Source organism: Olleya namhaensis (assembly GCF_900114005.1).
Taxonomy (GTDB): Bacteria; Bacteroidota; Bacteroidia; order Flavobacteriales; family Flavobacteriaceae; genus Olleya; species Olleya namhaensis.
This window is the reverse complement of the sequence record NZ_FORM01000005.1, coordinates 1-57,671: the sequence shown is the minus strand read 5'-3', so window position 1 is coordinate 57,671 and position 57,671 is coordinate 1. Positions and strand designations below refer to the sequence as shown.

Below are 57,671 nucleotides of genomic sequence, written 5' to 3'. Positions count from 1 at the left end.
TGTACTGCTAGGTGTTGTGGTGTCTATGGTAGCAGATAGTATTAATATTCTTAAAACATTTTATGATGCTGATATAGCCTATAATAAAATTACAATTATGTTTTTTTACTGCTTATCTCAGTATTTGATAATTCTTGGCGTTTTAAACGAAACAAAATCTACGAGTAAATTAAAGCCAATAAATGTTTAATTATACGCTATGACTAAACAGCTAATTTATTTTTCTATTTTATTTTTTTGTTTACTTAGTTTAGATATTTATACTAAGTTAAACTTAGACACTATTCCTTATAGATATATTAGTAAGTTTTTAACAATAGGTAGTTTAGTTACGTTTACAGTAGCATGTTTTTACAAGCGTAAGGATCTTAAAAACAATCTTTTAATTTATGGTTTATTTGTTTTTTTTATTGGCGATATTATAATTATTGACCATTTAAATATGGTTAAATTTTATGTTAGTTTATTACTGTTTGTGGCGGGTAAAATATGTTATACGCTAAAGTTTATGCATAAAGAGGATTTTAGTATAAATCGCTTGATTCCATTTTTTATAGTTTGTTTTTTATACGTTGCGATAGTGTATAATTTTATTTTCCCAAATCTAAAACTATATTTTATACCAATAACGTTGTACTTTTTTATTACTTTACTAATGACTCTTTTTGCATATATTAGAAAAGGTGTTGTAAACCGCAAAAGTTACTATTTAGTGCTTTGTGGAGTTGGTTTTTTTATTATTTCTGAAACTACAATGGTAATAAAAATGTTTTATGGTGATGTGTTATTTCAAGATTTTATAGTCATGTTTTGTTACGGTGCAGCCCAATATCTTATTGTTTTAGGATTAATGTTTGAAAATAAGATACTTAAGGTTGGAAATAGCACTATATTGTAATGCTCTTAAAATTGAAATAGTTTAAATTATTACCTACTTATAATGATTTCATTTTTTAAAAATAAAATTTACGTCTCAGCTTTGTTTTTTTTTGTTTTAGCTGTGGATATCTGTGTTAAATTTAGTGCTGACCCATTGCCTGCTAGATTTTTAACAAAAACCGCTTTGTTGTCTATTTTACTTTACTTTTTTATGGTTAATAAAAAAGAAAAGCATGTCAAAGACAAGTTTTTCTACATTGGTTTTCTGTTTTTCTGGATAGGAGATTTAGTCTTGTTATTATATGAAAACCCTATTTTGTACATAGCGGGTATGTCACTTTTTATAATCGGTAAGTTGTTTTACACCATCCGATTTTCGCATCAAAAGGACTTTGAAATGTCCAGTTTAATGCCCTTTTTTGTTGTTATTTTTATTTATATAGTTGTAATTGTATTGTTTGTTTACGATAACCTGAAAGACTTTTTTATACCAATAATCATCTACATTTTTGCATCTATGTTATTGGGTTTGTTTGCTTTTTTAAGAAAGGATTCGGTTAACAGAAAAAGCTTTTATCTTATTATGATAGCAGTCATAATTGGTGCGGGATCAGATTCAACCGCTGTTTTACAGTCGTTTTACGATTCAGAGTTACCCTATCATCAAATACTGGTTATGCTGTTTTACGCGTTGTTTCAGTATTTAATAATTCTAGGATTAGTGGAAGAGAAGGAGATTAAACATAAAGATTTATCTACTAAAACAGCATCTTTTTAATGTGTTTTATCTACGTATTTTAGTTCTAATAAATTGGTAGGATTACTCCCTAAACCAGTCACGTTTTTTTGAGAAAACCTAATAACTTCATCATAGTACAATGGTACAATGGGTGTGTTTTTAAGCACTAAACTGTCCATTTTGGTGTACAGCTTTATTCTTTCGACTTCATTTGTTTCCGTAAAGGCTTGCTTGTACCATGCGTCAAAAGTAGCGTTTGAAAAATGGGTGTAGTTAGGACCGTTTGGCGCAAAGTTTTCAGAATAAAATAACGATAGATAATTTTGTGCATCAGGGTAGTCTGCCACCCAACTGGCTCTAAATACATCTAATTTCCCATTTGCTTTTCCTTCTTTTAAAGTAGAAGCAGGTAAGACATCTACAGCCACAGTTAATCCTATTTTTGTTAACTCACGTTGTATGTATTCGCAAAAATTAAGGTAATTACTGGTTGTTGTAATAGTAATCTTAGGTGTTTTATTTGTGTTCTCTTTGTAATCTTTAATTAGTTTTTTTGCTTTCTCTGGTTGATAGGTATAACCAATAGTTGCATTATAGCCAGGTAATCCTTTTGGTATAAAACCTCCGGTTGCTGGAATACCAATACCATTACGCAGGTAAGTCATCATTTTTTGTCTGTCAAACCCGTAGTTTAGGGCTTCACGGATATTTTTAGATTGAATTTCATCTAAATCAGAATCCATATAAAACGCCAAATATTCTGTGTTTAAATAGGGACTTCGTATTAAATCGATAGTAGTTTGATATTTTGCTCTTAATAGTCCCTTGGTGGTTAAAATTTCATCTTGGTAAGACGCATCCAAACTATTTAAAAAATCTAAATTACCTTGGATAAATTGCATAAACTCACTTTGCTTATCTGGCAAAAAAGTGATGGCTACTGCTTCTAGATAGGGCAGGCTCTCACCGCTTTTATTTGTTTCAAAATAATTATTATTTTTTCTGAATACCAATTTGACGTTTTCTTCCCATCTTTTAAATTTAAAAGGGCCGGTACCAATTGGATTTGCTCTAAAATCAGTCCCATAATATGTTGTTATTTCTTTTGGGACAACACTACAGTATTTCATGGTTAGTAAGCCTAAAAATGCGGGGAAGGGTTGTTTTAGTGTGATATTAAATACGGAGTCATTTACGGCTTTAAAACCAGCTACTTTGTTAAAAATCCAACGTCCCGAAGAGGCTATTTTAGGATCTAAAATACGATTAAAACTGTACTCAAAATCATGTGCTGTAACTAGTCTGGTCGAGTCTTTTTTAAATAGTTTATGCTTGTGGAAGTAAACATCGTTTCTTAAAGTAAAGGTGTAATTTAAGGCGTTGTCAGAAATAGTCCAATGCTTTGCTATACTTGGCTTTACAAGCAAACTATCATCCATTTGGACTAAACCATTAAACAGTTGGTTTACCGCCCAGATATCTGCATTGTCTTTAGCAAAAGCAGGATCAAGAGAGCCAATGTTTTTGTGTTCGTTATATCTAAATACAAGATGATCTTTAGTAGTTTGCTTTTTATTAAAACAAGATGTTGCTAATAATGTAAAAGCAAGTAGACTAAAGTATGTAATGGGTTTGCTGTTAAAAAGAGTCATCAACTAGTTAATCATTATTTAAGCTTCCAAACACGTTTTTGGCTTAAAAAAAATACGTAATTTTGCAATCACAAATTTGTAATTACACTAGGTAAATATAAACATTCTTACTTAGCATTAAAGACTATTTTAAATTGAATACTAAAAAGAAAGTCGGCTTTTATACTTTAGGTTGTAAACTTAATTTTTCTGAAACCTCTACTATTGCACGATCGTTTAAGGACGAAGGTTTTGACCGTGTTGATTTTAACGATCCAGCAGATATTTATGTAATAAATACTTGTTCTGTCACAGAAAATGCTGACAAGCGTTTTAAAACAGTAGTAAAACAAGCACAAAAATCTAATCCAGAGGCATTTGTTGTCGCTGTAGGGTGTTATGCGCAGTTAAAACCGCAAGAATTGGCGGATGTTAATGGTGTGGATTTAGTTTTAGGAGCTACTGAAAAGTTTAAGATTACAGATTACCTAAACGATTTAACTAAAAACGATTTAGGAGAAATTCACTCTTGCGAGATTGAAGACGCTGATTTTTACGTTGGAAGTTATTCTATAGGAGACCGTACCAGAGCCTTTTTAAAAGTGCAAGATGGGTGTGATTATAAATGCACCTATTGCACAATACCATTGGCTAGAGGGATTTCAAGAAGTGATGAGTTGCAAAATGTAATTAGCAACGCAAAAGAGATTTCTTCAAAAGGGATTAAAGAAATTGTTTTAACAGGTGTAAATATAGGTGACTACGGTAAAGGTGAGTTTGGAAATAAAAAGCACGAACATACATTTTTAGAATTGGTTGAAGCGCTAGATCAAGTTGAAGGAATTGAACGTCTTCGTATTTCTTCTATCGAACCAAATTTACTAAAAAATGAAACCATAGATGTTGTTAGTAAATCTAGAGCATTTGTCCCTCATTTTCATATACCGCTACAAAGTGGAAGCAATGTTATTTTAAAAGCAATGCGACGTCGTTACATGCGCGAGTTGTATGTTGATCGTGTTATTAAAATAAAAGAAGTTATGCCACACGCCTGTATTGGTGTTGATGTTATTGTTGGTTTTCCTGGCGAAACAGAAGAGCATTTTTTAGAGACGTATAATTTTTTAAATGAATTAGATATCTCTTATTTACATGTTTTTACATATTCTGAAAGAGCAAATACGGTCGCTGCCGAATTGGATAATGTAGTGCCTAAAAATATTAGAACAAAACGTAGTAAAATGCTTCGTGGATTAAGTGCTAAAAAACGTCGTGCTTTTTATGAAAGTCAGATTGGAGCAACAAGAAAAGTGTTATTTGAATCAGAAAACAAAGCCGGTTATATACATGGTTTTACAGACAATTATGTTAAGGTAAAATCACCTTGGAATCCAGAGTTAGTAAACACATTACATGATATAGAACTTACCAAAATTGATGATGACGGATTGGTTAGATTTGATTTTGTTGAAGTACATTCAGCATAAAAAAACCGAAGCTAATAGCTTCGGTTTTTTGATTTTGATTTTAAATGTCTTAAATCCTAAGACCTACGGGTAGTAATTTTTTATATCTTCTATTACGTCTTATAAACTTTGCTATTTCTGGACTTGTAGGTACAACACTCAGGTTGCGTTCTTCTATATTGTCAAAAACAGTAGTTAAAAATTCTGCGACAAACTCCTCGTTGTCAAGCTCTTCTGGAAGAATCAGTTTTGTTAAAAAAATCTTTCGTTCTTGTAAAGAGTATTCAATTTTAGCAAAATGATCATCAATTTTAAGTTCAAATTGACGTAAAAAATCATTGTCAACTAACTCAGCTGCATCAATCATATCTATAAAGTTTTATTAATTATTCGGAGAGTTTCAAAAATAGTACCAAACTATTTTATAGCTTTACGGTGCAAATGTACGAATAAATCTAATAGCAACAGGCTTTGTTAGTGTTAAAACCTTATGAATCAGCAAGTAATACCGGTCTATCTAATGCCCGGAATGGCAGCCAATCCAACCATTTTTGAGCACATAAAATTACCGGAAGATCAATACAAAATTTATTGGCTAGAATGGAAGTTGCCAAATAAAAACGAATCGATTTCAAGCTACGCAAAACGGATGTGCGAAGATATAAATCATGACAATCCTGTATTGCTAGGGGTTTCTTTTGGTGGTATTTTAGTTCAGGAAATGAGTAAGCATATTGCAGTTAAAAAACTAATAATAGTCTCTAGTGTAAAGACAAAACATGAGTTGCCTAAACGTATGAAGTTGTTAAAAGCAACTAAAGCCTATAAAATACTGCCAACACAATTGGTAAGTAGTATAGATTTGTTAGCAAAATATGCTTTTGGTAATACTATTACTAAACGTATAGAGTTATATAAAAAGTACCTGTCTGTTAGTGATAAAGTGTATTTAGATTGGGCGATAGAGCAAGTAGTGTGTTGGGAGCAAGATCAACCAATGGAATCCGTTTTGCATATCCATGGAGATAACGATATGGTGTTTCCGTTTGCAAATCTAGGAGATTGCATTACTATAAAGGGTGGCACGCATATTATGATAATAAATAAGTATAAGTGGTTTAATGAAAACCTACCAAAACTAATCGCTTAAAAACAGAGCGATTTGAATAAAATTTTTTAAATTTAAAGAAAAAGATAAGAAGATGAAGATAGTACAAAAAAGTTTAGCTATAGTTGGGTTAGCAGCATTAGGGATGTTGTTTATTAATGCCTACCAAAATGCGCCAACTGATGAAAATTTTGAGAAACAAATCATAAACGATTACAATGTTTATGCTATACAAATGCCTAGTTATTTAGATTTTGCAGGAGAGGCTGTACCATTATCAAACCCGGATATTTATGAGCGTATGGATAAGGAGCTTTTGGTTAATACCTATTGGCAATCTAATGGATTATTAATGTTTAAACGTGCCAAAAAATATTTTCCAATTATAGAACCAATTTTAGCTAAACATGGTATTCCTGATGATTTTAAATACTTAGCTGTTATTGAAAGTGGATTAACAGATGCACGGTCTCCAGCAGGAGCTAGTGGATTCTGGCAAATAATGAAAGCTACTGGACGCGAGCACGGTCTAGAAGTTAATGATAATGTGGATGAGCGTTACAATCTTGAAAAAGCAACAGAAGTAGCTTGTGATTATTTATTAAAGGCTAAAAAGAGTTTAGGATCTTGGACTTCGGCAGCAGCCGCATATAATGCAGGTAATTATGGTATTTCTAAGCGTTTAAAAGCACAAGACGTTACTAGTTATTATGATTTGTTATTAGGTGAAGAAACGGGACGTTACGTGTTTAGAATTATAGCTTTAAAAGAAATTTTATCTAACCCAGATAAGTATGGCTTTAACTTTAGAGATAAAGATTTATATACAACTGTTCCAACGTATCAGGTAGCTGTAGACACGGCGGTAACTGATTTTGCAGGTTTTGCTAAGCAATTTGGAATTAACTACAAAATATTAAAATTACATAACCCTTGGTTAAGAGAGCCACATTTAAATAATAGCTCTAGAAAAGAATATTTTATTGATATTCCAAGAGAAGGTTATTATCAAACAACACCGTAGATGTTAGACTTTTTTAGTCAATATTGGTGGACAATTGCAATTGTAATCAACTATATATTAGTGATTATAGCTGTAACTACTATATTGTTTAAGTCAATAAACCCAACAAAAACACTAACGTACATTATTGTATTGTTAGTGTTTCCTTTTTTTGGGCTGATTGTATATTATTTTTTTGGTCAAGAGTACAGAAAAAATAAAATTTTTAATCGTAAAGATGTTTTAAATAACAAGCTTATTAAGTCCATAAATAAGGATTTAAAGATTGATCCTGAGACGCTATCTAGTTATGAAGCTAATATCGAAGAAGATCAAATCCGTTTAATACATTTGCTTCAGAGAAATGATAAATCGCCATTAACTAAATATAATAATGTCGAAATTATCATTAATGGAGAAAACAAGTTTCAATCTTTATTTAAAGATATCGAAAGTGCGCAACAACACATTCATATAGAATATTACATTTTAAAAGACGATAGGATTGGTACCCAATTTTTAGAGCTGTTATGTAAAAAAGCAAAGGAAGGGGTTAAGGTTAGGCTTAGTTTTGATGATGTAGGAAGTAAGATTTCATCTAAAATGAAAAGAAAGCTAATAGAAGCTAACATCGAGTTTTACGCGTTTATGCCAGTGTTATTTCCAAGATTTACTGGTAAGATGAATTACAGAAACCACAGGAAAATTGTAATTATTGATGGCGAAATTGGCTATGTTGGTGGTATTAACGTATCCGATACTTATGTTAACTATCCAGAAAGCAAAAGTTATTGGAGAGATACACACTTAAAAATAATAGGCGAGGCGGTTTTTACATTACAAACTCAATTTTTGACCAATTGGAATTTTGTATCAGAGACCACATTGGAGTTAAACCGTTCTTTTTTTCCTCAAAATAAAGTTAAGGATGTGCAACCTGTGCAAATAGCAGCTAGTGGTCCTGATACGGATTGGGCAAATATAATGGAGGCTATCTTCTTTGCTATTGTTACTGCAGAACACTATGTGTATATCACAACGCCATATTTTATACCAAATGATCAAATCATAACAGCCATGCAAGTAGCATCCAAAAGTGGAGTAGACGTGCGTTTATTAATTCCCGATCAATCGGATTCTTGGACAGCTAAGCATGCAACAAACTCTTATTTAGAGCAGTTATTAAAAGCTAATATCAAAGTATACAGATATGAAAAAGGATTTATACATGCCAAAACAATGGTTGTAGATGATGTTTTTACCACTATAGGAACCTGTAATATGGACTACAGAAGCTTTAATATTAACTTTGAAATCAATGCTTTGATTTATAGTAAGGATAAAGCAAAAGAAGCCAAAGCTATTTTTATGCAAGATTTAGAAGATGCTATTGTGGTCGATTATCAAGCGTGGGAAGAGCGCTCTAATTTTGAAAGAATACAAGAAGCCTATTGCAGGCTTTGGGCGCCATTACTATAAGTAAACTATGCTGTAAAAGAAAAAGTCCAACTAATCTAAATCTAGATTAGTTGGACTTTTTTTTATTAGATAAATAATATTAATTATCTACTACGTCTTTTTTGAGAACGCACAGAACCGCCTTGACCAAAATGTTGTTTTGGCGCTTGAGCACGTTTCATGTTATCTTTCATCATTTTAATTTGATCAGTTAACATGCCTTGTTTGTCTAGTTTTTGTGCTTCGGCTAATAAGGTTGTCGCTTCTTGTTTTCTTCTTTTAGATAAAGCAACACCAGCTAAATTTAATTTTACCATAGCCATGTCATGGTCCATAGATAATCCTAATTGTTCCGCTTTCTTAAAATAACGCTCCGCTTCCGACATATTATCTTGAGAGACCATAACACCATTTAAAAAGTTATAATACCCTTGTTGTTTCTTTACTAAGGCAGTATCTGGATTTTTAATTTTATCTAACCACCTTTTAGCTCCTGGAAAATCTTGCTTTCTAAGTTTTAAAAAGGCAAGTAAAATAAATTCATTTTTAAAATATAAGAAGACAAATATTAAAGATAATAAGATGTACATTATCCCGTTACCTATGTTTCCTTCAATAAATTGATAGATTGCAAAACCAAAAATTGCGATTGCTATAATTAATTTGATTACTTTGTTGTACATTATGTATAAGTTTATAAGCCTTGAGTTACTTGTATTGTAACGTTTTTAAGCGTGTTTTTTAATGGAGTACAAAGAAACTAAAAAAATCTTTAAAAATATTTTTTAAATTAGGTTTGTGAAATAAAAAACTCGTTGTATATTTGCGCTCAGTTTTAGGTGAAACCCTAAACTAAATAAAACATATACTATTCAGATTTAAAAAAATAAGACAATGCCAAAAAGAACGTTTCAGCCATCAAAGAGAAAAAGAAGAAATAAACATGGTTTTAGAGAAAGAATGGCTTCTGCTAATGGTAGAAAGGTATTAGCTCGTCGTCGTGCTAAAGGAAGAAAGAAAATTTCTGTTTCTACAGAAACTAGACATAAAAAATAATGATTAACAATTGTTAATAATTTAAAGGCGTTACTTAGGTGTAACGCCTTTTTTTGTATCCTAGAATTACTATTTTTATAATCGAAAAAAATAAAGAAAAAATGCCAAAAAATCCTAAGTTAAAATCTATTCTTATTATAGGTTCAGGTCCTATCGTTATTGGGCAAGCGTGTGAATTTGATTACTCTGGTACACAAGCTTTAAGATCGTTAAGAGAGGACGGAATTGAAACTATTTTAATCAATTCTAACCCTGCAACAATTATGACAGACCCTAGTATGGCTGATCATGTTTACTTGTTGCCTCTTACTACAAAGTCTATTCTTAAAATATTAAAAGAGCATCCACATATCGATGCAGTGTTACCTACAATGGGTGGGCAGACAGCTTTAAACTTATGTATTGAAGCAGACGAGAAAGGTATTTGGAAAGACTTTGATGTAGAGATTATTGGAGTAAATATTGATGCTATTAATATTACAGAAGATAGAGAGCAGTTTAGAGAATTAATGCTTGATATTGGAATTCCAATGGCACCTCAAGCAACTGCAACATCATATTTAAAAGGTAAAGAGATTGCTCAGGAATTCGGTTTTCCATTAATTATTAGAGCTTCTTTTACTTTAGGAGGTGCAGGCGCCTCTTTTGTCCATAAAGAAGAAGATTTTGACGAGTTATTGACGCGTGGTCTGGAGATTTCTCCAATTCACGAAGTCATGATTGATAAAGCCTTAATAGGCTGGAAAGAATATGAATTAGAGTTACTTAGAGACTCAAATGATAATGTAGTAATTATCTGTTCTATTGAAAACATGGATCCTATTGGTATCCACACAGGAGATTCGATTACTGTGGCACCAGCAATGACATTAAGTGATAAAACATACCAAAAAATGCGTGATATGGCTATCCATATGATGCGTAATATTGGTGATTTTGCAGGTGGTTGTAATGTGCAGTTTGCTGTAAGTCCAGACGAAAAAGAAGATATTATTGCTATCGAGATTAACCCTCGTGTGTCTAGATCTTCTGCTTTAGCTAGTAAAGCAACAGGGTATCCAATTGCAAAAATTGCGGCTAAATTAGCAATAGGTTATCATTTAGACGAGTTACAAAATCAAATTACAAAATCTACTTCTGCCTTATTTGAGCCGACTTTAGATTACGTTATTGTAAAAATACCACGCTGGAACTTTGATAAGTTTGAAGGAAGTGATCGTACTTTAGGGCTTCAAATGAAATCTGTAGGAGAAGTGATGGGTATTGGACGTTCGTTTCAAGAAGCATTGCATAAAGCAACACAATCTTTAGAGATTAAACGTAATGGTTTAGGTGCTGACGGAAAAGGGTATACTAATTACGATCAAATTATAGATAAACTAACACACGCAAGTTGGGATAGAGTCTTTGTAATTTATGATGCCATTCAAATGGGAATTCCATTAAGTCGTATTCATGAAATCACAAAAATTGACATGTGGTTTTTACGTCAATATGAAGAATTACACCAATTGCAAAAAGAAATTTCAACATTTACTATCGATACTATAGATAGAGAATTACTTCTTGAAGCTAAACAAAAAGGATACGGAGACAGACAAATAGCGCATATGTTGAGCTGTTTAGAAAGTCAAGTGTATAATAAAAGAGACGCGTTAGGTATTAATCGTGTGTATAAACTAGTTGATACTTGTGCTGCAGAATTTGAAGCAAAGACTCCATATTACTATTCTACATTTGAAAACGACGTAGAAACTGCAGACGGAAAACGTTACGCAGATAGTGAAAGTATTGTCTCTGATAAGAAAAAAGTGATTGTTCTAGGATCTGGACCAAATAGAATTGGTCAAGGTATCGAGTTTGATTACTGTTGTGTTCATGGTGTTTTAGCTGCTGCTGAATGTGGTTATGAAACCATCATGATTAACTGTAACCCTGAAACAGTATCTACAGATTTTGATACTGCGGATAAATTATATTTTGAACCTGTATTCTGGGAACATATCTACGACATTATTAGACATGAAAAACCTGAAGGTGTTATTGTGCAATTAGGTGGTCAAACCGCTTTAAAACTTGCAGAAAAACTATCTAAATACGGTATTAAAATATTAGGAACAAGCTTTGAAGCGTTAGATTTAGCAGAAGATAGAGGGTTGTTTTCTAATATGTTAAAAGAAAACAATATTCCTTATCCAGAATTTGATATTGCTACTACAGCAGATGAAGCAGCTGCGATTGCAGATGTTTTAGACTTTCCAATTTTAGTAAGACCTTCTTACGTACTTGGAGGACAAGGAATGAAAATTGTAATAAATAAACAAGAGCTTGAAGAGCATGTTGTTGATTTATTAAGACGTATGCCAGGTAACCAATTACTTTTAGATCATTATTTAGATGGTGCAATAGAAGCCGAAGCAGATGCTATTTGCGATGGAGAAAATGTATACATTATTGGTATAATGGAACATATTGAACCTTGTGGAATCCACTCTGGAGATAGTAATGCAACATTACCACCGTTTAACTTAGGTGAGTTTGTAATGCAACAAATTAAAGACCATACTAAAAAGATTGCTTTAGCATTAAACACTGTTGGTTTAATAAACATCCAGTTTGCAATAAAAGAGGATATTGTTTATATCATTGAAGCTAATCCAAGAGCATCGCGTACGGTACCATTTATCTCTAAAGCTTATGGAGAGCCTTATGTAAATTATGCAACTAAAGTAATGTTAGGGGAGAAAAAAGTGACTGACTTTGATTTTAACCCTAAATTAGAAGGCTATGCTATCAAGCAGCCGGTATTCTCTTTTAATAAGTTCCATAATGTAAATAAGAAACTTGGTCCAGAAATGAAAAGTACTGGAGAAAGTATCTTGTTTATCGACGATTTAAAAGATGACGAATTTTACAATTTATACGCAAGACGTAAAATGTATTTAAGTAAATAATACAGAATGTAAACCCAATAAAAAAGCCTTCATTAAAATGAAGGCTTTTTTATTTAAAAATTTTCGGGTAAGTCTATTCTAACCTTGTGTTCTTTTAAAATAGGCAAGTAGTCTACATGAGAGAAGTCTTGATGATCAAACTCATATTGACGTTGTTTTTTAGTTTCCATACGCTTGATAGCTTTTAAAAAACGTTTCACTTCCACTTTATCATTTAAAATAAGACCCGGAACTTGCTGTGATTTGCCATCTTTATCCTTAGATACCATGGTAAAGTAAGAGGAGTTACAGTGTTTAACAACGCCTGTTTGTATGTTTTCTGCAATGACCCTAATACCAACAACCATAGACGTATTACCTACAAAGTTTACTGAGGCTTTCATGGTTACTAATTCTCCAACTTCAATAGGACTTAAAAAATCTACAGTGTCTACACTAGCGGTAACACAATAACTTTTAGAGTGTTTAGACGCACATGCAAATGCTATTTGATCCATTAAATTTAGGATGTAACCACCATGTATTTTTCCACTAAAATTACTGTGGGAAGGCAACATTAATTCTGATATGCTAATACGCGAAGCATCTGCTTTTTTATAATCTTTCATAATTAGTAATTAGATCGACGTTCTTTATCTTCTTCTACTTTAGTAATAAAATATTTTGTATCACCTAACCAAAAGAAGGTTTTGTAACGTTCAAAATACGTCAGTTTTACAAATTTACCTTGCAAACGGTTTAAATCTTTAATCACCTGTTTTTCTTTGTCCTCTACAGAGAATTCAAAAAGTTGCGCTTCAGAAACGCCTTGGCTAACTTCGCCTTCCCAGGTTTTAAACATCACACCTTTGCTACTAAACTTAACTAATTCTCCTGCTCGTACACCTTCGCTATAAGTAGCAAAATAGATAAAGGCAAAATATCCAGCTATTATAAGCACAATAATAACTAGTGTTTTTATTAAAAATTTGATCATATTTTTGTTTTTTTAATCGTCAGATTCTGCTCTTTTTATTATTGATTCCGGCAATGCTTTTTTAGCTTTTGCACCCAGTTTTTTTATTTTTTCGACACTAGTAATTAAGTTTCCTTTTCCTTCTACTAGTTTATTCATGGCAGAAGAATAGTCTTTTTTAGCATCGTCTATCTTTTTACCAACGCCAGTTAAGTCCTTGACTAAACCTTCAAACTTATCGTAAAGCGCACCAGCTTGTCTTGCAATTTCGATAGCATTTTGTTGTTGCTTTTCGTTATTCCACATGCTATCAACCGTTCTTAAGGTTGCTAATAGGGTAGAAGGTGTGACTATAACTATGTTTTTTTCGAAAGCTTTATTGTAAATCGAATTATCTGCATTTATCGCTACTGCAAAAGCAGGTTCTATGGGGATAAATAGTAATACAAAATCAGGACTTTCTATGTCATATAAATCCTCATATTTTTTCTCAGACAATTGGTCAACGTGTCTTTTAATAGAATTGATGTGCGCTTTTAAATATAACTCACGTTGGTCATCTTCTGCATTAACGTAACGTTCGTAATCTGTTAAAGACACCTTACTATCAATAATCATTTTTTTATTGTCAGGTAAGTGTAATACAATATCTGGCAACACTCTAGAGCCATCTGCTCTAGTAAAATTTTGTTGTACAAAATACTCTCTGTCTTTTTCTAAACCTGATTTTTCAAGGACACGTTCTAAAACTAATTCGCCCCAATTTCCTTGCATTTTACTATCCCCTTTTAAGGCTCTAGTCAAGTTGGTAGCTTCTTTAGTCATTTGTTGGTTTAAATCTTTTAAACCTAGTAATTGTTCTTTTAAAGCACTATGCATACTAATACTTTCCTTTTGAGTATCATCTACTTTTTTCTCGAAGGTTAGTATTTTTTCCTGTAGTGGATTTAAAATGTTTTTGATATTTTCTTTATTCTGAAGTGTGAATTTCTCACTCTTTTCATCTAAAATTTTAGTTGCTAATAACTCAAAATCCTTGCGTAGTTGTTCTTGACGTAATTCGACTTCTTCCTCACGTTTTAGATTTAATTGCTGTAAGTTTTCAAAATCTGCATTTTTTCTAGCTAAATCTTCATTTAAAATATCCTTTTCACGACGGATGCCTTCGCGTTCTATTTCAATTTTAGAAATAGTTTGTTTTAAATCTTGTAATTGGCTGTTAAATGTTGCGTTTTGTCTTTCGCTTTCAGCGGAATAAAATTGTTTTAAGTCCGACAATTGCTGTTGTAAGTTGGTGTTACGCTCTTCCAAGGTGCTTTTTTCGCTTTTACTTTTTAGTTTAGTGAATAGCATACCCAAATAACCACCAATAGCAGCAGCAATTAAAATAGCAAGAATAAGGATAATGTTGTCGTTCATTTAATGGAAAAGTAGTTTGGTCAAAGATAGTTAATTTGTCTCTCAGTGAGAAGTCAAGTATTTTATAAGTTGAATACTTGTTCTTGTAGCTTCAGAAAGTAATTAATGGTCTTATTATATGGAATTATAATAGATATTTCATACCCTTAATTAATGTGTGATATTGAAACAAGTTCAATATGACGTGGATTGTTGCTATGTATTTTAATTCAGATGAAGTTAGTTCTATTGAAGATGTTTCAAAAGCTTAATTAATGTGTGATATTGAAACAAGTTCAGTATGACGTGGTTTATTGCTATGTAATTTTCATTCAGATGAAGTTAGTTCTATTCAGGATGTTTCAAAAGCTTAATTAATGTGTGATACTGAAACAAGTTCAGTATGACGTGAAATTACTTTTTAACCCTAAAACTGCCTGTTTTTTCATCAAAAACAATCATATCTTCCGGAAATAGCTTAGAAAACGCTCCTTTTTCGATTAAATTACAAGGTGTGTCACTTACAATGCCCTGTTCTGACATGACAATCATACTGTCGCATAATTGGATGGCTAGATCAATTTCGTGAGACGAAAACAAGATGGTTTTTCCGGTGTCTTTTGCTAATTTTTGAAGCAGTTTTAGTATGTATGCTTTATGATACATGTCTAAATGCGACGTCGGTTCGTCTAGAATAATTAAATCTGTGTCTTGTGCTAAAGCACGCGCTATCATTACCTTTTGAAGTTGACCATCACTAAGCTCGAAACATTTTTTATGTTTTAAGTCGGCTATTGTCGTTTGGTCAATTGCTTTATTGATAATTTCTAAATCTTTATCAGATAAGTTACCAACCCAATTGGTGTAAGGTTGACGTCCTAGAGCAACCAATTCAAAAACAGTTAAATTTTTTGCAGCAATAGGCTCCGTTAATACTAAGCTTAAAGTCTTTGCAAGTTCTAAGTTAGAAAATGTTTTTAATTGTTTTTCATTAATAAAAACAGCACCATTAATAGGTGATTGCACTTTGGTTAATGTTTTTAATAGTGTAGATTTTCCAATACCATTACCACCAACTAAACCCACTAATTCGCCTTTTTTTAAAGCAATAGTAATGTTTGACGCCACTATAGTGTCTTCTTTTTTAGAAGTATAACCTATAGTAAGGTTTTCAGTTTTAAGGATGGTATGTTTTATGTGTTCTGGCACTATCTTATTTCTAATTAAAAAGTTGCGTTGTTTTTATTATTACTTTAAAACACCATTTTACGTTGTCTAACCAATAACCAAACAACAACAGGCGCACCAATTAAAGAGGTAATAGCGTTAATAGGTAAAAGGTAATCTGTGTTTGGTAATTGTGCTATGCTGTCGCAAATTAGCATAATAATAGCACCAAATAAAAAGACTGCCGGTAATAATGTTTTATGGTTTGAGGTGTTAAACACTTGTCTTGTTACGTGTGGAATTGCTAAACCTATAAAGGCAATTGGTCCAGCAAATGCAGTGATTGTACCGGCTAATAGGCTAGTGGCAATAATAATAAGTAAACGACTTTGTTTAATGTTTAAACCTAAGCTTTTAGCATAGTTTTCTCCTAATAATAAGGTGTTTAAACCTTTAATAGATAACACGCTAAAAATAATTCCAATAGTATAAATAACTGTAAAAACTTGTACTTCGGACCAGTCTAAATCGCCTAAACTACCAAAGCCCCAAAATATATATTGTTGTAACTGCTCTGCACTACTAAAGTATGATAGTACGCTGACTATTGCTGCTGTAATGCTACCAAACATTAAGCCTATAATTAAAATAGCCATGGTGTCTCTAACTTTAGAGGATACGATTAAAACTAATAGTAGGACTAAAAAACTACCTAAACTGGCTGCAATTACTAAACTCCATTTAGTTAGTAAAAACGTGGCAAGAAAACCGCCAAAAATACTACTGCCTAATATTACTAAAGCGACACCAAGACTGGCTCCAGAGGTAATACCTAAAACAAAAGGTCCAGCCAATGGGTTTCTGAATAACGTTTGCATTAATAATCCTGAAATGCCTAAACCTGATCCTACCAATATGGCAGTAATGGCTTTTGGTAAACGGTAGTTTTGAATAATGTATTCTTTGCTTGAAAGTAACTCAGTATCCGTAAAAAAACTACTTACAATAGTTTTAAAAGAAATAGAAATAGAACCCAAGCTGATGTTAACACAAAAAAGCACCAACAGTATAACTGTAAGTACTATAAATGGTATTGTGTAATTTGTTTTCAATAGTTTCTATTTTTGTCTTGGTAATTGGATACTGTAACTATGGGTTTTCTAGTTTAAAGGTCTAAAAAAGTAAGTTTTGTAATCTGGTAGTAATTCTGGATGACAAATTTTAATAATATCTTTTAGGACTAAATCAGGTCTTGCTAGACCAAGCTCATAATATAATACACCTCCAGTGTTACCAGTTGTGTTTGCAAACGTATAAATGTTATTATTTTTAAAGGCGTCAAATTGTGTGTAATGTGTATTGGCTTGTTTTAAAGCGTCCATAGTTGGGTAGTAAGAAGGGCTTAACCAAAGGTCTGCACTTTTAGCTTTTTCAAAAACAGTTTCAAAACTTAGCGCTAAACTTCCAGCACCCGCAGTATCTGCATATAAATAGTCCACATTGGCATCTTTTAAAAATTGTGCCTCGGTACTTGTTCCGTTAGGTAAATACCAAACGTCTTTATGCATTGCTCCACTTAAAACTGTTGGACGATTATTTACCGTTTTTGCTAGTTTTTGTGCTGCTTTATAATCTGTTTCGATAGTCAAGAAGATTGCATCAGCTTCCTTGGTTTTGTTATACAATGCCCCAAAAAATTTAATCCATTCGGCTTTAGCTAAAGGTGATTTTTCTACCCAATCGCCATTATATATAACGGGTATATTTGCTTTGCTAATTGTGTTTAGCGATTTACTAGTACCATCAACACCAAAGCCAATCACGACATCTGGTTTTAAACTTAGTAAAACCTCAGTATTTAAACCTTCGTTTTTACCTAATTCTCTAATACTACCATTATCTATACGTTGTCTTGTTTTTTCTGAAGAGACATAATCAGTCCCAGGAAAACCTATTAAAGTTGCTTCTTCATTTAATAATTCTAAAGCCGGAATATGTGTTGTGGATGTCACCACAATTTGTTTTACAGGTGTTATTATTATGCCATCATATTCGTCTTTCATAAACGATGTTTTGGCTGCGTTTTCTTTAGAAATTAGTACATACTTGTATGCTTTTTCGGCATTGGGCCAAGGGTTATTGACTTCTAAAACTGAAAAATTACTGTGGTTTGTAATATTAAAACCTTCAGCGTAAGCGATACTATTTTTAACGTTGTCTAAAGGCGGAAGCTTAACGCTAATACCTTTGTCTTCTTTACAATTTAGAAAGAAAAACGTTGAAATTAAAAGGAGTAAAATAGGTTTGTTTTGTAACATTAGTAACACTTTAGCGGAATAATTTCCTGTAAATTTATATAAAATTTTAGTCATGAGGGACGGTTCAAATTTAACAATATATATAGTAGGAGGAATTATATTAGTGCATTTTTTAGTGGGCTTTATTTATTTAATCTATAAAATGAATAAGAAAAAATAGGTAATACATTATTTTAAATAGTATTTTTGCGACGAATTTTGGTTTCATTCAAACTTTATTTGAATGGATTAAAAGGGAATCTGGTTTAATTCCAGAACTGTTCCCGCAACTGTAAGCTATAACGCTTGTTATTACACTTCATGTCACTGTCTATATTAGATGGGAAGACCAATAGCAAGACGCAAGTCAGGAGACCTGCCAAATTCATCATCTAACTAGATCTTCGGGAGAAGGGTCTTTAAGATTTATGAAAAAAACAATTATATTATTACTTGCTGTATGTTTTAGTGTTGTGTCTTTTGCACAAACACAGTTGGACTCTATCCAATATTTAGATGTTATTGAGCTTAGTGATATTAAGTTGAAAGCCTTTACTAATACACAAACAGTTTTAAAACTGTCCGATAGTATCATAAAAAAAGGAAACCCATTACTGACACATTTACTTAATAATAATAGTACTATTTACTTTAAAGAAAATGGTTTTGGTATGGTGTCTTCGCCATCGTTTAGAGGGACTACAGCCCAACAAACAGCAGTGATTTGGAATGGTATTAATATTAATTCTCAACTTAATGGGCAAACCGATTTTAGTACAGTAAATACTAAGCTATTTGATAATATAGATGTTAGAAGTGGAGGAGGAAGCGTGTTATACGGTAGTGGTGCTATTGGTGGATCTATCCATTTAAATAATAAGATTGCCTACAATAATACAGATTCTCATTATGTGGGCGTTAACTACGGAAGTTTTAATACTATTAATAGTACTTATAAAGGGCATTTTTCTACAGATAAATTAAGTATTAATGCTAATGTTAGTTATTTAAAATCGGATAATGATTACGATTATGTGGATAGCAATAAGAGCAATTTGAATGGCGAATTTTATAGTAATACTATTGGTTTAAATTTAGGGTATAAGTTTAACGATAACAATATAATCAAGGCTTACAGTAATTTTTATGATGGTCAGCGTCATTTTTCTTTACAATTACCAACAGAAACACCATCTAAATATAAAAATCGAGATTCTAGAAACCTTTTAGAATATGTAGGGTTATTTGGCGGCTTTACTTCAAAATTGAAAGTGGCTTATTTAACGGAAAGTTATAAGTATTTCTCTAATATTGAAAGAGATGTTTATACCGATGGAGGTGTGAATACTTTAATTTTAAAGTATGATTTGTCTTATAAACTAGGCGACAATATTACTATTAACCCAGTTTTAGATTATACACAGAATACAGGAGAAGGTTCTAGCATAAGCAAAGTAAAGCGCAATGTAACAGGATTTAATTTGTTGTTTAAACAAGAGGTGACTTCTAATTTTTTATATGAAATTACTACAAGACAAGAAATAACAGATAATTATAAAAGTCCTTTTTTATATAGTTTAGGTTTAAAATATGATATCTCTGATGCTTATACGGTAACACTTAATGGGTCTAAGAATTATAGAGTACCAACGTTTAATGATTTGTATTGGCAAAGTGGAGGTAATCTAGATTTAAAACCAGAAACCTCTTATCAATTAGAATTAGGGAATACTTTTACTTTTAAAACAGTAGATTTTTCTGTTACAGGTTTTTATAATGATATTACGGATATGATCAGATGGTTGCCAACCACTACTGTTTGGAGGCCTATAAATACAGATCATGTTAAAACTTACGGTGTAGAAGCGCAATTAAATGCAACACATTATTTTGGTAAAAATCAATTGACTTTAACTAGTAATTATGCCTATACTATATCAGAAGATCAGCAACGCAATGCACAATTAATTTATGTGCCTTATCATAAAGCAACTGCGACTTTAGGTTATAACTACAAACGATTATCCGCATATTACCAATACGTATTTGTGGGAGAGGTTTTTACACAATCAGATAACAATCCAAAGTATAATATTGATGCGTATTATTTATCTAATTTAGGTATCGACTATACTTTAGGTAAAAAGAAAAATATTACGGTTGGCGCACAGTTAAACAATATTTTTAACCATAATTATCAAAGTGTGTTAGGGCGATTTATGCCAGGAACACATTTTAATACATATTTGAACTTTAATTTTTAAACACTAATAAATAAAACAGTACAATGAAACAATTTAAAAAAATATTATTCTTAGCAGTAGCAAGTGCTTTTTTGCTAACCTCTTGTAGTAACGATGATGATATGATACCGTTTGATTCTGAGCCTTTAGGTGCTTATGAAGATGGTTATTTTGTATTAAATGAAGGAGGAGGTAACTCTGTTACAAATTCTATAATTTTTATTGGTGAAGACGGAACAAGAACTGATGATGTTTTTAGAATAGAAAATCCAGATGCTGAAGAGATGGGGATTTATATTCAGAATATCTTTTTTGACGATACAAGAGCATTTATCGTTGCAGGAAGTGGGTCTGTAACTGTTGTTAATCGTTATACTTTTGAGTATATCACTACTATCAGCACTGATTTAGAAAGTCCAAGATATGGTGTTGTTGTAGACGGTAAAGCGTATGTAACTAATAACGCTAGTTTTGCTTCTGTAACGGATGACTTTTTAACTGTAATTGATTTAACAAATTATTCTACTTCACAGGTATTAATTGGTAACTATTTGGACCGTATAGCGGCTGTTGGAGATAAAGTAATAACGACTAACAATCAATATGGATCAGAACATTCTGTATCTGTAGTAGATACTAATACTTTAACAGTAACGGATATAGATTTAGGCGCAGGTAATACATCTAACTCTATTGCAGTATCAGATGATGTTGTTTATGTTTTAACAGGTTCTGGAAAATTTATGGAAATAGATTTAGATTCTAATACTGTTGCTAGTACTGTAGATATACCAGCAACTATTTCAGGAACTAAAAATTTAAATATAGATGATGACGCTGTATATTTTACTTCAGAAGCATCTGTATATAGTTTTAATTTAGGAGATACAACAGTATCAGAAACACCTATTTTAACTTATAACTCTACATCTGCTTATGGTGTAATGTACGGTTTTGCAGTAAATGATGATGTTATTTATATTGGTGATGCAGCAGATTTTGCTTCTAATGGATCATTTTATGAATACTCTACATCAGGTGCTTTATTAAGTTCTAATATTGCAGGTAGTGCTCCAAACGGGTTTTACTTTAACTAAGAAATAGTCAATAAAAAACCACAAACCAACCAACCATTAAAAAGCCTCTAAATTATTTAGAGGCTTTTTTATGGTTTATATTTTAGGTGATAGTTACGGAATTAAATCGCAGTACCAAACACCATAGGTTTCGGCATCACTTTTACAGATATCATTATCATCGGTTTTAGGTGCATTATATTCTCGGTATACTTTTTCTCCAATAGTAAACGGGATTGGGTTTTTAAAGATTGGCCCATCAAAACAAAAGGTATGGAATTCGCCATTTTCTCCGCAAGGATCCACACCTTCAGGTAGGTTGTCTATAAAATGCTCGTCAATAATAGTCCCAACAAAATCTTTATCAAAGTATTTAGAATTAGCACAAACCACTATGGTTTTAAAACCGAGCGCCAAAAACTCAGTAATAAGTTGTGTTGTATCGCGCTTCCATAACGGAAATACAGTTTTTATGTTTTGTGTGGCCAGTTGGTTTTCTCTATACACTTTTAAGTCCTCTAAATAGATATCGCCAAAAGCACTATGTGTAAAATTGTCATCTTTTAACGCAGTCACAGCCTTTAGCATGATGTCTTCATAGGTTTCCATACTTGGCATTTCTGGAAGTTCTATTAGACTGGATTTAATATTTAAAGCCTCAGTTTGTGCAGTTAGCAACTCTAGTCTTAAACCATGCATGGTCACACGATTAAAATGTGTATTAACTGTTGTAATTAATTGCTGGATAGTGTAGTCGTCGTTTTGCAATAAATAGTAAAGGGCTAAGGCCGAATCTTTGCCAGTGCTCCAATTAAAGTATGTTTTATGGCTCAATAGGTATTGGTTTTAATTTTAGTCTAAAAGTAAAAGCCTCTAAATAATTTTAGAGGCTTTATCAATTTTATTTAAAGATATTGGGAATATCGTCAGAATCAAGATACATATTGTCTCTTGTTAATGTTTGCAAGTTAGAACTTTTATTAATTCTAAATTTAGAAGACGCTTCAGTAGTCGTACCAAATCTTCCATTACCTGTTAAATGTTGTATTGCTCTTGCTAATAAAGGTTCGTCTTGTTGTCCTAAAACACCATAATTAGATACGGTTTCTTCTAAAAGAATAGTAGGTTGTAAACCGGCTTCATATTGATAAAAGCCATCTGCATTTTCATTTTTACCAACTAAAGGTTGCATAGCCCAAGTATGGCTTGGGTTAATTCCTGTTGTGCATGAATATGCGCAGTCAGGGCTGTCGTAAAGTGTTATGGAAAATTCGTTTTTTCCTCTGGTTGTATTTCCAATATGTATTACATCCATATAAGGTGTCAAACCGTTAATGACTAGCTCACTGGCAGAAGCAGAAGTGCCTTGTGCTAATATATAAACCTTATTAAGGTTAAGCGTGTTTATAGCTGTTCCGTCGGATAATTGATCTACAAAGTTTCGGCTCACATCTTCATCTGATAAAGCGGCTTGTATTTTGTCATTCCAACGTTGTTTTAAAAATAAGTTACTAGTTGGTTCTCCAGAGATCATACTTGATAAGTTAATTGCAGATCCTACACTTCCTCCTGGATTGTAACGTAAATCAAGTACTAAATCCTGAACACCTTCTGCAACAAATGTTCCAAAAGCATCATTTAATTGTTGGTCAAAATTACTTGTAAAGCGGTTATACATTAAATAACCTACTTTAATCCCGTCTACAGTAAAGGTATTTGAAATTAATACAGGATTTTCTTCATAAACTTGTTTAGTTAATGTTACCGTTTCTCCTGTTAGTACTAAATTATTAGTGCTATCTAATTCGGCTAGACCGATAGTATAGGTATCGTTATCTGCAAACAATAAACCTCCAAAATTACTTTCTGTTAATTGTACGCCATCAACGGTTAGAAATAACATACCACGTTGCAACGTGCTTGATGATGCGCTAGTATTTGGTAGGATATATTGTACGGCACCAAACACATCAGGACCACCGTTTATGGTACCAAGTCCAAACTCCATTCCGTTACTTTTAGAAATTCCGTTAAGAGCGTTGTTTAGTGTAAAATAATCGTCCACAATCCAGCTAAATCGATCTTCGTTAAATAATAAGTTATCAAAAAGGGCGTCTGGTGTACTGTAGCTATCTAAAAAAGTAGCGTATTCTTGAGCGTTAGAAAATCTATCATCTGCTAAATCAGGGACATCATTTTGCCAGAAGTACCAAAGGTTTAAACCTTTCCACACAAAATCTTTAATATCTGTGTTAGCTATAGTGTTATCATCTTGATCTTCAAAACACGCAGTAATACTAAGACATAGTAGTAATAGCATGGCATATATCCAAGTCTTTTTCATAGTCATAATTTAAATTTTTCTTTATAAAAGTACTTACTTTATTTTATATTGAAAATTAATTGTAACAAATTTAATAGTCGTTCGTCGTATTAGAAACCAACCAACCAAAAATGACACAGTTAGAGTTTTTAAAAATAGTAATGCCTTTTAAGGATAAGGTCTTTCGTTTAGCCAAACGGTTGCTAGTGTCTCGTGAAGAAGCAGAGGATGCTACACAGGAGGTGATATTAAAATTATGGAAGAATAAAACTAAGATTGAAAACTATAAAAACGTGGAAGCATTTTCCATGACTATGACCAAAAACTTTTGTTTGGATAAATTAAAATCGAAACAATCACAGAATTTAAAAATTGTACATAGCAATTACCAAGATCATAGTGTTGCATTGCAAAGGCAAATAGAAGTAAATGATAGTTTAGAATGGGTTGCTAAAATTATCGAAGACCTGCCAGAACAACAAAAAATGGTTGTGCAACTAAGAGACATCGAGCAATATGATTTTGATGAGATTGCAAAAATGTTGGACATGAACCCAACAGCAGTAAGAGTAGCATTGTCAAGAGCAAGAAAAATAATAAGAGAAAAATTAACAAGTACACATAATTATGGTGTTAAATAATATAGAAGACTTACTAGAAAAGTACGAAGATGGCCAAACCACTTTAAAGGAAGAAGCACAGTTAAAAAACTATTTTAAGCAAGAGACTGTTGCACCCCATTTAGAGCATTATAAAGCTATTTTTGGTTACTATACAGTAAACCAGCAAGAGACTTTTACTAAAAACGTACCACTAAATACTAAAAAGAAATTTAATTCTAGATGGTTAAGCGTTGCAGCAGTAGCAGTTTTAATGGTTGGTATTTACTTTAATAGACCTAAAGAAGATGTGATAACAGATGCGGATAGGTTAGCTTATAATCAAGCCAAATCGTACTTGCAATTGGTATCTAAAACCTTTAATAAAGGGACTGCTCAAGTCACTTATTTAGGAGCTATTTCTAAAGCTGGCACACAAGTTGACTATTTAAAAGAAATGGAAAACCCAATAGGTCGCATTTTAAAAATTGAAAAACACTAAAAATTTAATAAACCAAATAATTTAAAACACAAATACAATGAAAAAATATATAACAATAGTAGTAATGGCAATATTAATGATGCCATTAACAGGAATGGCTCAAGATATCTTTGAAAAATATAGCGATCACGATCAAGTAAGTTACGTGTCTATAAAACCTAAAATGTTTCAAATGTTAGCCAAAATTGACATAGATACGGATGATGCAGAAGCAAAAGCCTACATGGAAATGGTTAATAGTATCACTAGTTTTAAAACTATGGCTACTGGAGATAAAGAGATTGCTAAAAACATCTCAAAATGGGTTGCTACACGTAGTAATTCTTTAGAGGAGTTAATGGAAGTGAAGGACAATGGTGTTGCTATGAAGTTTTACGTAAAACAAGGTAAAGACGAAGACCATGTAAGCGAGTTGTTGATGTTTATTAATGGATTAGAATCTGTTACAAAAGATTCTGATATAGAAATTAATGGCGAAAAGCGTACCATCGAAACCGTTGTGATCTCTTTAACTGGAGATATAGATTTAAATCAAATTTCTAAATTAACTCAAAAAATGAACCTTCCAGGAGGCGAAGAGTTACAAAAGAAAGCTAAAAAATAAAACTATGAAATCATCAATCAAACTAATTGGATCCCTATTAATGCTTGCTTTAGTGTTAGTAGGTTGCAAAGACCAAAACTCAATACAGACCTATTTTGTAGACCATCAAGAGTTACCAGACTTTATGTCCTTTGATATTTCTACGGACGTAGTAGATTTTTCTAAAGCTAATTTGACAAAAGAAGAACAGGAAGCGTACCAGTCCGTAAGTAAGCTGGATGTTTTAGCGTATAAATCTAAATCGGGAAGTATAGCGGATTATAATGCAGAGTTAGCTAAAGCTAAGATTGTATTTGAAAACAAAAAATATGAAGAACTAATGTCTTTTAAAGACAAAGGAGTTAGCGTAAAAGTGAGCACTGTTGGCGATAATAATGAAATAGACGAGTTTTTGGTCTTAGCAAGTTCTAAAGAAATGGGATTTACTATTGTAAGAATCATAGGGGACAATATGAGACCAGAACAGTTAATTAAGCTATCAGAAAAACTGCAGAACGCAGATATCGATCAAGCACAATTTAAAAGTCTAATGACATTTTTTAAATAAGATACTATAGATTAGTAAACATAAAAAAAGGCTTATCCATTGGATAAGCCTTTTTTGTTATTTATCGATTTTTGATTCGAAAAAATCATCATCCGTGTCCGATTTTTTTATCAGAACTATATTAACAATTACCATTAAATAGGCAACAAAAGTAATCCCCATATAAAGCGGGTTATTTAAAAAACCGGTTATTCCTCCCACAAAAAACAAACTTAATGTGATAATGCAAAAGGCCATGCTACTCTTGTCGCTAATCATAATTATTATATTCCTGTATAGTTACTTGGTGATATTGCTTTTAATTCTGTTTTAATAGCATCACTGACCTCTAAAGTATCAATAAAATTTGAAATAGACGTTTTATTTATAGCTTCATTAGTTCTAGTTAAGCCTTTTAAAGCCTCATAAGGGTTTGGATAACCTTCACGTCTTAAAATAGTTTGTATTGCTTCAGCAACAACTGCCCAGTTATTTTCTAGGTCTTGTGCAAATTTAGGCGCATTAAGTAATAGTTTACTTAACCCTTTTAAAGTCGATCCAAAACCAATTAAAGTATGTCCAAACGGTACACCAACATTACGTAAAACCGTACTGTCTGTTAAGTCACGTTGTAATCTTGAAATTGGTAATTTTGCAGATAAATGTTCAAATATAGCATTGGCCATACCTAAATTACCTTCACTGTTTTCAAAATCAATAGGATTTACTTTATGTGGCATTGCGCTACTACCAACTTCACCTTTTTTAATTTTCTGTTTAAAATAATCCATAGATACATACGTCCAAACGTCTCTATCTAAATCTATAATAATAGTATTGATACGTTTTAAACAATCAAATAAAGCAGCCATATGGTCATAATGCTCTATTTGTGTAGTTGGAAAAGAGTGTTGTAAACCTAACTTTTCTTGTACAAAACTACCTCCAAAAGCTCTCCAATCAATATTAGGATAAGCGACTTTGTGTGCATTAAAATTACCTGTTGCACCACCAAATTTAGCAGCACTTGGTATGTCATTTAGTAAGTTAAATTGCTCTTCCATACGGACTGCAAAAACTTCAATCTCTTTACCTAAACGTGTTGGAGAGGCAGGTTGACCGTGTGTTCTAGCTAGCATCGGGATATCTTTCCACTCTTCAGCAAGACGTTTTAATTCGTTTAAAACATTAAAATATTCTGGTACGTAAGCCTCATTCATTGCGTCCTTAATACTTAAAGGAATAGCAGTGTTGTTAATATCTTGTGACGTTAGTCCAAAGTGGATAAATTCTTTAAATTCACTTAAACCTAAAGCATCAAACTGTTCTTTAATAAAATACTCAACCGCTTTAACGTCATGGTTAGTTACTTTTTCAATATCCTTTATAGCTTGTGCATTTTCGGTAGTAAATGATTTGTAAATGTCGCGTAAAGCTTCAAATTTACTACTATCTACACCGCTTAGTTGAGGTAAAGGTAATTCGCAAAGGGCAATAAAATATTCAATTTCGACTAAAACGCGATATTTTATTAAGGCTTCTTCAGAGAAAAAATCTTGTAATTTTTCAATTTTATTTCGGTAACGACCATCAATTGGAGAGATCGCATTAAGTTGATTTAAAGACATATAAATAGTTGTTTTTTAACAAGCTATAAATATAGTTTTTTTAGCGGGAAGACTAAAGGATTACAGTTTAAGAATTTGATAAATTTTGACCTTATTTTTTTAACTTTTTAAATATTTGCTTTGCTCTAGCTTTAAAAGCAGCACTTTGAGATGCAAAATCACGTTCTAGAATAGTCATTAATTCTGGATACACCCAATCGTATTCTTTTCCAAATAAAAACAAACTGGTCATAGCATAGGCTTTTGGAGCCACTTTGGCATCTTTAATTAACCAGTCAAAGCAAGCTTCAATAATTTTTTCCCGATGCCTCGGAAGTAAGGCCTTTTTTATCTCAGAAGGCGGTTTTCCATAGTAAGCTTTTGCTAGGTATTCGCAGATTTTTGCAACTGGTCTTTCTGCCGAATCTAAATGGACCAATCCCATATTTTGGGTAAATTGATCTAAGTAGGGGATTAGTGCTTCTAGGTTTTCTTTACACATAAATTCTAAAATCCATGCAGCTCTTGGCGAAATCTTATCATCAACCCGAAACAAAATATCTAATGTTTTAGGAATTAAACTGGTGTCAGAAAGTAGCATTTGAGCATAGTAGAGACGCTTTTCCCTAGAATGGTTGACATAATTTAATTCTTGATATAAAGCGTCCGTATTCAAAGATTTCTTATTTTTATGCCATAAAAATACTGAAAATGAAAATATTTAAGAAGATTGGTTTAATTTTATTAGTGGCTTTAGTGATAGCACAATTCTTTTCGCCAGAAAAAAATGAAGGAAACACTGAGGATTTAACCGCTTTTTTCACAGAAACAAAGCCATCTGCAGAGGTCAGAAATATATTAGAAACAGCATGTTTGGATTGTCATAGTAGTAACACTAATTACCCATGGTACAGTAAGATTACGCCAGTTAACTATTGGTTAGCAGATCATATAGAGGATGGTCGTAAGCATTTTGATGTTTCTAAATGGTCAGATTATTCTATAAAAAAGAAAGACCACAAATTTGACGAATTAGCAGAAGAAGTAGAAGAAAAGAAAATGCCATTACCAAGTTACACTTGGGCACATGGTGATGCTAATTTAACGGATGCGCAAATAAAAGCCATCGTAGAATGGGTAGAACAAGTAAGAGTAGGTTATGCTTTAGCACCACAACCTCAGTAATAATTATTAATTTTTTAATCTCCCTAATTTGAATCAAAAACTATTAATTATAGGATTTGTATGGCCAGAACCTAAAAGTTCTGCTGCTGGTAGTAGGATGATGCAGCTTATTGAAGTGTTTCAGTCTGCTAATTATGATATTACTTTTGCTTCTGCTTGTGCCAAAACAGACAATGCATTTGATTTGTCTAGCATTAATGTAAACACGGAAAATATTGTACTTAACGATAGTAGTTTTGATGTTTTTGTAAAAGAGTTAAACCCTTGTATGGTTTTATTTGACCGTTTTATGGTTGAAGAACAATTTGGTTGGCGTGTAGCAGAGCAATGTCCTGATGCGCTAAGATTATTAGATACAGAGGATTTGCATAGTTTACGTAAAGGACGTCAACAAGCCTTGAAGGATAATGCAATGTTTGATATTAGTTATTTGCAAAACGATACTGCAAAACGTGAAATTGCAAGTATTTTACGCTGTGATTTATCGTTTATTATATCTCAAGTCGAAATTGAAATATTAGTTAATCAATTTAATATTGATGAGCATTTATTATATTATTTGCCATTTTTACTAGATCCTATTTCTCCTGAAACACAAAAGAAAAGTCCTAAATTTAAAGATAGAAATCATTTTGTAACCATTGGTAACTTTATGCATCCGCCTAATTTTGATGCGGTAGTATTTTTAAAAACAGAGATTTGGCCACTTATAAGAAAGGCGTTACCAAAAGCAGAAATACATATATATGGTTCTTATGTTTCAGAAAAAGCACAGCAACTAAATAAACCAGAAGACGGTTTTTTTATATTAGGTTATACAGATAATGTTAAGGAAGTTATGGAGCATGCTAAAGTATGCTTAGCGCCTTTACGTTTTGGAGCTGGATTAAAAGGAAAACTTATTGATGCAATGGAAGGCGGAACACCTTGTGTTACAACAACTATTGGGGCAGAAGGGATGTATGGTACTTTAAAAGACACTAATGCATTTATTGAAGATGATGCTAAAGCTTTTGCAAAACAAGCAGTAGAGTTGCACTCTAATAAGATTTATTGGAATGGAAAACAGAAAAACGGATTTATGATTATAAACACGTTATATGATAAAGCTATTTATACAAAAGACGTTTTGCATACAGTAGAAACTTTGTTAGCCGATTTACAATCTCACAGACAACATCACTTTTTAGGACAAATACTAATGTATCAAACTATGCAGAGCACTAAATATATGAGTAAGTGGATTGAGGAAAAAAATAAGGATAAGTAGTTTTTTGAGTTAAAAGGCAAAAGGCAAAAGTTAAAAGGGAGAAGGCAGAAGCCAATAGGTGAAATAAGAAAAGCTTAAAAGTTGTAAATCTCTTGATTAAACATAAGTAACAAAAAAAGAGCTTCAGTTTTAAACTGAAGCTCTTTTTTTATGCTATAAAATATAGGATGTAATTTGCTTAATTATGCAGTAACATCGTTCTTTTTAATTTTTCTGTAAGGAAAAGAATTAAAAATACTACGCTTAGCAAAACGTGTTTGCTTATCACTTTGAGAAAATTTGATATATAATGCTTTGTTTACACCAAAGTACTCGTAAGTATCTCCGTTCAAAAAAGTAACTTCTAAAAGTAATCCTTTATGTTTCCAATCCATAATTGGACTAGTAACAGTAACAGCGTACTCTTCTTTATTAGCTTCAACAGTCTCTGGAGACATGCTAACTAAAAAATGGTAACCATCAATTACTTTTCTACTCATTAATTCAGCTTCTTGAGCTTTTTCATCTCCTGCTTGAAATTTATCAGGGTGCCACTCTTTAACTAAATTACGGTAAGACTTTTTTAATGTTTTTAAAGATAAATCTTGATCTACGTTAAATAGTTTTTTATACTCATTAATGCGCTTCATAACAGGTGCTTTTTTTAATAAGGCGCGAAAGTACTCTTTTGTTTTGAATTGCGTATTACAAAGTTGCTAAAAATTGCATTTTTTACTGTTTTTACTTAAAATCAGTAGGTTATATTATTAAATTGATGTATTTAGAATTTTAATTATCAGATTTGGTTACTGTTTCATGTTTACAAACTAAGCTCTAAATAGTTGCTTTATCAGTACTATTAAATAGTGCCTGAATTATAAAAGCAATAGCCATTACAATAGCACAACCTACAAAGTTTAACCATAAAAAGGGTAGGTTAATTATTTCATATTCATCTAAAAAGAATAATCCAATCACTAATACTTGCGTTATTAATGCTGCAATAAATACAGCATTGGCTTTAATCTGCTTAAAGAAAAAGGCTAATAAGAAAATACCAAGGACGTTACCATAAAATATAGATCCAATAATATTAACTAGTTGTATGAGGTTTTCTGCTAAATTGGCGACGCAGGCGACTCCAATAGCCATGATACCCCAAAGTAGCGTAAACCCTCTAGAGGCTTTAACCATTTCTTCGTCAGTTTTTGGGCCGACTCTATGTTTATAAAGATCTATTGTTGTTGTACTCGCTAAAGCATTAAGCTCTGAAGCCGTACTAGACATAGCAGCACTTAAAATAACTGCTAATAATAATCCGATTAAGCCTTTTGGTAAATTGTTTAGTATAAAGTGTATAAACACATAATCCTTATCATTACTCTCTACTTTTAAACCTTTAGATTCTCCTGCTTTTTTTATTAAGTCTCTAGCATGCGCTCTTATGGTATCACTTTTAGCGTTATAACTGGCTATTAATTCTTGGTTTACCGTACCATCTGCTTTTGCAAATGCTGAGATGGTTTCCTTTTTAAGGTCAAAAATTTCTTTTTGTTCTAATTGAAGCGCATTATATTGGTCTGCGTATTCTGAATTTAATACAACTTCTGTTGCGGTAGGGTTAAAGTTTACTGGTGCTTCGTTAAATTGATAAAACACAAAAACCATAACACCAACTAACAGAATAAAAAACTGCATTGGCACTTTAAGTAATCCGTTAAAAATTAATCCTAAACGCATTTCTTTTACAGATTTTCCAGATAAATAACGTTGTACCTGACTTTGATCTGTTCCAAAATAAGAAAGCATTAAAAACGTACCACCAATTAATCCACTCCAAACAGTATATCTATTATTTAGGTCGAAAGAAAAATCTAACACCTCCATTTTACCACTTGCTCCTGCAATGTCTAGTGCTTTTTTAAAGGTAATATCATCAGGTAATTGGTTTAATATTAAAATGAAAGCAATAACCATTCCTGTAAAAATTACAACCATTTGGTGCTTTTGAGTCACATTTACTGCTTTTGTACCTCCAGAAACAGTGTAAATAATAACTAAAACACCTATAATAATATTTAATAATAATAAATTCCAACCTAAAACAGCCGATAGGATTATAGCAGGTGCAAATATTGTAATTCCTGCTGCTAATCCACGTTGTATTAAAAACAGAACAGCTGTTAGGGTACGCGTTTTACGGTCAAAACGATTCTCTAAAAACTCGTAAGCAGTGTATACTTTTAATCTGTGGTATAGTGGAATAAACACCATACAAATCACAATCATAGCAATAGGTAATCCAAAATAAAATTGAACAAATCCCATCCCAGAGTGAAACGCTTGTCCTGGTGTACTTAAAAATGTAATAGCACTAGCTTGTGTAGCCATTACAGATAAACCTATGGTCCACCATTTACTATTACTACCGCCTTTTAAAAAATCTTGTACATTTTTACTGCCACGGGTTTGATAAGTCCCATATACAACAATGGTTAATAATGTTCCAATTAGAACAATCCAATCTAAAGTTTGCATAATTTAAAACAGTTTAGTGATTAAGTAAAACGCAACGATATATAACGCATTTGCTACTAAAAGCACTGTGTATAATGGTTTCCATTGGTATTTTGGTTGGTCTTGCATGATTTAGTTTTTTAATCCATTATCATTAATACTATTTTCTTTTCCTATACTTAACATATTAGCAAATAATCTGTAAGCACCAGAAACACCAGCAGGGAATTCTCTAAAAAAGCTTAAACCTGTATAGATGTAGTGTCCTTTTCCATGTTTAGCGACTAATAAACTTCCAGATTTAGCAGTTTCGTCTTTATCATGCATAGATAAGATAGGGGTAAATTCTGGAGCCCATTGGTCCGGAAAATATAAACCACGTTCTTGTGTCCATCCTTCAAAATCTTTTAGCGTTATTTTATTTGGAAAATTTAAGACGTCATGTTCTGGAGCAAGTAATGTAACTTCAGCATTTTCGTCCGTAACACGATCTCTTGATAATTTTAAATCGTACGGTGCAATTTGATCTGTTTTTAAACGACGATTAGTGTTGTATTGTACAATCATATTTCCTCCTTTTTCAACAAAATCGAATAAAATATCTTGCTTAAATTTTAATGCATCAACAATATTATACGCTCTAATTCCTACAACGACTGCATCAAAAGCACTTAACCTTTCGGCAGTGATTTCTTCAGGTTTTAAAACCATAACGTTGTATCCTATCTGTTTTAAACTTTCTGGAACAACATCTCCAGCACCTTCTATATAAGCGATATTTTCACCACGCTTTTGGATGTCTAATCTTACTATTTTGCTTTCGCTTGGTAGTAATACCGTTTGAAACGGAATATGCTCGTAATCTATCTCAACTAGCTCTTTAGTATAAACGTTGGATCCAACATAAACCATAGGGCTTAGTAATCCTTCACTTTGATTTTTTGGAGGTATAACTGTAAATATTAAGGTTTGTTCTTGACCTTTGTTTGCGATTTCAAATTTTTGCTTTTCAGGAAATACTGACCAGCCTTTTGGATGTGCTATAGAGACATAACCATCTAAATTATCTTTACCTGCTTTTACCGTAACTGGAATGTCTTTTTGTTGATCATTCTCAAAAATGATTACTTTTTGGTCTATTTTAGCTGATGCTTCTGGAATAATTTCAAAAGGACGGTATAATTCACCTTTATCAGGTTTTGAATAACGGTAAATCAGATCTTTAGTTATTGTTAACGGGTAACCATTAATTTTTAGATTAAAATCTATAGTAATAGCACGAGGCGTTTCTGGCTTACCAATTAAGTTTTTGTCTTCTACTTTATACATTCCTAAGCTTCCTTTTTTGTTTAACCAGTAAGGCGCTGTAGGTTGTAATTTAGAAGCGATTGTAATTTGCTTTTTTAACTCCTGCTTATCGTTAGGCGTTAAAAGTAATGCTGAATTGTTTTTTTTATTGTTGTTTGAAATGGTGTAGCTTTCTAGTGTAATAACAGCTGCGCTTCTATTTAAGGCTTCAATATTTACATCAATAACTTGACCTGTTGCACTATTGGGTGTGCTTGCCGATGCTTCTAGGTATAAACCAGCACACGCTTCAATTATTTTATTAATTTCTTTTAATTTTTGAGTTTTCCATTGTGGGCTATCAATACCTTCAATTAATTGTCTGGCTTGTAATAATTGGTCTAAATGTGAGGCCGGATTTTCAAAATTAAAGTTAGTTTCAACAGTTTTTAAAATAGCTTCAATTTTTTCTCCTCCTGTAACTCTTGTCCAAGTCGTATTAATACCATCAAAAATATTGGATTTGTCTTTTGGTAAATCTCCTTTAATTAATTCGATATATTCTGTTTGGCTACCTCTTTGAGATAAACGTCCAAAACCTTGACATAAATGCTGACTACTGGCAAGTGACGCGATTTCGTTGTTTGATAATCCTAAAGATGGATAATACACACCAATATCAAAATTTAGAAGATTGGTTTTGTCTGCTTCGTCAAATTTTTCTTGGCTACCATAAAACCACCAAGAGGTATTAAAAAATTCGCGTTGTGGTTGCCAAGTTCCGTATTGCTTAACTTGATCAGGGTAGGCGTTTTTATCGTTTGCTAAATCAAAAGCTTCCACACTTAACATTGCAGAACTTGTATGGTGACCATGTGTTGTTCCTGGGCTTCTGTGGTCAAATCTATTGATAATTATATCTGGCTTAAATTGTCTAATGGCTAAAACAACATCGCTAAGGACTTCGTTTTTATTCCAAATGGCAAGAGTTTCGTCTGGATGTTTTGAGTAACCAAAATCGTTAGCTCTAGTAAAGCGTTGTTCTCCACCATCTGTGCGTCTTGCAGCTAGCAATTCTTGCGTACGTATAACACCTAATAATTCTCTGATTTCTGGTCCTATTAAGTTTTGTCCTCCATCACCTCTTGTTAAAGATAGGTAAGCTGTACGTGCTTTTACATGGTTTGACATATAAGATATTAATCTTGTGTTTTCGTCATCAGGATGCGCTGCTAAGTATAAAACCGAACCTAAAAAGTTTAGTTTTTTAACCGCTTGGTGTATTTCTGAGGCATTTAGTTTTTCTGGTTGTTGTGCTTGCGTAGACAATGAAAAGCACAGTAATAATAGGAGCGAAGCCAATAATTTTTGCATGGTTGTATATAATAATTTGATAGTGTTTCAAATATAAACAAGTCATGTAGTGATTATTGTATTTTTAGTTTTCTTTAACTTAAATTAACAGTTGGCAAAAGGCAAAAGGGGTAAGGGGTTAGAGAAAACAGGTTCTATAAAACAGTAATCTATAAATAAAAATAGTAAAGGTGCCGATTGGAAATAAAATACCCCTTTAAATCTAAGATCTAAAGGGGATAGTTTTATATTATAATATTTATTTGATGTCTTATTACTTTATAACCACTTTTTGCGTTTAAAATAGACTATCATTCCTATAAAAATAACAATCATAACAGCCCAGACAATGTAATACCCATCTTGAGAGTCTAATTCTGGCATGTTTTTAAAATTCATACCATAAACACCTGCTATAAAGGTTAATGGAATAAAAATAGTAGCCATTATGGTTAATACTTTCATGACCTCGTTCATTTTATTACTAATGGTAGTCATGTACATATCCATTAAACTCCAAATCATTTCGCGGTAAATATCAATATTTTCTGTGACCTGAATAACATGGTCATAGACATCTCTAAAATAGTGTGTTGTTTTTTCGTCAATAAGACTTCCTTCGCTTTTTTCTAATCTATTAATAATTTCGCGAAGCGGAAAAATAGCACGTCTAATTTTTAGTATTTCTCGCTTTAAATTTTGTATTTGTTGCGAGATTTCTTCTTGTGTTAAACCGGTAAACAATTCGTCCTCTAAATCTTCGATTTTGTTCCCCATGGTTTCGATAATAGCGTAGTAATGATCTACTATAGCATCTATTAATGCGTATAATAGATAATCAGATCCTTCACCACGAATACGTCCTTTTTTATGACGAATACGCTCTCTTAAACCATCAAAAACATCACCTTCGGCTTCTTGAAAAGTCAAGACGTAATTTTTACCCATTACCATGCTGACTTGCTCAGAGACAATAGTTTCTGACTCGTCATAATACATCATTTTTAAAACGATAAAAAAGTAGTCATTGTACTCGTCTATTTTAGGGCGTTGAGATGTGTTTACAATGTCTTCTAAAATTAACGGGTGTAAGTTATAATGTTGCCCAATTTTTTCGATTTGGTCAATAAAATTTAGACCATTAAGGTTAAACCAAGTAACGGTTTCAGAATCTTTAAAATTAAAAGCATCTTCTACTGTTGGTAGATCAGCTTCTTTATACTCCTCATCACTATAATCAAAAGCATGAAGATGTAGTTTATTATCTAATTTATTACCTGTATATATTAAAGCACCAGGAACTTGTCCTATCTGTTTTTTGTAATTTTGGGTACGTTTTTTTTGTTTTTTTTTAGCCATAATCTATAATTAATGCATGTCTCCAAAATCTTCGATTGCATCCTTTTGTACTAAAGTTACAGCTTTTTGCAGAATTAAGTTGTTTGGATAGGTGACTAAGTCGCCATTATCTTGTCTTAAATGTAATTGAAATGCTCTAATATCCTCAATAATAGCTTCTATTGGTGCATCTTTATCATGAATTTTTATTTTGTCTCCGACCTTATATGGGAACGAAAAAAACATGATTATTCCAGATGTTATATTGCTCAGGATAGACCATATTGCAAATAAACCAACGCCAATAACTGCAAAAACAGAGGAGAATATAACTGCTAAATTTTCTAATTCTGCGCCAAGGATATAGGCCAAGAATAGTAAAAATATTAGAAGCAAGGTAAACGTGGTGTAGCGCGATATTAATCCAATCCTAGCATCATTGATCCCGCTGGTACGGCCAATTTTTTTTATCGAAATTTTTAAAATGGAACGAATAATAATAAATACAAGTAGCAGAATGGCAGAGCTACCAAATTCTGATTGTAAATGGTCTAAAAACATATGGTATTTTAATTATTTTGTAAATATAGTTTTTATTCCAATTTCAAGGTTTTTCTTAACTCTAAATCTGCATTACTTTTTTTATTCCAATAGGCTGTCTTTAATGTTGCTAATTTAGTGGCTTTAGAGGTTTTTCCATTTTGTGTGTCTTCCCAACTATGTATTTGATAAGGGAATTCTGGGTTGTAGTTGATTATTAGTTGACGGTCTAAATCTTTAATAGTAAGTGTGTATTGTCCTGGCTTACTTTCCGCGAAAGCGTTATAAGATTTTAAAGGTGCATGGGTTAATCTGGTAAACTCTAAGCTTGGTATAATCTCGAAATTATCCTTAGGTAAACTACTAGGATCAATACGTAGTTGTGTCCAAATTTGATTTTCTAAAACAGCTTTGTCTAGATTAAATTTTTGGTCTGCTTCACCTTGAAAATAGGAGTGCGATGTGATTTGAAATTGCTCGCGATTATTTAATTGGGTATATACATGTCCGCACCATTCTTGGACAGAAGTACTAACTTTTATAGCATGCTGATTGTTGGCAATCGGGTAAAACGTGCTTTGCATAATGCTATATGGATAAATACCTGTATTGAACTTTTTGGTGCTATTTAGCTTTAAAACATTAACATTTGTGGGATTGTTTTGGTCCGCTTTAACTTGTGTGTCTGCTAGAAAAGGTTCTGTAACAAAGACTAAAACAGCCGTTCCTTTTCTGTTTTCTCCATATCTAGATTGGTCTAATTGGTACGATGTTATCTCAGCTTCTCCTGCGTACCAGTAGTCGTTAAATTGCTTGTTAGGCTTAAAGGCAGGTGCTTTGCTAGCTATAGTGTTTACTGTTTTGACCGCTTTGATCGTTTTGACTTTAGCAATAGCCTTGTTATCTTGTTTATTTTGTGTGTTACAGCTAAAAAGGGCAAGGGTAGCTAATATAAAAAGCGAGTGTTTTAAGGGTGTCATAGTTATTGATTTAACTATAAAAGTACAATTCTAAAACTCTTCAGCAATGGTATTTAACGTTTCGTAAACAAGATGTGTTGGCATACCAACTACGTTAAAAAAGGAGCCTTCAATGCTAATAACGCCAATTTGTCCAATCCATTCCTGAATACCATAAGCGCCCGCTTTATCCAATGGTGCATAGGTTTTTACGTAGTGCCAAATCTCGTCATCAGTAAAGTCTTTAAAGGTTACTTTAGTAATAGCATTTACGGTTTTTTGAAACTTTTTGGTGTGAAAACACACAGAAGTAATTACCTCATGTGTTGCGTTACTTAGTGATTTAAGCATTTCAAAAGCCTCATCATTACTTTCGGGCTTTCCCAATGCTTTGCTTTTGTGCCAAACAATGGTGTCACTAGTTACTAGTATGTCTTTGTCTTCTAATTCTTCAAGAAAAGGTATTGCTTTTAATTCGGCTAAATAATCACTTATTTGGTAGTGTAATAAATGTTCTGAATAGTCTTCTTTTGTGTCTTTTAAGCGGACTTCAAAATCTAAGCCTAAATCCCTAAAAAATTGTTGTCTTCTTGGAGATCCTGAAGCTAATATAATGTGTCTATCTTTTAGTTTTTCTTTTAACATAATTACTTTAGTATAAATAAGTAAACAACCATGGATAGCATTCCAGTAAGCATTACTAGTTTTAGTAAATTACTTATGGTTTTAAAATGTGCTTTAGTTTCTGCTGTAAATAATTTGATTGTAATATAAATTAATGGACCAATTACTGCTATTAAAAAATAGATTACAGCAACCTCTCTCATGTATAAATAGGTGGTTATGTAATACGTTAAAATAGCAATTAATGCAATTGTTAAACCAAAAGCGACATATTTTGCACGTGTTGTACCTATGACTAAAGGTAAGGTTTTAAAATCCATTTTATAATCGCCATCAATATCTTGTATGTCTTTTACTATTTCTCTGATAAGAGATATAATAAAAGCAAACACCGCATAATCAAAAAGCACCTCAAACATAGAGGATTGAATAAACTGATTTTGTATGTTAATAGCAGGAAGTAACTCGAAAACCCCAACTATAATTAGGCTTAATCCTACTAGTAGGCTAATAATAATGTTACCCACTAATACAATTTGTTGTAAAAAAGAGGCGTAAATATATAATAATGCAGCTATTATAACAAAGATGGCAAAAAAGGTGCTTCTGTCAATAACATGCGACAAATAGAAGCCTAAAACAACTCCTGTTATAGTAAATACCATATAATAAATATAGGCTTTGTCTTCTGGGATGTATTTGCCAATTATTAGTTTGTGTGGTTTGTTAATGGCGTCCGCTTGGACATCAAAAATATCATTGATTATATACCCTCCAGCAGCAATACAAAGTGTGGCTATTACTAATAAAATAAATTTAAAAAGGGTTAATGTTGTACTAACACCAAAAGCCGGAAACATGGCATATTTAATTAAAAATTGCACTAATGCAATTAGTAATAAGTTTTTAAAACGAATAAGTTGAAGTAGTTTCAAAATGTAAAGTATCAGGTTGTTTAAGATAATAGTCCTTCTAGTATTTTAATGGCTAAAAGGCTAATCAAAATTAAGAAGAATACTGTCAGAACAACCACAATTTTAGTGTTTTGTTTAGCTTGTTTTCTAATTTTGTTTTTGATTTTTTGCTTTTCTAAATCAGAAAGTGATGTTGTTTTAAAATCGGTTTTAAATTGTTTTTGACTTTCTGTATTTAGTTGCGTTTTTAAATGAGAAAACACAGCTTTTGGTTTCCGGTTAAAAACCGAAGCATGGTTGCCTGAACCAATGTAACCAAAACCTGTGTTATGTCTTCTGTTTGAACGACTCAAAAAATAATATTAAAATGTTTGCGCGTCAAAATCGCTATCCCATTTGTTTTGTACTTTCATAACTTGCTCAATGACGTCACGTACACAACCTTCTCCGCCTAATTTGTGCGATATGTACTTAGAGACACGTTTAACTTCTGGTACAGCGTCTTGTGGGCAGCTAGAGACACCAACTAATTTTAAAACAGGTACGTCAGGGATGTCATCACCCATATATAAAACGTTTTCTGCTTTAATTTGATTGTTGTTTAAATACTCTTCAAATTGCACTACTTTTTGATGTGCACCTAAATACACGTCTTTAATACCTAAATGGTTTAATCTAGTACGAACACCTTCGTTTGTACCACCTGAGATAATACAAACATTGTAGCCATGATTTAACGCTTGTTTCATAGCATAACCATCCTTGACATTCATGTGTCTTATCATTTCTCCTGAAGAGGTAATGGTAATCATTCCGTTTGTTAATACACCATCTACATCAAAAATAAATGTTGTTACTTGGTGTAAATATTCTTTATAGCTTTTATCGTCCATGTGTCTTTTTTATAGATTCTGTCATTAGATTATACACGTCTTCGTGATGTGGATTATCTAATAATTTTAAATGTCTTTTTATTGTTTTTTTATCGTTTCGTTTTGCAGGTCCTGTTTGCGCTAAATAAGGCGATACTTCTTGCACTTTTCTAGCAGTTTCAGCAATCAATGGTTTTAATATATCAAATTCGGCACCTTGTTTTTCTGTAATTTCGTGTGCTATTCTATAAATTTGATTCGTAAAATTATTAACAAATACTGCAGCTAGATGCAATGCAGGACGCTGTTTAGGATTTACTTTAAAAGTTTTACACCCCAAACTTTCTCCTATAGTTTCTAATAGTTTAAAATCTTTTTTTCTTAAGGTTTCAATACAAATAGGGACTGTTGTAAAATCTAGATCTACATCCTTGCTAAAGGTTTGTAAAGGGTAAAATACGCCACGATAATGTTTTTGGTCAATGTCATATAAACGGGCACTTCCAGAGGTGTGTACAACCAATCGGTTTTCAAAAGGTAAAGACGTACTTAGCGCCTCGATAGCATCATCGCTTATGGCAATAATATAAACGTCGGCTTCGATTAGCGCATTAACGTCATCGGTAATGTCTACTTCGTTTTTGTACATTTCAATAGCTTTTAGGTTGCGGTTGTACCATTGCACAACTTCAATATTAGAAGCTTCTTTAAATACTTTATATAAGTGTGTGGCCACATTTCCTGCGCCAAGCAAAACTATTTTAATCATAGCGCTAAAATACTAAGAAAATAAAGATTTAAAAGTACAAAACTTTATCTTTGTTACTATGAATAGAAAAGCCATTACAAACCGTCAGGATGTTAAGCTTTTAGTAGACCAGTTTTACTTAAAAGTTAGAGCAGATAAAGTGTTAGGTCCTATTTTTAATGCTATAATTACAGATTGGGACACGCATTTAGACCATTTAACAACGTTTTGGGAGTCTAGTTTGTTTATTGGTAAAAAATTAGACCATAAATATATTGGCAACCCACTAGAAGCGCATGAAAAAGTAGATGCAACGTTAGACCATAGTATCACAGAGCTACATTTTGGGCTTTGGTTAAATTTATGGTACGCAACTATTGATCAATTTTTTGAAGGTGAAATGGCTGATAATGCGAAGCGTAGGGCAAGAAAAATGGGCACATTTATGTATTTGAAAATTTTTGAAGCTAGACAAAAGTCTAAACCGTAATTTTAACACAAGATTTGGAAGTTTTAAAGGAATTATAACCAACAAAAACGATTATATTTGCACGAGCTAAAAAAGGCCTATTATTATGCAAAATAGAATCGCCAAAATCTTATTTTCTACACGATTAACATCTGTCTTATTTATTGTTTTTGCAACCGCAATGGCTGTTGGAACTATTCTGGACAGAAACATGGATACTTCTCCAACACCTTATACCAGAAATTTAATTTATAACGCTTGGTGGTTTGAAGCTATCATGGTTTTATTTATGATCAATTTTATTGGTAATATTTTTAAATTTAGATTATTACGAAAGGAAAAATGGGCGACTTTAACCCTGCATTTAGCCTTTATATTTATCATTTTAGGCGCTGGTATTACGCGTTACTTTGGTTTTGAAGGAATGATTGCGATTAGAGAAGGAGAAACTGAAAGTGGGTTTTTATCTCAAAAAACATACATTACAGCATATATTGATGGTGATTATATGATAGACGGTGTACCGCAACGTTTACCGTTTGATGAAGAAGTAGATTTTTCTGGAAGAATGGAAAATAGCTTTGACCACACCGCATATTACAATAACACGCCAGTTAGTTTTGAATTAACAAACTTTTTTCTTGGTGCAGAAGAAGATATTGTACCTGATGATGCTGGTGAGAATTACTTAAAAATTGTTGAGGCTAGAGGTAATGGGCCGCACAATCACTTTTTAAAACAAGGTACAGTAGAAAACATCCATAACTTATTAGTGGCATTGGATAAACCTACGGAAGGGGCTGTAAATATTACAACAACACCAGACGGTTTAATGGTGCATTCTCCATTTGAAGGAGAATATTTGATTATGGCAAGTATGGCACAAGGTAAACTTATAAAAGATTCCATACAGCCATTAATGCTGCGTTCTAGATATGTTATTGGAGATATGCAATTGGTGTTTCCTAAGCCTGTTGTAAAAGGAAAATTTGATGTCGTTAAAAAAGCAAGTTTCTTAAAGCAAGATGAAAACGCAGTAGTGCTTAATGTTACTGCTAATGGCGAAACTAAAGAAGTTAAATTATTGGGTAGTCAATGGTCTAATAATCGTTTTAAACAAGTTAAAGTTGGTGGTTTAGATATTGCTTTAAAATATGGTTCTAAAGTATTAGAATTACCTTTTGAAGTAAAATTAAACGATTTTATTGCAGAAAAATATCCTGGTACAGAAAACAACTATTCTTCTTACGAAAGTAAAGTGACGGTTATAGATAAGGAGCAAGGTGATTTTGATTTTCATATTTATATGAATAATATATTGGATCATCGTGGATACCGCTTTTTTCAAGCTGATTATGATAAAGATTTAAAAGGAACCATTTTATCTGTTAATCATGACTATTGGGGGACTTGGGTTACTTATTTAGGTTACTTTTTATTGTATTTTGGTATGATGGCTATTTTATTTGCTAACCACACAAGGTTTAGAGATTTACAGAATGGGTTAGAGAAGGTTAAAAATAAAAAGGCTAAAATCACGACGCTTATTTTATTGTGTTTTAGTTTAACAACTTTTGCTCAAGAAGAGCAACACAGCGCAAATGATGGACATGGTCATGAAGAAGTGGAGGAGAGTAAAGCACCTTCAAAATTTCAAATAGATTCAATCTTAAAAGCAAATGTGGCACCAAAAGCCCATGCTGATAAGTTTGGTCATATTGTTATTCAGGATTTAGATGGACGTATGATGCCTATTGATACGTATTCTTCAGAGTTGGTAAGAAAACTAACAAAGCATGAAACTTATGAAGGGTTGACTGCAAATCAGATTTTCTTGAGTATTCAAGAAAGTCCAATGTTATGGTATAATGTACCAATTATCTATTTAAAAAGACAAAAAGCGGATTCTATTAGAAGCGTGATTGGTATTCCAAAGGATCAAGAATTTGCAAGATTATTAGACTTTTTTACGGACGACTTTAAATATAAGTTAGACCCTTATCTAGAAGAAGCATCTGCTTTAAAATCGCAAACAGGGATTCAGAAAGAATTTTTGGAAACCAATCAACGTATTAACTTGTTAAGTAATGCTATTGAGGGACGTTCTTTAAAAATATTTCCGATTCCGGATGATGAAAACAATAAATGGATTTCTCCTTTTGAATATAAAAACGAAGGCTATAAGCAACAAATAACAGATACTATTTATGGTAGTTTTGTTGGTTCTAGTTTTGATTGGTATTTATATACTTTAAATGAAGCTAAGAAGTCTAAAGATTATGAAAAATCTGAGAAGCTTTTAGAAGCTTTCAAAAAGTCGCAAGGTAAGGTAGGGGCTAATGTAATGCTTAGTGATAGTAAGATAAATGCAGAGATATTATATAACAAATATGATGTGTTTAAAAAGTTATTTAGTTGGTACATGTATGCTGGTACTTTATTGTTTTTATTACTTGTTTGGCAAATCTTTAAGTCTAGTAATAAGTGGTTAAATAAAAGTATTACAGTATTTAAATTTATTATTTTAGGACTGTTTATTTTACATACAGCAGGTTTAATAGCGCGTTGGTATATCTCAGGTCATGCACCTTGGAGTGATGCTTATGAGTCTATGATTTATGTTGCTTGGGCGACTATGTTTTTTGGTTTAGCATTTGGAAGAAAAAGTGATTTAACATTAGCGTCTACTGCATTTGTAACTGCAATGATTTTAATGATTGCACATTGGAACTGGATGGATCCTGCTATTGCTAATTTACAGCCGGTATTAGATAGTTATTGGTTAATGATTCACGTGGCTGTTATTGTGGCTAGTTATGGACCATTTACATTAGGTATGATATTAGGATTAGTGTCATTAATATTAATGATCTTAACTAACTCTAATAACAAAGCTAAGATGGACATTAATATTAAAGAATTGACTATAATTACGGAAATGGCGTTAACTGTCGGTTTGGTAATGTTAACTATTGGAAACTTTTTAGGTGGACAATGGGCTAATGAAAGTTGGGGAAGATATTGGGGATGGGATCCAAAAGAAACATGGGCCTTAATTAGTATTATGTTATACGCCTTTGTAATACACATGCGATTAGTACCTGGGTTACGTGGACGCTGGTTTTTTAACCTAATGGCAATTGTAACGTTTAGTAGTATTTTAATGACTTATTTTGGAGTTAATTTCTACCTTTCAGGATTACATAGTTATGCTAGTGGAGATCAAATAGTAAGTTTTAAGTTTATTGCAATAGCAGCAGTAATGGTTGCTGTAATAGGTTTCTTTTCATACAGGAAATACGCTAAGTATTACAAAAAATAATAGTTACCAGTCTTATAATAGGTACAAAAAAAACTCACTATGAAAATAGTGAGTTTTTTTGTGGTTATACATATTTAGTATTAGTCCCTTCTTGGTAAAACAATCTGTTTTATTATTGTTTTAGTATTTGTAGTGATGTGTAGTATTAGTCTTTTATTTCTTCTATTAAGTCTAATGTTGGTTTTTTTAGCGTTAATATTTTGCATAGTTTTTAATACCGCACCTTTGTTGTTGTATACTATAACACTGCTAATTGTGTTATTGTTTTTGACACTAATTTTTAATTGATTTAACCCTTTTATATATTTGATTTTTAAACCAAGATCAGTATTTGTATCCTCAGTGCTGTCTGTAGTGTCTTCTTCTGAAGTAGCATCATCAGAATCTTCATCAGTATTTGAGTCTTCGTCAGCTGTTGTGTTATCATCATCTGTTGTTTCGTCGTTTGTGTCATCAGTAGTTTCGTCAGTAGTTTCGTCAGTAGTGTTTTCTTCTGATTGGTTAAAAGCAATATAGAAGCGATCAGTGTAGTTTTCTGCATCTAGCGTTACTGTGTATGCTGTGTCTTTTACTGAGGTGTAAGTGTTTAATAAAGCATCGTAAATATAGATATCAATATCTGTATCAAAATCTTCTAAACTTGTAATTTCTATGGTTGCTTCACCACTAAACTCATTATATAATCCAAATAAGTATTGTTTGTTATTATCAAAAGCACCAACACCTTGTATAACATAACGGTTATCCTCAATTAGCCAGTTTAAATCATTAGTAAAAGGGCTGCTTACTGTTGCGTCATAACCATAATCTACACCATCTGTCGCAGCATTGTCTGATGTAAAAGCTAACAATAACTCTCTAGAAGCACTATTTGGTGCAGTATAGTTTAATCTAATAATTTGAATACTACTATCTGAATCTATATTTGAAGTGGTTGTTGTGTTTGAGGCAAAAATAAAATTGCAAAAAGTAAGAAGTAAAAGTAAAGTAGCTTTTCTCATGATAAAGGGCGTTAATCAGTTGTAAGGTTAATTTCTTCGACCAATATATGTACATTCTTTTGATTATCCTTTTAAAGGTCTTTTTATTCGATGAAATACACTTTTTAATTTAAATAAAAATAGTATTATCGTTTAAAGACGAATAAATCAGTCAAAATAGCTTTTGGTTGGTGGTTTTGGTTTTTTTAGTTTTATTGATTAACTTGTTAAAAATAATAAAAATATTAATGAATTACATAAGAAAAATTGGATTAAGCAACGTATTACTTTTAGTATTATGTTTGGCTATAATCTTAGTTGCCGAGTATTTGTTTTTGAATGGAGAACAATTGCACGGTATTTTTATTGGTTTGTGGGCGCCTACACTTTTAGGTGTAATGATTTATATAAAACTGATAAATAATGGAAGGAAATAGTATCGTTTTTTGGTTCTCGATAGTAGTGTTTGTTTGTGTCTTTGCTTGGGCTTTTCTTATGGTTAAGGCATATGATAAAACACCCAGAGATTAAACTTGATGCTTTCTATTATTTAATATCTTCGCGGAATATAAATTAGGTTTAAAATGAAATTTTTAAAAGAATTCAAAGAGTTTGCTGTAAAAGGTAACATGATGGATATGGCTATTGGTATAATAATAGGTGCATCCTTCAATAAGGTTATTGATGTGTTGGTTAAAAAAGTGTTTTTGCCACCATTATCACTAATGACTGATGGATTAAATTTTCATAATAAGCGTTACATATTAAGAGATGCTATTACAAATACAGAAGGTGTAATTACAACACAAGAAGTTGCAGTGTATTATGGCGAGTTGTTTGAGGTAATGTTAGATTTTTTAATCGTAGGTTTGACCGTGTTTATTGTTGTAAAAGCCATGAACCAATTAAGAGATAAATCTCAGGATGTCAAAAATAAAACGGTAAAAACACCAAAGGATATAGAGCTGTTGTCCAAATTAACAGATTTAATAGAGGAACAGAATACATTACTAAAAGGGTCAAAAAAATAAGATTATGCCAAAGCCTAAAGGTCAGAAAAACACCAAAAACAAAGCCAAGCATTCTAAGCTAATGGCTAAAAAAATAAATAAGAAAAAAAAGGAAGAACTCTCTAGAAAAGAACGTTTAAAAGCAATTGTTAAGCAAAGTAAACTAGAAGATTAAGTCATAAAAAAAAACAGCAAATGCTGTTTTTTTTTGTTTTATTTTAAATTTTCATTAGTGTTTTATCTAAGTTCAACTCACTTAACATTGTATTGGTAAAACTATAATGTCCTTTTGTGGTTATAATTTTAAATCGTTGATCTTTCATCCGTGTGACTACATCTAATAATCGCCATTTTGTTTTTAATGCTTTGGGCTTATTGCTTTTAATACCTAATTCAAAAATATATTTTTTAGTACGCTTATAAGCAGTAATATCTGGTACAATTACCATGTTATCTTCCTTTTTTACAAATGTAGAGGGTTGCTCATAACCTTGTAAGTCTGCTTTAATATTTTCAAAGCCTAAAAACTCTAAATGTGATATTGATTGTTTTAAAATGTTTTTATTTTCTTCTTTGTCTTGTGCTATCATAATCCTTAAAATACAAAATAGTGAGGTAAGTTATAGTTAAGGAGTCGTTAAATCAGGACTGCATATTTTAATAATAGTACAGATTATTTTAATAAAGAAGTATTAAATGACTAAATTACATGTTTAAATGTATTTGTGAAATGAAATTAAAGAATCCCGGTTTAAATACCATTTGCACACACGTTGGAGAAGTCCCTGACGAGCAATTTAAAGGCGCGATTTCGCCTATTTATTTATCTTCATCATATCAGTTTATGGATGTGGATGTTAAGCGTTATCCACGTTATTTTAATACACCTAATCAAGAGTATTTAGTAAAAAAAATAGCAGCTTTGGAAAGTACTGAAGCAGCAATGATATTTGCTTCTGGTATGGCGGCTATTAGTCATATGTTTTTAGCTTTTTTAAAAGCAGGGGATCATATTGTAGTACAAAACACACTATACGGTGGGACTTCTAATTTTATTAGAGAAGAGTTTCCTAAGTTAAATATAGAATTTACTTTTACTAACGGTTATACGGTCGAAGATTTTGAAGCAGCAATTCAGCCTAATACCAAATTAATTCATATTGAAACACCGTCAAATCCACTCTTAACTATTACTGATATTGAGGCAATAGCTAAATTAGGAAAACAAAAAAATATAGTAACAAGTATAGATAATACATTTGCAAGTCCTGTTAATCAAAATCCAGCTGAGTTTGGAATAGATTTAATCATGCACTCCGCAACCAAATATTTTGGTGGTCATAGTGATATATGTGCTGGTGCAGTTGCCGGAAGTGTAGCGCATATGGAGTTAATTTGGAATGTCTCTAAAAATTATGGTGGTAGTTTAAGTGATTTTACTGTTTGGATGTTAGAACGTAGCATGAAAACTATGGGTTTACGTGTTAAAGCACAAACTAAAAATGCTAATAAAATGGCTAAATGGTTAACAAAACAACCCTTTGTAAAACACGTGTATTATCCAGGTTTAAAAACACACCCAGAACATAAACTAGCAAAAAAACAAATGAAAGGCTTCGGAGCAATGTTGTCTTTTGAATTGGAGGATGCATTTGATTCTGATCAATTTATGAAGCAGCTGCAGCTTATTAAAGCTTCTATTAGTTTAGCAGGTGTTGAGAGTACCGTATTATCTCCAACACAAACATCACATGCATTATTAACACCAGAACAAAGAGCAGAGGTAGGTATCTCTGATGGATTAATTCGTTTTTCTTTAGGAATAGAAGAAATTAAAGATTTAAAAGCGGATATAAAACAAGCAATTAGTGCCATTAAATAAAAATTAACTAATAACAATTACTAATACTCAAATTTTGCACAAAAGAAACAAACATACTGACGATTACAATTTTACTCAGCTTGCAACGGTCTATCCAAACATAGAGCCCTTTATTTTTACAAATGCTAATAATAAAAAAACAATTGATTTTGCAAACCCTAAAGCTGTTAAAGCTTTAAATGCAGCTTTATTAAAATCGCATTATGATATTCAGTTTTGGGATTTTCCAGATCACTTTTTATGTCCACCAATTCCGGGACGTGTAGATTATATCCATCACATTGCAGATTTATTAGAACGTTCTAAATTAACAGAGAATGTTACTGTTTTAGACATAGGTACAGGTGCAAACTGTATTTACCCATTATTAGGTAATGCAGTGCATGATTGGAGTTTTATTGGTGTAGATAGTAATGATCAAGCACTTAAATCTGCCCAAAACATTGTAGACAAAAACAATCTACAAGATAAAATTAAGCTTAAAAAACAACAAGATGATGCGCATATTTTAAATGGTGTTTTAAGCGAAACTGATAAGATAACAGTTGCTATGTGTAATCCTCCATTTTTTAAAAATGAAGCAGATGCACTAAAAGCAACAACTAGTAAACTTAAAGGATTAGGAAAACCTACGGATCAAATGGTGCGTAATTTTGCTGGTCAAGCCCATGAGTTATGGTACACAGGAGGCGAGAAAGCTTTTTTACATAACTATTTATACGAAAGCTCTTTATTAAAAACACAAAGTTTTTGGTATACTAGTTTAGTATCAAACAAAGACAACGTAAAAACAATGCATCAATCGCTTAAAAAGCTTGGCGCAACACAAGTCCTTACTATAGCCCTTAATATTGGAAACAAGAAAAGTAGAGTAGTAGCTTGGACTTTTTTAACTGAAGAACAAAAACAAGATTGGAATAAATAATATTAAGATGAAAGTAGACATACTAGCATTTGGTGCCCATCCAGACGATGTAGAACTTGGAGCAGGAGGTACAATAGCAAAAGAAGTAGCTAAAGGAAAAACTGTTGTTATAGTAGATTTAACAAAAGGAGAATTAGGAACACGTGGTACAGCATTAACCCGTAAAACGGAAGCTGAGGATGCAAAAAACATATTAGGTGTTGCTTACAGAGAGAATCTAGGATTTAAAGATGGCTTTTTTGTTAATGATAAGCAGCATCAATTGGAAATTATAAAGATGATACGCAAGTATCAACCAGAGATTGTACTTTGTAATGCTATTGATGATAGGCATATAGATCACGGAAAAGGAAGTAAATTAGTTAGTGATGCTTGTTTTTTAAGTGGATTAATAAAAATTGAAACCAAGGTTGATAATACTATTCAAAAACAATGGCGACCAAAGCAAGTGTACCATTATATCCAATGGAAAACTATTGAACCGGACTTTGTTGTTGATATTTCTGGATACCTTGATATTAAGATGAAAAGTGTTTTAGCATACAAAACGCAGTTCTTTGATCCGACAAGTAAAGAGCCAGAAACACCTATTTCTAGTAAAAATTTTACAGATAGTGTCAAATATAGAGCTAGAGACCTAGGTAGACTAGTAAATATGGATTACGCAGAAGGTTATACTGTAGAGCGTTACGCAGCAGTGGATAGTTTATTTGATTTAAAATAATTTTTTTTTAAAAAAAGTTTGGAATAACTAGTAAATAATTTACCTTTGCACACGCATTATTAAATGCGCACAAATGGTGGTTGTAGCTCAGCTGGTTAGAGCGTCGGTTTGTGGTACCGAAAGTCGCCGGTTCGAACCCGGTCTTCCACCCAGAAGCAAGAAGCTTCTCTTGAAAAAGAGAAGCTTTTTTTGTGGCCTAAATTCTGATTAAAAAGCTAAACTTTAAAAAGTATAACGTTAAGGTTAGGCATCAATTACAACGATCGATTAGTTTCTATTATAACGAATATTATGTTTCTAATAGATGGTAGTTAACGTAGTTGTTCTGTGATGTAAACAATAGCAAAAAGCCATCCTAAATATAATGCGGTATAACTTAACGCGTATTTTACAGATAACAGTAAATTATTTTTGGTCTGTTTTACTTTTGAAAACACGAGTTTTAATGCTCTAAAAAAGACCCAATACAACATCCCGAGTAATATAAAAAGCGAAAACCAAAAGAAGGCTTCTAAAAAGATGAGAAGTAGTGTAAAAGCGATTGACATGGCTATCCATAATACAATTGATATTAGTATACCTAAAATGCCTTCAGCTAAAGCTATCTCAGGGAAATCTGTAAAGCCAGAAGAGCTTGTAATAGATTCTTTTAATTTAAAATTTTTAAAAGCAGGAAAGTTGTCTATTAAACCAATCCCTTTATAAAGGCCATAAGTGATAAATAAAAACAAAGCAGCACCTATTATAGACAAGGACAGATAAAAGTTTGAGGTAATACTTCTATTATAATTAATACCTGTAATATAAACCGTAAGCACTGTAATGGCTATTACAATAATTGAAACAATAAATATGGATTTTCCTTTCAAGTAGGTTGTCTTCGCTTTCATTTGTTTGTAAATTAAACGGTTATATAATAGTTGCCAAACTATCCTAAATAATATAGGCATGCACCTAAAAGATGCATGCCTATGTGGTATAGTTTATAAATTTAAGAATTATAATTAAAGTTTCTTAAATTATAGCAAGTATTAAATACTTTTTACAAAGTCTAAAAATACTTTTTTATGTAATTCAAGATCTAAGTTAGGAGATAGTGAGGCACGAACAATATAATCCTTATCGCCCTCTTTAGTCGTTCCCTGTGTAGAGGTTGCAGGAATAGTCCAATAACACCCTTTTAATTGCCCATAACTTACACAAAACTTACTCTCGTTAGGGATTTTAGTAATCATCAAGTTTATCAACTTTAAATTCAGGTCACGTTTATACGTTTCTTTTTCTTCATCTGTATTACCTTTTGTAGGAAGATCTAAAGAAAAAACAGAAGGTGTAAACCCTTGTGAAGCTAATGCTTCTGAGACAAAGTTGATTTTTGCGCCTGGTAACACGTCATGGATATAATTAACAAACTCACGTGTATTTTTATACGCATCGCTAATTCTTTGGTTCATTGAAGGTAATTGCTTTGCTAAGATGTCATATTGAAAATCAGTAGCCTCATTATCACAAAGCATAAGATGATTTTCAATTTTTTCCATTAAAGCAAGTGTATTAGTATTTCCAACACAGTAACCAGCAGTACATTGTCCACCACTTGGGAATTTAGACCCACTAGCAAAAGAAATAGTTCTAACTGTAGACAACATATCGTTTTCACCTAAAAAGTGCACATTTGGACAGAATGTTTGATCCAATATAAATACAGGATCTATAGCTGTTGCTCCGCTTGGCGTCTTACGCACTTTACTTAAGGCTTCTTTTAACTTAATTAAGTTAGGTACTTCAACCCTAGGATTTGTAGGGATTTCTGCAATTATATAAGGGACTGCATCTTGTTCTGCTATGGTATCTAAAACGGTATTAATACTTTGTACCATATCATTATCACCATCTACTGGTAAATCCACGATATCCACATTATTAATACATGCAGCAACACGTCTAGCCTGGTCATTAGTACCACCATAACAATTTGGAGGCACTATAATTTTAATAGCTTTTCCTTTATGGTTTATAATAGCGTCATGAATAAGCCCCATTAAAATAGCGTACTGTATGGATAAACCACTAGAGGCTACTAACGGTTTAGTAGTTGTGTTAGTTACGGTTTTAATGGCGTTTAAGACACTATTTTTGTTTGTAACGTCTATTGTTTTGTTTTTAATGATTGACTGTTCTACTAATGCATTTAATGCTATAAGCGCGTTTGCAGGTGTCATAGCAACGGTCTCTCTTCTACGGACATGTTGTATGTCTGAGATATAATTTTCGTTAGCCGTACCATTAACTATTAAAATACTTCCTAGATGTTGGTGTAGACTTATAAAAAAGTCAATATTAGGGTCTAAATTCGCAGCGCCAATAGTCTCTTCTTGAGATATAAATACCGTTGTGTCATTTAATGCTACAATCTCATCAGCTGTGTTTACTTGCTTTAGTTGAAACTTATAGCCGTAAATATTTTTTATGATTTCTGCATCAAAACATTCTGGTAAACTACCTGTATAATAAATTGTTGTGTTTTTATTTTCTAATAGATTTTTTCTTAAAACAGCTAAAACAGGAACTATTTTTGAATCGAAACTAATTACATTCTCTGATTTAATATCATGTAAATGCGCAAGTGCCCATTCTAATACACAAGATAATGGATGCCCTAGTCTAATATAGTCATACGCAGTAGGTAATTGATTTAATGCAGATGCATCTGAATTATTACTAGTATATAAAGTTTCAAACTGATCTAAAAACTCAGTTTTAGCTAGCTTTTCATTATAAATATCTAATCTATGAGTTGTTATATTTAACCAACCAGTTGGCATATTTTTTATAACTTCTTTAATATAATTAAGCATTGTATTGTCTTTCATAATTTTAACTTTAATAGTAGACAAAGATACGTTAATTAGATTTTTTTAAAGGATAACGTCTTGTTTTGTAACATTGTTTTAACGTCACTATTTAAGGATAAGCTACTTTGGATTAGAATTTAAAAATCTAGTAATAGAATTCTATTATTTAGTAATGCTTTAAAGGCGCTTTTTAATCAAAAATATTTGATTAATAATGAAACGATTGTTTGTTTTACTTCACCTTTTTAAATTCTTTAATTTTTAGAACTATCAAAAGGGTGAAAATAGCAAAAGAAATATAACACATTGGGATACCTGCACTTGTTTTTGGACATTCAATAACTCCCGAAATTTGCATGATAGAACCATAAAAGGCAATACTCCAAGCTATTCCTGTGCCAGTAAAATATATAATATTATCTTTTTTAAAGACATGTGCTAAAAAAGGAATTACAAGACAAGCTAAAATTATATAACAGGCAGGTATGTTTAATAATTTTGGACAAATATTACCTTGACTAAATTCGTTATAAACTAAAATTCCTGCGCCATATATTCCAAATATAAATACAGAATAAAAGACATATTTAAGCATATTATTTTAGTTCTTCTGCCTTTTCTAGTACTTCAATTAATTTAGGAACAATACTTCTTGAATTAATCTTAATAGACTCCAAGTTCTGTATAGTGCCATCAGTATAGTGTATTTGTGTACTTTTAATGTTGTCTTTACCTAAGCCAATATGGATTGTTGCACTTTGATCAGAAACTAATCCTTCTCCAATAATATAATCTTCTGTTATTGTTTTTCCTGAAGTTGTTGTTACTATAATTTTTGCACCAATATTTTTAGCATTTTCTAAAAAAGTTAATTGAAGGTAGTTGTTATCTCCTCCCTTATTTAAAAAGACTTTTGCTGGACCTGAAATATTTACCCAAACTAAATCTTGGTAACCATCTAAATTAAAATCACTAATTAATGGTGTAATAGCAAAGTGTTTATTTACGACACCACTTTCTTGTTCTGTAGCAACAAACGTATGGTCTTCTTTTTGAGTTAAAAATCGACCAGGTAGTTTAAAAAGTTTGTGAGGAGGAAATTCTACATAGTTTTCTGCTACAATTAATTCTTGCAAACCATCATTATTCATGTCTGCCATAGCTGCACCCCAAGAGAATTCAAAATCTGCTACTTTAACCTTATCTGCCGCATCTTCAAATACAAAGTTTCCTTTGTTTTCAAAGAAAATCCAATCAGAATTAAATTCACTTTCATCAACGTCTCCTCGTGCTAAAAAATGCGGGGCTGTAGTCCCTGTATTAGAGAACATAAAATCTACTTGACCATCATTGTTGTAATCTCCAACAGCAATACCCATTGGGTACCCGTATTTATCTGTAGTAGGGTTAGTAATCATTTTAAATGTTCCGTCTGCATTGTTTTTATACGTTCTAACTTCTCCAGTATCATGCGCTACTATTAAATCTAACCAGCTATCATTATCTATATCTACAAATATGCCCATAAAAGTATTGTGGTTATAAGCCAGTCCTGAATTTTGCGTGCTATCCGTAAAAGTATTGTCACCATTGTTTATCAGAAGCTGACTGATTGGACCATATCCTTTTGTAAAGTTATTTTGACCTTGCATCTGTTCTTTTCTAATATAGTTAGACACAAAAATATCGATATCTCCATCCTTGTCAATATCTCCTAATGCAAAGCCAAGTGGTGTTGCATCATCCGCTAAATTATATTTTACTTTTTTAGGAGTAAAGACACCTTGAGTGTTGTAGTATATTGTTATTCCATCTTCACGTGAGATAATTAAATCAGAAAAACCATTATTATCAAAATCTGCAGAAGCTGAAGCTAATGTTGTTAAATTGCTTTTTTGAGGTAAGTTTACCTTCTTAGAAATGGAAGTAAAAGCATTCTTTTTATATTGAAATAATTGATCCTGTTGGTCAAAACCTCCACCAAAAAATATTTCGTCCACACCATCATTGTTTATATCAATAAGTGAAGATGCGATAACAGGAAGAGACTTTTTACCATTATGTTGCTGATTAAAATCGATTAATACTTCACTAAATTTTGGAGTTATGCCATTTTCAATCTTATTATCATACGGGTTGTTCCCATCTGTTCCAAATCTAAAAGCAAGTAATAGTACTGCCAGAATTATGATTGTAATAAGACTTAGAAATATAAACTTTAAGTATTTCATAATTTAATTATTTGAAATTTTTATTAAATTGATATAATGATAAACTGAATAGAATAAAATGAGTGACATTCATGGCTATTGGGGCAATATACTTACCGATAGATGGGATAATAAAGTAAACTGCAAACACTAAAATTAATATTACAATAGGATTGGTAATAGCCATCCATTTGTTGTAGTAGGTTGGTGATTTATAAATTGCAATTATAAAGAAAGCGGATAAAAGTAGTATTATGACTCGTAATATTTGAACTAATGACTCACTAAGTAAAGTGTAGTTACCTAATATTTGTCTATAAACAGTACTATTAATATCATCTTGTAGGTGCACTATTGTTCCCAAAAAAGCTCTAGAAGTAATCCAAAAGCCACCAACAGTAAAAGCCAAAACACCTAAAGTAAATACAATAAAAGCCCATTTATTTTCTTTACCCTTTAACATTTTATAAATGTGATAATAACCAACAAAATATAAAGGTGTTCCTAAAACAGCCAAAAAGTGCCCATAGATAAGATTCTCTCTTGGCACAAACTTAAAAAAATTATAATGCGCTGAATTACCAACTATCTGGTTGCTGTAGTGTAATAAAAACTCTCCTAAACCAACAGTTATACTTGCTATCAGACCAAGTATTCCTGTAATGTAAATCAACTTTTTTTCGGACATATAAAAACAAGGTATATTTAATTACTTGATGTTAGTAGATAAATTAAGTAAACCCTTACGTTAAAAGTTGTTTATTTTAAAGTTATGGTATTAGTAGTTGTATTTTATTTCTAGATTTTGCTATTTGTTTTCAAAAACAATTAATAGTAGTACTCCATTTTTTCATGGAAAAACAGAATGAAAGAAATTTAACTATTTCTAATGGTGTAATTGTTTTTGTAACCAAGCCCTAATTTCTTTTCGTAAAGAGACTTCAGGTTTAGGTAGCGGAATTGTTTGTCCAAATTGTTTACTTCTATTAAATTTTGAAAACGTAATTTTATGTTTTTTCCAAACTTCGGGATACAATTCTAAGAATTTATTAAAAAAACTTTGTTCATTAATTTTGCCTTCTATTTTAGAAAGTACTTCTTTAAATTTTTCTTCTTGCTCTATAATCATTTTGTTGTTGTTCTGTAATAAATAAAATCATTTGTAATCTTTTTAATATTGACTGTAATTAATTGCTTAATTTTTAGTCAACCTATTTCAGGAAAATTCAATTCCGCTATGCTTGGCAACGTGATTGTGTATGGTTAGTTGCGTGATTTAAGTAACTAAGTTAGCAAATAAATCACAGATAGAATATTCCGCAGGAATGTTTGTAAGTAGACTTAAAACAAGCAATTAATTATACACGGTGTTGTGGTGCGTATTTTTTATTTAATTTCTATTATTTCTTTCGGAGGTGGAGGAGGAGGAGGAATATCAAATTTCTCATTCAGCCAAATATTTATATCCGTTTTATTTGTAATTCGTTCGTAAGCTTGAGTTAGCTTTTCTAATGTTTTAGGTAAATTTTCAAATCCGTTTTTGTCATAAGAAACGTAAATCAGTAATTTTTCGGGATTGTCACTTAACATAGGATTTTTTCCATTGTTTTCAATATCTCTTTTTAAAACACTTTCCAAACTATCTAAAGGATAGAAATTGTCGTACTTTTTATTAATTGTATCATTGTGAATTTCGATTGTATTCTTTTGTTTTATTAAAATACAAGCAAAATTTTCCCAACAAGGATTATGGAAGTAGATTGTCTTAATTTTATTGTCCGATTTTAAAGTGATTTTCGGTATGCTATCGTTACAAGCAATTCTTTCAGTCCGTTTTAGTACGTCTTTCCAGTTTTCGAATTGATTATAAACTAATTCAACACCAAGACTGTCGCTTTCTTTGTCCCATTTTCCGAAATCTATTTGAACTAATTGTTTTTCTTTTTTTTCAGAGTTTTTACACCCGATTATTGTCAAAATCAGTAAAATCAGAAACGATATTTTAATGTTAGTTCTCATTTTTGTATTATACTGATATAGGTTGACCTTTTTTTGTTAATATTTTCTAGTTCAAAAGATTTTTTTTAGACGTTTAGAAGGTAAAAAAAATAGTTTGA

At 31.9% G+C, this 57,671-nt stretch carries 58 protein-coding genes, 1 tRNA gene and 1 riboswitch (1 of these 60 running past the window's edge); of the genes, 26 read left to right on the top strand and 33 right to left on the bottom strand.

Features of this window, described 5'->3' with window-relative positions:
• The 3 genes in view from BMZ09_RS08890 to BMZ09_RS08880 are tightly spaced (at most 42 nt apart) and all read left to right on the top strand, a layout consistent with a single transcriptional unit that may run on beyond the window.
• A protein-coding gene (locus tag BMZ09_RS08890) for a lysoplasmalogenase family protein (protein ID WP_090839644.1) crosses the window boundary here: on the top strand, nucleotides 1–190 show its final stretch. The gene continues 527 nt to the left of window position 1, outside the view; only the last 190 of its 717 coding nucleotides appear in the window; its start codon lies beyond the left edge, outside the window; the stop codon is at nucleotides 188–190.
• Between the two features lie 9 nt (nucleotides 191–199).
• Nucleotides 200–898, top strand: a complete 699-nt coding sequence (locus tag BMZ09_RS08885) for a lysoplasmalogenase family protein (RefSeq protein ID WP_090839642.1) — start codon at nucleotides 200–202, stop codon at nucleotides 896–898.
• Between the two features lie 42 nt (nucleotides 899–940).
• Complete coding sequence (locus BMZ09_RS08880) at nucleotides 941–1,657, top strand: lysoplasmalogenase family protein (protein ID WP_090839640.1); 717 nt, start codon at nucleotides 941–943, stop codon at nucleotides 1,655–1,657.
• Here the strand turns inward: BMZ09_RS08880 and BMZ09_RS08875 are convergent.
• On the bottom strand, nucleotides 1,654–3,270 hold the full coding sequence (locus BMZ09_RS08875) for an ABC transporter substrate-binding protein (RefSeq protein ID WP_090839638.1): 1,617 nt from the start codon (nucleotides 3,268–3,270) through the stop codon (nucleotides 1,654–1,656). The two genes, BMZ09_RS08880 and BMZ09_RS08875, sit on opposite strands and share 4 nt — an antisense overlap.
• A gap of 134 nt (nucleotides 3,271–3,404) precedes the next feature.
• On the opposite strand from BMZ09_RS08875, the gene mtaB reads away from it, so the two are divergent.
• Nucleotides 3,405–4,736 (top strand): tRNA (N(6)-L-threonylcarbamoyladenosine(37)-C(2))-methylthiotransferase MtaB, encoded by a 1,332-nt coding sequence (gene mtaB / locus BMZ09_RS08870; RefSeq protein ID WP_090839636.1) that lies wholly within the window; start codon nucleotides 3,405–3,407, stop codon nucleotides 4,734–4,736.
• A 49-nt stretch (nucleotides 4,737–4,785) separates the two neighbouring features.
• Here the strand turns inward: mtaB and BMZ09_RS08865 are convergent, their stop codons facing one another.
• On the bottom strand, nucleotides 4,786–5,082 hold the full coding sequence (locus BMZ09_RS08865) for an N-acetyltransferase (RefSeq protein ID WP_177183523.1): 297 nt from the start codon (nucleotides 5,080–5,082) through the stop codon (nucleotides 4,786–4,788).
• Between the two features lie 123 nt (nucleotides 5,083–5,205).
• On the opposite strand from BMZ09_RS08865, the gene BMZ09_RS08860 reads away from it, so the two are divergent.
• From BMZ09_RS08860 to cls, 3 genes are read left to right on the top strand one after another with little or no spacing between them, the layout of a single operon-like run.
• The gene (locus BMZ09_RS08860; protein WP_090839634.1) at nucleotides 5,206–5,865 is read left to right on the top strand and encodes an alpha/beta hydrolase family protein; all 660 of its coding nucleotides are present in this window, start codon (nucleotides 5,206–5,208) and stop codon (nucleotides 5,863–5,865) included.
• A gap of 52 nt (nucleotides 5,866–5,917) precedes the next feature.
• Nucleotides 5,918–6,847, top strand: coding sequence for a lytic transglycosylase domain-containing protein (locus BMZ09_RS08855; RefSeq protein ID WP_090839631.1), 930 nt, complete (start codon nucleotides 5,918–5,920; stop codon nucleotides 6,845–6,847).
• Nucleotides 6,848–8,305, top strand: a complete 1,458-nt coding sequence (cls, locus tag BMZ09_RS08850; RefSeq protein ID WP_090839629.1) for a cardiolipin synthase — start codon at nucleotides 6,848–6,850, stop codon at nucleotides 8,303–8,305. It begins immediately after the preceding gene.
• A gap of 83 nt (nucleotides 8,306–8,388) precedes the next feature.
• Here the strand turns inward: cls and BMZ09_RS08845 are convergent, their stop codons facing one another.
• Entirely contained in the window at nucleotides 8,389–8,967 is a 579-nt protein-coding gene (locus BMZ09_RS08845; RefSeq protein ID WP_090839627.1) for a tetratricopeptide repeat protein, read from the bottom strand.
• 211 nt (nucleotides 8,968–9,178) lie between these two features.
• Here BMZ09_RS08845 and rpmH point away from each other — a divergent pair, with 211 nt between their 5' ends.
• Nucleotides 9,179–9,340, top strand: a complete 162-nt coding sequence (gene rpmH, locus BMZ09_RS08840) for a 50S ribosomal protein L34 (RefSeq protein ID WP_090839625.1) — start codon at nucleotides 9,179–9,181, stop codon at nucleotides 9,338–9,340.
• Nucleotides 9,341–9,441: 101 nt separating this feature from the next.
• On the top strand, nucleotides 9,442–12,294 hold the full coding sequence (carB, locus tag BMZ09_RS08835) for a carbamoyl-phosphate synthase large subunit (RefSeq protein ID WP_090840116.1): 2,853 nt from the start codon (nucleotides 9,442–9,444) through the stop codon (nucleotides 12,292–12,294).
• Nucleotides 12,295–12,347: 53 nt separating this feature from the next.
• Here the strand turns inward: carB and BMZ09_RS08830 are convergent, their stop codons facing one another.
• The 6 genes from BMZ09_RS08830 to BMZ09_RS08805 form a co-directional block, all read right to left on the bottom strand.
• On the bottom strand, nucleotides 12,348–12,902 hold the full coding sequence (locus tag BMZ09_RS08830; RefSeq protein ID WP_090839623.1) for an acyl-CoA thioesterase: 555 nt from the start codon (nucleotides 12,900–12,902) through the stop codon (nucleotides 12,348–12,350).
• A 2-nt stretch (nucleotides 12,903–12,904) separates the two neighbouring features.
• Nucleotides 12,905–13,270, bottom strand: a complete 366-nt coding sequence (locus BMZ09_RS08825; RefSeq protein ID WP_090839621.1) for a 6-phosphogluconate dehydrogenase — start codon at nucleotides 13,268–13,270, stop codon at nucleotides 12,905–12,907.
• 12 nt (nucleotides 13,271–13,282) lie between these two features.
• The gene (gene rmuC, locus BMZ09_RS08820) at nucleotides 13,283–14,668 is read right to left on the bottom strand and encodes a DNA recombination protein RmuC (protein WP_090839618.1); all 1,386 of its coding nucleotides are present in this window, start codon (nucleotides 14,666–14,668) and stop codon (nucleotides 13,283–13,285) included.
• Nucleotides 14,669–15,061: 393 nt separating this feature from the next.
• Complete coding sequence (locus tag BMZ09_RS08815; RefSeq protein WP_090839616.1) at nucleotides 15,062–15,856, bottom strand: ABC transporter ATP-binding protein; 795 nt, start codon at nucleotides 15,854–15,856, stop codon at nucleotides 15,062–15,064.
• 44 nt (nucleotides 15,857–15,900) lie between these two features.
• Nucleotides 15,901–16,926 carry a FecCD family ABC transporter permease gene (locus BMZ09_RS08810; protein ID WP_090839614.1) on the bottom strand — a complete coding sequence of 342 codons (1,026 nt, stop codon included), beginning with the start codon at nucleotides 16,924–16,926 and terminating at the stop codon, nucleotides 15,901–15,903.
• Between the two features lie 48 nt (nucleotides 16,927–16,974).
• Nucleotides 16,975–18,132: an ABC transporter substrate-binding protein gene (locus BMZ09_RS08805; protein ID WP_090840113.1), complete on the bottom strand. Its 1,158-nt coding sequence runs from the start codon at nucleotides 18,130–18,132 to the stop codon at nucleotides 16,975–16,977.
• 182 nt (nucleotides 18,133–18,314) lie between these two features.
• Nucleotides 18,315–18,508, top strand: a riboswitch (cobalamin riboswitch).
• A 31-nt stretch (nucleotides 18,509–18,539) separates the two neighbouring features.
• Here BMZ09_RS08805 and BMZ09_RS08800 point away from each other — a divergent pair.
• Nucleotides 18,540–20,375 carry a TonB-dependent receptor plug domain-containing protein gene (locus BMZ09_RS08800; protein ID WP_143067799.1) on the top strand — a complete coding sequence of 612 codons (1,836 nt, stop codon included), beginning with the start codon at nucleotides 18,540–18,542 and terminating at the stop codon, nucleotides 20,373–20,375.
• A 23-nt stretch (nucleotides 20,376–20,398) separates the two neighbouring features.
• Nucleotides 20,399–21,451 carry a DUF5074 domain-containing protein gene (locus BMZ09_RS08795; protein ID WP_090839612.1) on the top strand — a complete coding sequence of 351 codons (1,053 nt, stop codon included), beginning with the start codon at nucleotides 20,399–20,401 and terminating at the stop codon, nucleotides 21,449–21,451.
• A 93-nt stretch (nucleotides 21,452–21,544) separates the two neighbouring features.
• Here BMZ09_RS08795 and BMZ09_RS08790 read toward each other — a convergent pair whose 3' ends face one another.
• Complete coding sequence (locus BMZ09_RS08790; RefSeq protein ID WP_090839609.1) at nucleotides 21,545–22,264, bottom strand: Dph6-related ATP pyrophosphatase; 720 nt, start codon at nucleotides 22,262–22,264, stop codon at nucleotides 21,545–21,547.
• A 67-nt stretch (nucleotides 22,265–22,331) separates the two neighbouring features.
• Nucleotides 22,332–23,774 carry a S41 family peptidase gene (locus tag BMZ09_RS08785; protein WP_090839607.1) on the bottom strand — a complete coding sequence of 481 codons (1,443 nt, stop codon included), beginning with the start codon at nucleotides 23,772–23,774 and terminating at the stop codon, nucleotides 22,332–22,334.
• A 110-nt stretch (nucleotides 23,775–23,884) separates the two neighbouring features.
• Here BMZ09_RS08785 and BMZ09_RS08780 point away from each other — a divergent pair, with 110 nt between their 5' ends.
• Genes BMZ09_RS08780 through BMZ09_RS08765 form a run of 4 tightly spaced genes read left to right on the top strand, consistent with a single transcriptional unit; the run spans nucleotide 23,885 to nucleotide 26,005 of the window.
• Entirely contained in the window at nucleotides 23,885–24,394 is a 510-nt protein-coding gene (locus tag BMZ09_RS08780; RefSeq protein WP_090839605.1) for an RNA polymerase sigma factor, read from the top strand.
• Nucleotides 24,381–24,854: a hypothetical protein gene (locus BMZ09_RS08775; RefSeq protein WP_090839602.1), complete on the top strand. Its 474-nt coding sequence runs from the start codon at nucleotides 24,381–24,383 to the stop codon at nucleotides 24,852–24,854. Before BMZ09_RS08780 ends, BMZ09_RS08775 begins: the two co-directional genes overlap by 14 nt.
• Nucleotides 24,855–24,891: 37 nt before the next feature.
• Nucleotides 24,892–25,458: a DUF4252 domain-containing protein gene (locus tag BMZ09_RS08770; RefSeq protein WP_090839600.1), complete on the top strand. Its 567-nt coding sequence runs from the start codon at nucleotides 24,892–24,894 to the stop codon at nucleotides 25,456–25,458.
• Between the two features lie 4 nt (nucleotides 25,459–25,462).
• Nucleotides 25,463–26,005 carry a DUF4252 domain-containing protein gene (locus tag BMZ09_RS08765; RefSeq protein ID WP_090839598.1) on the top strand — a complete coding sequence of 181 codons (543 nt, stop codon included), beginning with the start codon at nucleotides 25,463–25,465 and terminating at the stop codon, nucleotides 26,003–26,005.
• Nucleotides 26,006–26,268: 263 nt separating this feature from the next.
• On the opposite strand, the gene purB is transcribed toward BMZ09_RS08765, so the two are convergent.
• Nucleotides 26,269–27,612: an adenylosuccinate lyase gene (purB, locus tag BMZ09_RS08760; RefSeq protein WP_090839595.1), complete on the bottom strand. Its 1,344-nt coding sequence runs from the start codon at nucleotides 27,610–27,612 to the stop codon at nucleotides 26,269–26,271.
• 91 nt (nucleotides 27,613–27,703) lie between these two features.
• Nucleotides 27,704–28,267, bottom strand: coding sequence for an adenylosuccinate lyase (locus BMZ09_RS08755; protein WP_090839593.1), 564 nt, complete (start codon nucleotides 28,265–28,267; stop codon nucleotides 27,704–27,706).
• 35 nt (nucleotides 28,268–28,302) lie between these two features.
• Between BMZ09_RS08755 and BMZ09_RS08750 the strand changes: the two genes are divergently transcribed.
• Nucleotides 28,303–28,776 carry a heme-binding domain-containing protein gene (locus tag BMZ09_RS08750; RefSeq protein WP_090839591.1) on the top strand — a complete coding sequence of 158 codons (474 nt, stop codon included), beginning with the start codon at nucleotides 28,303–28,305 and terminating at the stop codon, nucleotides 28,774–28,776.
• A gap of 28 nt (nucleotides 28,777–28,804) precedes the next feature.
• Nucleotides 28,805–30,046, top strand: coding sequence for a glycosyltransferase (locus BMZ09_RS08745; protein ID WP_090839589.1), 1,242 nt, complete (start codon nucleotides 28,805–28,807; stop codon nucleotides 30,044–30,046).
• A gap of 182 nt (nucleotides 30,047–30,228) precedes the next feature.
• On the opposite strand, the gene BMZ09_RS08740 is transcribed toward BMZ09_RS08745, so the two are convergent.
• From BMZ09_RS08740 to BMZ09_RS08690, 11 genes are all read right to left on the bottom strand, one after another.
• Nucleotides 30,229–30,675 carry a KTSC domain-containing protein gene (locus BMZ09_RS08740; protein ID WP_090839587.1) on the bottom strand — a complete coding sequence of 149 codons (447 nt, stop codon included), beginning with the start codon at nucleotides 30,673–30,675 and terminating at the stop codon, nucleotides 30,229–30,231.
• Nucleotides 30,676–30,859: 184 nt separating this feature from the next.
• Entirely contained in the window at nucleotides 30,860–32,563 is a 1,704-nt protein-coding gene (locus BMZ09_RS08735; RefSeq protein WP_090839585.1) for a sodium:solute symporter family protein, read from the bottom strand.
• Between the two features lie 111 nt (nucleotides 32,564–32,674).
• Entirely contained in the window at nucleotides 32,675–35,203 is a 2,529-nt protein-coding gene (locus tag BMZ09_RS08730; RefSeq protein WP_090839582.1) for a PIG-L family deacetylase, read from the bottom strand.
• Between the two features lie 258 nt (nucleotides 35,204–35,461).
• Nucleotides 35,462–36,541: a magnesium/cobalt transporter CorA gene (gene corA / locus BMZ09_RS08725; protein ID WP_090839580.1), complete on the bottom strand. Its 1,080-nt coding sequence runs from the start codon at nucleotides 36,539–36,541 to the stop codon at nucleotides 35,462–35,464.
• Between the two features lie 9 nt (nucleotides 36,542–36,550).
• On the bottom strand, nucleotides 36,551–37,081 hold the full coding sequence (locus tag BMZ09_RS08720) for a mechanosensitive ion channel domain-containing protein (protein ID WP_090839578.1): 531 nt from the start codon (nucleotides 37,079–37,081) through the stop codon (nucleotides 36,551–36,553).
• A 32-nt stretch (nucleotides 37,082–37,113) separates the two neighbouring features.
• A complete protein-coding gene (locus tag BMZ09_RS08715; protein WP_090839576.1) occupies nucleotides 37,114–38,040 on the bottom strand; it encodes a septum formation inhibitor Maf in 927 nt (308 codons plus the stop codon).
• Between the two features lie 30 nt (nucleotides 38,041–38,070).
• Complete coding sequence (locus BMZ09_RS08710; protein ID WP_090839572.1) at nucleotides 38,071–38,664, bottom strand: Maf family nucleotide pyrophosphatase; 594 nt, start codon at nucleotides 38,662–38,664, stop codon at nucleotides 38,071–38,073.
• A gap of 2 nt (nucleotides 38,665–38,666) precedes the next feature.
• Nucleotides 38,667–39,578, bottom strand: coding sequence for a geranylgeranylglycerol-phosphate geranylgeranyltransferase (locus BMZ09_RS08705; RefSeq protein WP_090839570.1), 912 nt, complete (start codon nucleotides 39,576–39,578; stop codon nucleotides 38,667–38,669).
• Between the two features lie 20 nt (nucleotides 39,579–39,598).
• On the bottom strand, nucleotides 39,599–39,910 hold the full coding sequence (locus BMZ09_RS08700; RefSeq protein ID WP_090839568.1) for a hypothetical protein: 312 nt from the start codon (nucleotides 39,908–39,910) through the stop codon (nucleotides 39,599–39,601).
• 9 nt (nucleotides 39,911–39,919) lie between these two features.
• Nucleotides 39,920–40,450: a KdsC family phosphatase gene (locus BMZ09_RS08695; protein WP_090839566.1), complete on the bottom strand. Its 531-nt coding sequence runs from the start codon at nucleotides 40,448–40,450 to the stop codon at nucleotides 39,920–39,922.
• Nucleotides 40,440–41,198, bottom strand: a complete 759-nt coding sequence (locus BMZ09_RS08690) for a Rossmann-like and DUF2520 domain-containing protein (RefSeq protein ID WP_090839564.1) — start codon at nucleotides 41,196–41,198, stop codon at nucleotides 40,440–40,442. Before BMZ09_RS08690 ends, BMZ09_RS08695 begins: the two co-directional genes overlap by 11 nt.
• 58 nt (nucleotides 41,199–41,256) lie before the next feature.
• Here BMZ09_RS08690 and BMZ09_RS08685 point away from each other — a divergent pair, with 58 nt between their 5' ends.
• Both BMZ09_RS08685 and ccsA read left to right on the top strand, forming a co-directional pair.
• Complete coding sequence (locus BMZ09_RS08685; protein ID WP_090839561.1) at nucleotides 41,257–41,667, top strand: group III truncated hemoglobin; 411 nt, start codon at nucleotides 41,257–41,259, stop codon at nucleotides 41,665–41,667.
• A gap of 85 nt (nucleotides 41,668–41,752) precedes the next feature.
• Nucleotides 41,753–44,968, top strand: a complete 3,216-nt coding sequence (gene ccsA, locus BMZ09_RS08680) for a cytochrome c biogenesis protein CcsA (RefSeq protein WP_090839559.1) — start codon at nucleotides 41,753–41,755, stop codon at nucleotides 44,966–44,968.
• Nucleotides 44,969–45,048: 80 nt separating this feature from the next.
• Here the strand turns inward: ccsA and BMZ09_RS08675 are convergent, their stop codons facing one another.
• Complete coding sequence (locus tag BMZ09_RS08675) at nucleotides 45,049–45,969, bottom strand: hypothetical protein (protein WP_090839557.1); 921 nt, start codon at nucleotides 45,967–45,969, stop codon at nucleotides 45,049–45,051.
• A 227-nt stretch (nucleotides 45,970–46,196) separates the two neighbouring features.
• On the opposite strand from BMZ09_RS08675, the gene BMZ09_RS08670 reads away from it, so the two are divergent.
• The 3 genes from BMZ09_RS08670 (at nucleotide 46,197) to BMZ09_RS16175 (ending at nucleotide 47,133) form a co-directional block, all read left to right on the top strand.
• Entirely contained in the window at nucleotides 46,197–46,385 is a 189-nt protein-coding gene (locus BMZ09_RS08670; RefSeq protein WP_090839555.1) for a hypothetical protein, read from the top strand.
• 147 nt (nucleotides 46,386–46,532) lie between these two features.
• Complete coding sequence (gene mscL / locus BMZ09_RS08665) at nucleotides 46,533–46,979, top strand: large conductance mechanosensitive channel protein MscL (protein WP_090839553.1); 447 nt, start codon at nucleotides 46,533–46,535, stop codon at nucleotides 46,977–46,979.
• A gap of 4 nt (nucleotides 46,980–46,983) precedes the next feature.
• The gene (locus tag BMZ09_RS16175; RefSeq protein ID WP_177183522.1) at nucleotides 46,984–47,133 is read left to right on the top strand and encodes a hypothetical protein; all 150 of its coding nucleotides are present in this window, start codon (nucleotides 46,984–46,986) and stop codon (nucleotides 47,131–47,133) included.
• A gap of 43 nt (nucleotides 47,134–47,176) precedes the next feature.
• Here BMZ09_RS16175 and BMZ09_RS08660 read toward each other — a convergent pair whose 3' ends face one another.
• Entirely contained in the window at nucleotides 47,177–47,548 is a 372-nt protein-coding gene (locus BMZ09_RS08660; protein WP_090839551.1) for a hypothetical protein, read from the bottom strand.
• A gap of 140 nt (nucleotides 47,549–47,688) precedes the next feature.
• On the opposite strand from BMZ09_RS08660, the gene BMZ09_RS08655 reads away from it, so the two are divergent.
• The 4 genes from BMZ09_RS08655 (at nucleotide 47,689) to BMZ09_RS08640 (ending at nucleotide 50,640) form a co-directional block, all read left to right on the top strand.
• Complete coding sequence (locus tag BMZ09_RS08655) at nucleotides 47,689–48,840, top strand: trans-sulfuration enzyme family protein (RefSeq protein WP_090839549.1); 1,152 nt, start codon at nucleotides 47,689–47,691, stop codon at nucleotides 48,838–48,840.
• A 34-nt stretch (nucleotides 48,841–48,874) separates the two neighbouring features.
• Nucleotides 48,875–49,765: a 23S rRNA (adenine(1618)-N(6))-methyltransferase RlmF gene (gene rlmF / locus BMZ09_RS08650; protein WP_090839547.1), complete on the top strand. Its 891-nt coding sequence runs from the start codon at nucleotides 48,875–48,877 to the stop codon at nucleotides 49,763–49,765.
• A gap of 7 nt (nucleotides 49,766–49,772) precedes the next feature.
• Nucleotides 49,773–50,489: a bacillithiol biosynthesis deacetylase BshB1 gene (gene bshB1, locus BMZ09_RS08645; protein ID WP_090839545.1), complete on the top strand. Its 717-nt coding sequence runs from the start codon at nucleotides 49,773–49,775 to the stop codon at nucleotides 50,487–50,489.
• 75 nt (nucleotides 50,490–50,564) lie between these two features.
• Nucleotides 50,565–50,640 (top strand) — tRNA-His (locus BMZ09_RS08640).
• A 160-nt stretch (nucleotides 50,641–50,800) separates the two neighbouring features.
• On the opposite strand, the gene BMZ09_RS08635 is transcribed toward BMZ09_RS08640, so the two are convergent.
• The 7 genes from BMZ09_RS08635 to BMZ09_RS08605 all read right to left on the bottom strand — a co-directional run bounded on the left by BMZ09_RS08635 (nucleotide 50,801) and on the right by BMZ09_RS08605 (nucleotide 57,573).
• Nucleotides 50,801–51,379 carry a hypothetical protein gene (locus tag BMZ09_RS08635; RefSeq protein WP_090840108.1) on the bottom strand — a complete coding sequence of 193 codons (579 nt, stop codon included), beginning with the start codon at nucleotides 51,377–51,379 and terminating at the stop codon, nucleotides 50,801–50,803.
• A gap of 141 nt (nucleotides 51,380–51,520) precedes the next feature.
• Nucleotides 51,521–53,362, bottom strand: a complete 1,842-nt coding sequence (locus BMZ09_RS08630; RefSeq protein ID WP_090839543.1) for a PLP-dependent aminotransferase family protein — start codon at nucleotides 53,360–53,362, stop codon at nucleotides 51,521–51,523.
• Nucleotides 53,363–53,576: 214 nt separating this feature from the next.
• The gene (locus tag BMZ09_RS08625) at nucleotides 53,577–53,939 is read right to left on the bottom strand and encodes a hypothetical protein (RefSeq protein ID WP_090839541.1); all 363 of its coding nucleotides are present in this window, start codon (nucleotides 53,937–53,939) and stop codon (nucleotides 53,577–53,579) included.
• 1 nt (nucleotide 53,940) lies between these two features.
• Nucleotides 53,941–55,575: a CRTAC1 family protein gene (locus BMZ09_RS08620; RefSeq protein ID WP_090839539.1), complete on the bottom strand. Its 1,635-nt coding sequence runs from the start codon at nucleotides 55,573–55,575 to the stop codon at nucleotides 53,941–53,943.
• Between the two features lie 7 nt (nucleotides 55,576–55,582).
• A complete protein-coding gene (locus BMZ09_RS08615) occupies nucleotides 55,583–56,242 on the bottom strand; it encodes a DUF6796 family protein (protein WP_090839537.1) in 660 nt (219 codons plus the stop codon).
• A 198-nt stretch (nucleotides 56,243–56,440) separates the two neighbouring features.
• Complete coding sequence (locus BMZ09_RS08610) at nucleotides 56,441–56,683, bottom strand: hypothetical protein (protein ID WP_090839535.1); 243 nt, start codon at nucleotides 56,681–56,683, stop codon at nucleotides 56,441–56,443.
• A 257-nt stretch (nucleotides 56,684–56,940) separates the two neighbouring features.
• On the bottom strand, nucleotides 56,941–57,573 hold the full coding sequence (locus BMZ09_RS08605) for a hypothetical protein (RefSeq protein ID WP_090839533.1): 633 nt from the start codon (nucleotides 57,571–57,573) through the stop codon (nucleotides 56,941–56,943).
• Between the last annotated feature and the right edge of the window lie 98 nt (nucleotides 57,574–57,671).

What these genes read in the sequence shown, in the direction of transcription:
- BMZ09_RS08885 (WP_090839642.1), top strand. Translation starts at nt 200, where the DNA reads ATGACTAAACAGCTAATTTATTTTTCTATTTTATTTTTTTGTTTACTT.
- BMZ09_RS08880 (WP_090839640.1), top strand. Translation starts at nt 941, where the DNA reads ATGATTTCATTTTTTAAAAATAAAATTTACGTCTCAGCTTTGTTTTTT.
- BMZ09_RS08875 (WP_090839638.1), bottom strand. Translation starts at nt 3,270, where the DNA reads ATGACTCTTTTTAACAGCAAACCCATTACATACTTTAGTCTACTTGCT.
- BMZ09_RS08865 (WP_177183523.1), bottom strand. Translation starts at nt 5,082, where the DNA reads ATGATTGATGCAGCTGAGTTAGTTGACAATGATTTTTTACGTCAATTT.
- BMZ09_RS08860 (WP_090839634.1), top strand. Translation starts at nt 5,206, where the DNA reads ATGAATCAGCAAGTAATACCGGTCTATCTAATGCCCGGAATGGCAGCC.
- BMZ09_RS08855 (WP_090839631.1), top strand. Translation starts at nt 5,918, where the DNA reads ATGAAGATAGTACAAAAAAGTTTAGCTATAGTTGGGTTAGCAGCATTA.
- cls (WP_090839629.1), top strand. Translation starts at nt 6,848, where the DNA reads ATGTTAGACTTTTTTAGTCAATATTGGTGGACAATTGCAATTGTAATC.
- BMZ09_RS08845 (WP_090839627.1), bottom strand. Translation starts at nt 8,967, where the DNA reads ATGTACAACAAAGTAATCAAATTAATTATAGCAATCGCAATTTTTGGT.
- rpmH (WP_090839625.1), top strand. Translation starts at nt 9,179, where the DNA reads ATGCCAAAAAGAACGTTTCAGCCATCAAAGAGAAAAAGAAGAAATAAA.
- carB (WP_090840116.1), top strand. Translation starts at nt 9,442, where the DNA reads ATGCCAAAAAATCCTAAGTTAAAATCTATTCTTATTATAGGTTCAGGT.
- BMZ09_RS08830 (WP_090839623.1), bottom strand. Translation starts at nt 12,902, where the DNA reads ATGAAAGATTATAAAAAAGCAGATGCTTCGCGTATTAGCATATCAGAA.
- BMZ09_RS08825 (WP_090839621.1), bottom strand. Translation starts at nt 13,270, where the DNA reads ATGATCAAATTTTTAATAAAAACACTAGTTATTATTGTGCTTATAATA.
- rmuC (WP_090839618.1), bottom strand. Translation starts at nt 14,668, where the DNA reads ATGAACGACAACATTATCCTTATTCTTGCTATTTTAATTGCTGCTGCT.
- BMZ09_RS08805 (WP_090840113.1), bottom strand. Translation starts at nt 18,132, where the DNA reads ATGTTACAAAACAAACCTATTTTACTCCTTTTAATTTCAACGTTTTTC.
- BMZ09_RS08800 (WP_143067799.1), top strand. Translation starts at nt 18,540, where the DNA reads ATGAAAAAAACAATTATATTATTACTTGCTGTATGTTTTAGTGTTGTG.
- BMZ09_RS08795 (WP_090839612.1), top strand. Translation starts at nt 20,399, where the DNA reads ATGAAACAATTTAAAAAAATATTATTCTTAGCAGTAGCAAGTGCTTTT.
- BMZ09_RS08785 (WP_090839607.1), bottom strand. Translation starts at nt 23,774, where the DNA reads ATGAAAAAGACTTGGATATATGCCATGCTATTACTACTATGTCTTAGT.
- BMZ09_RS08780 (WP_090839605.1), top strand. Translation starts at nt 23,885, where the DNA reads ATGACACAGTTAGAGTTTTTAAAAATAGTAATGCCTTTTAAGGATAAG.
- BMZ09_RS08775 (WP_090839602.1), top strand. Translation starts at nt 24,381, where the DNA reads ATGGTGTTAAATAATATAGAAGACTTACTAGAAAAGTACGAAGATGGC.
- BMZ09_RS08770 (WP_090839600.1), top strand. Translation starts at nt 24,892, where the DNA reads ATGAAAAAATATATAACAATAGTAGTAATGGCAATATTAATGATGCCA.
- BMZ09_RS08765 (WP_090839598.1), top strand. Translation starts at nt 25,463, where the DNA reads ATGAAATCATCAATCAAACTAATTGGATCCCTATTAATGCTTGCTTTA.
- purB (WP_090839595.1), bottom strand. Translation starts at nt 27,612, where the DNA reads ATGTCTTTAAATCAACTTAATGCGATCTCTCCAATTGATGGTCGTTAC.
- BMZ09_RS08750 (WP_090839591.1), top strand. Translation starts at nt 28,303, where the DNA reads ATGAAAATATTTAAGAAGATTGGTTTAATTTTATTAGTGGCTTTAGTG.
- BMZ09_RS08740 (WP_090839587.1), bottom strand. Translation starts at nt 30,675, where the DNA reads ATGAAGCGCATTAATGAGTATAAAAAACTATTTAACGTAGATCAAGAT.
- BMZ09_RS08735 (WP_090839585.1), bottom strand. Translation starts at nt 32,563, where the DNA reads ATGCAAACTTTAGATTGGATTGTTCTAATTGGAACATTATTAACCATT.
- BMZ09_RS08730 (WP_090839582.1), bottom strand. Translation starts at nt 35,203, where the DNA reads ATGCAAAAATTATTGGCTTCGCTCCTATTATTACTGTGCTTTTCATTG.
- corA (WP_090839580.1), bottom strand. Translation starts at nt 36,541, where the DNA reads ATGGCTAAAAAAAAACAAAAAAAACGTACCCAAAATTACAAAAAACAG.
- BMZ09_RS08720 (WP_090839578.1), bottom strand. Translation starts at nt 37,081, where the DNA reads ATGTTTTTAGACCATTTACAATCAGAATTTGGTAGCTCTGCCATTCTG.
- BMZ09_RS08715 (WP_090839576.1), bottom strand. Translation starts at nt 38,040, where the DNA reads ATGACACCCTTAAAACACTCGCTTTTTATATTAGCTACCCTTGCCCTT.
- BMZ09_RS08710 (WP_090839572.1), bottom strand. Translation starts at nt 38,664, where the DNA reads ATGTTAAAAGAAAAACTAAAAGATAGACACATTATATTAGCTTCAGGA.
- BMZ09_RS08695 (WP_090839566.1), bottom strand. Translation starts at nt 40,450, where the DNA reads ATGGACGATAAAAGCTATAAAGAATATTTACACCAAGTAACAACATTT.
- BMZ09_RS08690 (WP_090839564.1), bottom strand. Translation starts at nt 41,198, where the DNA reads ATGATTAAAATAGTTTTGCTTGGCGCAGGAAATGTGGCCACACACTTA.
- BMZ09_RS08685 (WP_090839561.1), top strand. Translation starts at nt 41,257, where the DNA reads ATGAATAGAAAAGCCATTACAAACCGTCAGGATGTTAAGCTTTTAGTA.
- ccsA (WP_090839559.1), top strand. Translation starts at nt 41,753, where the DNA reads ATGCAAAATAGAATCGCCAAAATCTTATTTTCTACACGATTAACATCT.
- BMZ09_RS08675 (WP_090839557.1), bottom strand. Translation starts at nt 45,969, where the DNA reads ATGAGAAAAGCTACTTTACTTTTACTTCTTACTTTTTGCAATTTTATT.
- BMZ09_RS08670 (WP_090839555.1), top strand. Translation starts at nt 46,197, where the DNA reads ATGAATTACATAAGAAAAATTGGATTAAGCAACGTATTACTTTTAGTA.
- mscL (WP_090839553.1), top strand. Translation starts at nt 46,533, where the DNA reads ATGAAATTTTTAAAAGAATTCAAAGAGTTTGCTGTAAAAGGTAACATG.
- BMZ09_RS16175 (WP_177183522.1), top strand. Translation starts at nt 46,984, where the DNA reads ATGCCAAAGCCTAAAGGTCAGAAAAACACCAAAAACAAAGCCAAGCAT.
- BMZ09_RS08660 (WP_090839551.1), bottom strand. Translation starts at nt 47,548, where the DNA reads ATGATAGCACAAGACAAAGAAGAAAATAAAAACATTTTAAAACAATCA.
- BMZ09_RS08655 (WP_090839549.1), top strand. Translation starts at nt 47,689, where the DNA reads ATGAAATTAAAGAATCCCGGTTTAAATACCATTTGCACACACGTTGGA.
- bshB1 (WP_090839545.1), top strand. Translation starts at nt 49,773, where the DNA reads ATGAAAGTAGACATACTAGCATTTGGTGCCCATCCAGACGATGTAGAA.
- BMZ09_RS08635 (WP_090840108.1), bottom strand. Translation starts at nt 51,379, where the DNA reads ATGAAAGCGAAGACAACCTACTTGAAAGGAAAATCCATATTTATTGTT.
- BMZ09_RS08630 (WP_090839543.1), bottom strand. Translation starts at nt 53,362, where the DNA reads ATGAAAGACAATACAATGCTTAATTATATTAAAGAAGTTATAAAAAAT.
- BMZ09_RS08625 (WP_090839541.1), bottom strand. Translation starts at nt 53,939, where the DNA reads ATGCTTAAATATGTCTTTTATTCTGTATTTATATTTGGAATATATGGC.
- BMZ09_RS08620 (WP_090839539.1), bottom strand. Translation starts at nt 55,575, where the DNA reads ATGAAATACTTAAAGTTTATATTTCTAAGTCTTATTACAATCATAATT.
- BMZ09_RS08615 (WP_090839537.1), bottom strand. Translation starts at nt 56,242, where the DNA reads ATGTCCGAAAAAAAGTTGATTTACATTACAGGAATACTTGGTCTGATA.
- BMZ09_RS08610 (WP_090839535.1), bottom strand. Translation starts at nt 56,683, where the DNA reads ATGATTATAGAGCAAGAAGAAAAATTTAAAGAAGTACTTTCTAAAATA.
- BMZ09_RS08605 (WP_090839533.1), bottom strand. Translation starts at nt 57,573, where the DNA reads ATGAGAACTAACATTAAAATATCGTTTCTGATTTTACTGATTTTGACA.